This window comes from Streptomyces sp. NPDC003943, from assembly GCF_053605265.1.
Map to the genome: position 1 here is coordinate 1 of NZ_JBSGIW010000013.1, position 57,671 is coordinate 57,671.

At 71.5% G+C, this 57,671-nt stretch carries 41 protein-coding genes and 3 pseudogenes (1 of these 44 running past the window's edge); 11 read left to right on the forward strand and 33 right to left on the reverse strand.

What is annotated here, in order from left to right:
• Window positions 1–116: 116 nt before the first annotated feature.
• The 17 genes from ACWEV0_RS08020 to ACWEV0_RS08100 form a co-directional block, all read right to left on the reverse strand.
• On the reverse strand, window positions 117–677 hold the full coding sequence (locus tag ACWEV0_RS08020; protein ID WP_453147631.1) for a TetR/AcrR family transcriptional regulator: 561 nt from the start codon (window positions 675–677) through the stop codon (window positions 117–119).
• Between the two features lie 64 nt (window positions 678–741).
• Window positions 742–1,578 carry an RNA polymerase sigma factor WhiG gene (gene whiG, locus ACWEV0_RS08025; RefSeq protein ID WP_453147490.1) on the reverse strand — a complete coding sequence of 279 codons (837 nt, stop codon included), beginning with the start codon at window positions 1,576–1,578 and terminating at the stop codon, window positions 742–744.
• A gap of 245 nt (window positions 1,579–1,823) precedes the next feature.
• A complete protein-coding gene (dprA, locus tag ACWEV0_RS08030) occupies window positions 1,824–3,053 on the reverse strand; it encodes a DNA-processing protein DprA (protein ID WP_453147492.1) in 1,230 nt (409 codons plus the stop codon).
• The gene (locus ACWEV0_RS08035; RefSeq protein WP_453147494.1) at window positions 3,050–4,678 is read right to left on the reverse strand and encodes a YifB family Mg chelatase-like AAA ATPase; all 1,629 of its coding nucleotides are present in this window, start codon (window positions 4,676–4,678) and stop codon (window positions 3,050–3,052) included. The genes dprA and ACWEV0_RS08035 overlap by 4 nt, the downstream gene beginning before the upstream one ends.
• Complete coding sequence (locus ACWEV0_RS08040) at window positions 4,678–5,139, reverse strand: YraN family protein (RefSeq protein ID WP_453147496.1); 462 nt, start codon at window positions 5,137–5,139, stop codon at window positions 4,678–4,680. Before ACWEV0_RS08040 ends, ACWEV0_RS08035 begins: the two co-directional genes overlap by 1 nt.
• Window positions 5,140–5,256: 117 nt before the next feature.
• Window positions 5,257–5,565: a DUF2469 domain-containing protein gene (locus tag ACWEV0_RS08045; RefSeq protein ID WP_005311352.1), complete on the reverse strand. Its 309-nt coding sequence runs from the start codon at window positions 5,563–5,565 to the stop codon at window positions 5,257–5,259.
• Window positions 5,566–5,621: 56 nt separating this feature from the next.
• Window positions 5,622–6,089 carry an NUDIX hydrolase gene (locus tag ACWEV0_RS08050; RefSeq protein ID WP_453147633.1) on the reverse strand — a complete coding sequence of 156 codons (468 nt, stop codon included), beginning with the start codon at window positions 6,087–6,089 and terminating at the stop codon, window positions 5,622–5,624.
• Window positions 6,090–6,223: 134 nt separating this feature from the next.
• Window positions 6,224–7,003 (reverse strand): signal peptidase I, encoded by a 780-nt coding sequence (gene lepB / locus ACWEV0_RS08055; RefSeq protein WP_453147497.1) that lies wholly within the window; start codon window positions 7,001–7,003, stop codon window positions 6,224–6,226.
• Between the two features lie 72 nt (window positions 7,004–7,075).
• Window positions 7,076–8,047, reverse strand: a complete 972-nt coding sequence (lepB, locus tag ACWEV0_RS08060; RefSeq protein WP_453147499.1) for a signal peptidase I — start codon at window positions 8,045–8,047, stop codon at window positions 7,076–7,078.
• A complete protein-coding gene (gene lepB / locus ACWEV0_RS08065; protein WP_453147501.1) occupies window positions 7,962–9,023 on the reverse strand; it encodes a signal peptidase I in 1,062 nt (353 codons plus the stop codon). The genes lepB (ACWEV0_RS08060) and lepB (ACWEV0_RS08065) overlap by 86 nt, the downstream gene beginning before the upstream one ends.
• Window positions 9,016–9,909 (reverse strand): signal peptidase I, encoded by an 894-nt coding sequence (lepB, locus tag ACWEV0_RS08070; protein WP_453147503.1) that lies wholly within the window; start codon window positions 9,907–9,909, stop codon window positions 9,016–9,018. Before lepB (ACWEV0_RS08070) ends, lepB (ACWEV0_RS08065) begins: the two co-directional genes overlap by 8 nt.
• 39 nt (window positions 9,910–9,948) lie before the next feature.
• On the reverse strand, window positions 9,949–10,299 hold the full coding sequence (gene rplS, locus ACWEV0_RS08075) for a 50S ribosomal protein L19 (protein WP_362533729.1): 351 nt from the start codon (window positions 10,297–10,299) through the stop codon (window positions 9,949–9,951).
• 129 nt (window positions 10,300–10,428) lie between these two features.
• On the reverse strand, window positions 10,429–11,250 hold the full coding sequence (trmD, locus tag ACWEV0_RS08080) for a tRNA (guanosine(37)-N1)-methyltransferase TrmD (RefSeq protein WP_453147505.1): 822 nt from the start codon (window positions 11,248–11,250) through the stop codon (window positions 10,429–10,431).
• Window positions 11,250–11,900, reverse strand: coding sequence for a ribosome maturation factor RimM (gene rimM, locus ACWEV0_RS08085; protein WP_453147507.1), 651 nt, complete (start codon window positions 11,898–11,900; stop codon window positions 11,250–11,252). Before rimM ends, trmD begins: the two co-directional genes overlap by 1 nt.
• A 77-nt stretch (window positions 11,901–11,977) precedes the next feature.
• A complete protein-coding gene (locus ACWEV0_RS08090; protein WP_056566048.1) occupies window positions 11,978–12,217 on the reverse strand; it encodes an RNA-binding protein in 240 nt (79 codons plus the stop codon).
• 2 nt (window positions 12,218–12,219) lie between these two features.
• A complete protein-coding gene (gene rpsP, locus ACWEV0_RS08095; protein ID WP_403791692.1) occupies window positions 12,220–12,657 on the reverse strand; it encodes a 30S ribosomal protein S16 in 438 nt (145 codons plus the stop codon).
• Between the two features lie 154 nt (window positions 12,658–12,811).
• Window positions 12,812–13,405 carry a hypothetical protein gene (locus tag ACWEV0_RS08100; protein ID WP_345485364.1) on the reverse strand — a complete coding sequence of 198 codons (594 nt, stop codon included), beginning with the start codon at window positions 13,403–13,405 and terminating at the stop codon, window positions 12,812–12,814.
• A 386-nt stretch (window positions 13,406–13,791) separates the two neighbouring features.
• Between ACWEV0_RS08100 and ACWEV0_RS08105 the strand changes: the two genes are divergently transcribed.
• Window positions 13,792–14,541: a methyltransferase domain-containing protein gene (locus ACWEV0_RS08105; RefSeq protein ID WP_453147510.1), complete on the forward strand. Its 750-nt coding sequence runs from the start codon at window positions 13,792–13,794 to the stop codon at window positions 14,539–14,541.
• Window positions 14,542–14,608: 67 nt separating this feature from the next.
• On the opposite strand, the gene ftsH is transcribed toward ACWEV0_RS08105, so the two are convergent.
• The 6 genes from ftsH to nsdA form a co-directional block, all read right to left on the reverse strand.
• Complete coding sequence (ftsH, locus tag ACWEV0_RS08110) at window positions 14,609–16,531, reverse strand: ATP-dependent zinc metalloprotease FtsH (RefSeq protein WP_453147512.1); 1,923 nt, start codon at window positions 16,529–16,531, stop codon at window positions 14,609–14,611.
• A gap of 134 nt (window positions 16,532–16,665) precedes the next feature.
• A complete protein-coding gene (gene ffh / locus ACWEV0_RS08115) occupies window positions 16,666–18,219 on the reverse strand; it encodes a signal recognition particle protein (protein ID WP_453147514.1) in 1,554 nt (517 codons plus the stop codon).
• Window positions 18,220–18,297: 78 nt separating this feature from the next.
• Window positions 18,298–20,739 (reverse strand): [protein-PII] uridylyltransferase, encoded by a 2,442-nt coding sequence (locus ACWEV0_RS08120; RefSeq protein WP_453147516.1) that lies wholly within the window; start codon window positions 20,737–20,739, stop codon window positions 18,298–18,300.
• A 38-nt stretch (window positions 20,740–20,777) separates the two neighbouring features.
• Entirely contained in the window at window positions 20,778–21,116 is a 339-nt protein-coding gene (locus ACWEV0_RS08125) for a P-II family nitrogen regulator (protein WP_128977495.1), read from the reverse strand.
• Window positions 21,113–22,471, reverse strand: coding sequence for an ammonium transporter (locus ACWEV0_RS08130; protein WP_453147518.1), 1,359 nt, complete (start codon window positions 22,469–22,471; stop codon window positions 21,113–21,115). Before ACWEV0_RS08130 ends, ACWEV0_RS08125 begins: the two co-directional genes overlap by 4 nt.
• Before the next feature lie 431 nt (window positions 22,472–22,902).
• Window positions 22,903–24,372, reverse strand: coding sequence for a transcriptional repressor NsdA (gene nsdA, locus ACWEV0_RS08135; RefSeq protein ID WP_453147520.1), 1,470 nt, complete (start codon window positions 24,370–24,372; stop codon window positions 22,903–22,905).
• A gap of 432 nt (window positions 24,373–24,804) precedes the next feature.
• Between nsdA and ACWEV0_RS08140 the strand changes: the two genes are divergently transcribed.
• On the forward strand, window positions 24,805–25,458 hold the full coding sequence (locus ACWEV0_RS08140; protein ID WP_453147521.1) for a bifunctional DNA primase/polymerase: 654 nt from the start codon (window positions 24,805–24,807) through the stop codon (window positions 25,456–25,458).
• A 91-nt stretch (window positions 25,459–25,549) separates the two neighbouring features.
• On the opposite strand, the gene ftsY is transcribed toward ACWEV0_RS08140, so the two are convergent.
• Window positions 25,550–26,782, reverse strand: a complete 1,233-nt coding sequence (gene ftsY, locus ACWEV0_RS08145; RefSeq protein ID WP_453147523.1) for a signal recognition particle-docking protein FtsY — start codon at window positions 26,780–26,782, stop codon at window positions 25,550–25,552.
• A gap of 87 nt (window positions 26,783–26,869) precedes the next feature.
• Between ftsY and ACWEV0_RS08150 the strand changes: the two genes are divergently transcribed.
• Window positions 26,870–28,342, forward strand: coding sequence for a cytosine permease (locus ACWEV0_RS08150; RefSeq protein ID WP_453147525.1), 1,473 nt, complete (start codon window positions 26,870–26,872; stop codon window positions 28,340–28,342).
• A gap of 54 nt (window positions 28,343–28,396) precedes the next feature.
• Window positions 28,397–29,368 carry an LLM class flavin-dependent oxidoreductase gene (locus tag ACWEV0_RS08155; RefSeq protein ID WP_453147526.1) on the forward strand — a complete coding sequence of 324 codons (972 nt, stop codon included), beginning with the start codon at window positions 28,397–28,399 and terminating at the stop codon, window positions 29,366–29,368.
• 101 nt (window positions 29,369–29,469) lie between these two features.
• Here the strand turns inward: ACWEV0_RS08155 and ACWEV0_RS08160 are convergent, their stop codons facing one another.
• Both ACWEV0_RS08160 and ACWEV0_RS08165 read right to left on the reverse strand, forming a co-directional pair.
• Entirely contained in the window at window positions 29,470–30,903 is a 1,434-nt protein-coding gene (locus ACWEV0_RS08160) for a sugar porter family MFS transporter (RefSeq protein WP_453147528.1), read from the reverse strand.
• Window positions 30,904–31,131: 228 nt separating this feature from the next.
• Window positions 31,132–31,803 (reverse strand): annotated as a pseudogene (locus ACWEV0_RS08165) (AAA family ATPase); the annotation flags it as partial.
• Between the two features lie 212 nt (window positions 31,804–32,015).
• On the opposite strand from ACWEV0_RS08165, the gene ACWEV0_RS08170 reads away from it, so the two are divergent.
• From ACWEV0_RS08170 to ACWEV0_RS08185, 4 genes are all read left to right on the forward strand, one after another.
• Window positions 32,016–33,059, forward strand: a complete 1,044-nt coding sequence (locus ACWEV0_RS08170) for a methyltransferase (protein ID WP_453147530.1) — start codon at window positions 32,016–32,018, stop codon at window positions 33,057–33,059.
• Window positions 33,060–33,124: 65 nt separating this feature from the next.
• Window positions 33,125–33,475 (forward strand): DoxX family protein, encoded by a 351-nt coding sequence (locus tag ACWEV0_RS08175; RefSeq protein ID WP_453147531.1) that lies wholly within the window; start codon window positions 33,125–33,127, stop codon window positions 33,473–33,475.
• 88 nt (window positions 33,476–33,563) lie between these two features.
• Window positions 33,564–34,214 carry a mycothiol-dependent nitroreductase Rv2466c family protein gene (locus ACWEV0_RS08180; protein WP_453147533.1) on the forward strand — a complete coding sequence of 217 codons (651 nt, stop codon included), beginning with the start codon at window positions 33,564–33,566 and terminating at the stop codon, window positions 34,212–34,214.
• A gap of 305 nt (window positions 34,215–34,519) precedes the next feature.
• Window positions 34,520–36,151: a M4 family metallopeptidase gene (locus tag ACWEV0_RS08185; protein WP_453147535.1), complete on the forward strand. Its 1,632-nt coding sequence runs from the start codon at window positions 34,520–34,522 to the stop codon at window positions 36,149–36,151.
• Between the two features lie 64 nt (window positions 36,152–36,215).
• Here the strand turns inward: ACWEV0_RS08185 and ACWEV0_RS08190 are convergent.
• The 5 genes and pseudogenes from ACWEV0_RS08190 to ACWEV0_RS08210 all read right to left on the reverse strand — a co-directional run bounded on the left by ACWEV0_RS08190 (window position 36,216) and on the right by ACWEV0_RS08210 (window position 48,019).
• Window positions 36,216–36,881 (reverse strand): annotated as a pseudogene (locus ACWEV0_RS08190) (maleylpyruvate isomerase family mycothiol-dependent enzyme).
• A gap of 113 nt (window positions 36,882–36,994) precedes the next feature.
• Window positions 36,995–37,857, reverse strand: a pseudogene (locus ACWEV0_RS08195) (DUF5954 family protein).
• Window positions 37,858–38,086: 229 nt separating this feature from the next.
• Complete coding sequence (locus ACWEV0_RS08200) at window positions 38,087–40,489, reverse strand: UvrD-helicase domain-containing protein (RefSeq protein WP_453147537.1); 2,403 nt, start codon at window positions 40,487–40,489, stop codon at window positions 38,087–38,089.
• A gap of 26 nt (window positions 40,490–40,515) precedes the next feature.
• Window positions 40,516–47,583, reverse strand: a complete 7,068-nt coding sequence (locus ACWEV0_RS08205) for a DEAD/DEAH box helicase (protein ID WP_453147539.1) — start codon at window positions 47,581–47,583, stop codon at window positions 40,516–40,518.
• 175 nt (window positions 47,584–47,758) lie between these two features.
• A complete protein-coding gene (locus ACWEV0_RS08210; protein WP_453147541.1) occupies window positions 47,759–48,019 on the reverse strand; it encodes a GntR family transcriptional regulator in 261 nt (86 codons plus the stop codon).
• A 341-nt stretch (window positions 48,020–48,360) separates the two neighbouring features.
• Between ACWEV0_RS08210 and ACWEV0_RS08215 the strand changes: the two genes are divergently transcribed.
• The 3 genes from ACWEV0_RS08215 to ACWEV0_RS08225 all read left to right on the forward strand — a co-directional run bounded on the left by ACWEV0_RS08215 (window position 48,361) and on the right by ACWEV0_RS08225 (window position 49,487).
• Window positions 48,361–48,537: a hypothetical protein gene (locus ACWEV0_RS08215; RefSeq protein WP_453147543.1), complete on the forward strand. Its 177-nt coding sequence runs from the start codon at window positions 48,361–48,363 to the stop codon at window positions 48,535–48,537.
• Window positions 48,538–48,858: 321 nt separating this feature from the next.
• Window positions 48,859–49,206, forward strand: coding sequence for a hypothetical protein (locus ACWEV0_RS08220; protein WP_453147545.1), 348 nt, complete (start codon window positions 48,859–48,861; stop codon window positions 49,204–49,206).
• Window positions 49,203–49,487, forward strand: coding sequence for a hypothetical protein (locus ACWEV0_RS08225; protein ID WP_453147546.1), 285 nt, complete (start codon window positions 49,203–49,205; stop codon window positions 49,485–49,487). The genes ACWEV0_RS08220 and ACWEV0_RS08225 overlap by 4 nt, the downstream gene beginning before the upstream one ends.
• A gap of 289 nt (window positions 49,488–49,776) precedes the next feature.
• On the opposite strand, the gene ACWEV0_RS08230 is transcribed toward ACWEV0_RS08225, so the two are convergent.
• Both ACWEV0_RS08230 and ACWEV0_RS08235 read right to left on the reverse strand, forming a co-directional pair.
• Entirely contained in the window at window positions 49,777–55,137 is a 5,361-nt protein-coding gene (locus tag ACWEV0_RS08230; RefSeq protein WP_453147548.1) for an Eco57I restriction-modification methylase domain-containing protein, read from the reverse strand.
• Window positions 55,138–55,366: 229 nt separating this feature from the next.
• Window positions 55,367–57,671, reverse strand: partial view of an SNF2-related protein gene (locus ACWEV0_RS08235; protein ID WP_453147550.1) — the 3' portion only. 782 nt of this gene lie beyond the right edge of the window; the window shows 2,305 of its 3,087 coding nt (coding positions 783–3,087); its start codon lies off the right edge, out of view; it ends in the stop codon at window positions 55,367–55,369.

The window sequence follows — 57,671 nt, forward strand, 5'->3', positions numbered from 1 at the left end:
TCCAGGACCCCTTCGACCACTGCGGGATTGGACATGAGGCGACGGTAGCGAAGGGGTCGGACAGCGGGGGCGGGGGGTTGGGGGGCGGGGGGAGGGAGGGGGCCCTGGCGCTTCAGTCAGGCGCCGCGGATGCCGCCGAGGGCCATGGAGACCGCCGCGTCCGCGATCGTGGTGGGGTCTTCGGCGGCGCCCAGTTCGAGGCGGCGGACGGCGGCGTCGACGATGCCCTGGAGGAGCATGGCTTCCAGGCGGGGCTGGGGGCGGGCCAGGGCGGTGAGGGCGTCGACGATCATGGTGACGAGGGTGCCGTGGGCGGCGCGGATCTTCTCGCGGGCGCCGTCGTCGAGTTCGCTGGCGGAGATGGCGACGACGGCGCGGTGGCGGCGGTCGCCGACGAGTTCCAGCTGGGTGCGGACGTATGCCTCGACCTTGCCCGCGGCGGTGTCGGCGGCGGCCATGGCGGCTTCGACCTCGGCGGCCCAGACGGGGAAGTCGACGGCGCAGAGTTCTTCGACCACGGCGGCACGGGAGCGGAAGTACTCGTAGACCGAGGAGCGGGCGAGGCCCGTGCGCTCGGCGAGGGCGGGGAAGGTCAGCGCTTCCGTGCCGCCTTCGGACAGCAGGGAACGCGCGGCGTCCAGCAGGGCGCCGCGCTGCATGGTCCGGTGCTCGGCCACCGAGGCCGCTCGAATCCTTGGCACGGCTCCACTGTACGGCGGAGGGGCCGGTGCGGTCAGTGGGTCAGCGGCCCACGTCGGCGAGCTTGGCGCGCAGCTGGAGGACGGATTTGGTGTGGATCTGGCTGACGCGGCTCTCGGTGACGCCGAGGACGTGGCCGATCTCGGCGAGGGTGAGGCCCTCGTAGTAGTAGAGCGTGACGACGGTCTTCTCGCGTTCGGGGAGGGTGTTGATGGCCCGGGCGAGGAGCCGGCGCAGTTCGCGGTCCTCGGCGACCTCGACGGGGTTGTCGGCGGCGGTGTCCTCCAGGGTGTCCATGAGGGAGAGCCGGTCGCCGCCCTCGCCTCCGACGTGCAGCAGTTCTTCGAGGGCGACGACGTTGGCGAGGGACAACTGACTGAAGACGGAGTGGAGTTCTTCGAGGGTGACGCCCATCTCCGCGGCCACCTCGGTCTCGGAGGGGGTGCGGCGGAGTTGCGCTTCGAGGGTGGCGTAGGCGCGTTCGACGTTGCGGGCCTTCTGGCGGACGGAGCGGGGGATCCAGTCCAGGGCGCGGAGTTCGTCGATCATCGCGCCGCGGATGCGGGTGATCGCGTAGGTCTCGAACTTGATGGACCGCTCGACGTCGAACTTCTCGATGGCGTCGATGAGTCCGAAGACTCCGGAGGAGACGAAGTCGGCCTGCTCGACGTTGGAGGGCAGGCCGACGCTGACTCGTCCGGCGACGTATTTGACCAGCGGTGAGTAGTGCAGGATCAGCTGTTCCCGCAGTCGCTCGTCGCCGGTGTCCTTGTACGAGCGCCACAGCTCGTCGAGCGTGGTCGGTGCGGGTGGTCGCACGGCGCCCCGGGCTGCTGGGGGCACCACAGCGCGGTCAGACCCGGAGGTGTGCTGGGGCATACGTCGCCTTGAGCCGTTCTGCCGTCGGGTGCGGAGGGGTCGGTCCGGTTGTCGGGCGGGGGATCCTCGTGAGCGTAGCGTGAGTGGGCTGTCGCGGTGCGCGAACGCCTGTGGATCGCGCCGGTCCGGGTGGCCGCCCTCGCCCACATCTTCGAACGGGGGCCGTGGCGCGGGTCGGCCCCCCGGATGTGGCCGAGAGCACTCGGTTCCTCATCTGGTTCACCTTTTCACCCGAATGCTCCGGGTCAAGCACCGCCATGCCGGGCGTTCGAGGGTTTGGTGCGTCCGTTCGTCAACTGCCAGTCGTCCTGTCGGCGTTCGACGAACCCGAGGGAGTGGAGTTCGTACAGCTTGGCGAGGGTGTGGTCGGGGTGGGTGCCGGCGCGGGCGGCGATGTCGGCCAGCGGCGCGGAGCCGTGTCCGGGGAGGGCTTCGAGGACGCCGGCGGTGTCGGGGGCGAGGAGGTCGCGGGGCAGTACGGGGCCGCGGCGCGGTGGGGCGAGTTGGCCGATGTCGCCGACGAGTTCGATGATCTCGGCGGCGTCGGTGACGAGGGTGGCCTCGGCGCGCAGGAGTTCGTGGACGCCGGCGGAGAGTCCGCTGGTGACGGGGCCGGGGACGCCCATGGTGTGGCGGCCGAGGCGGGTGGCGGCGCGGGCGGTGACGAGGGAGCCGCTGCGGTGTTCGGCTTCGACGACGACGGTGCCGCGGGTGAGTGCGGCGATGACGCGGTTGCGGAGGACGAAGCGGCTGCGGGTGGGATGGCCGCCGGGTGGGAGTTCGCCGAGGACGAGGCCCTGTTCGGCGATGCGTGTGATGAGGCGGGCGTGGCCGCGGGGGTAGGGGACGTCGACTCCGCAGGCGAGGACGGCGACGGTGGCGCCGCCGTTGCCGAGGGCGCCTCGGTGGGCGGCGCCGTCGATGCCGTAGGCGGCTCCGGAGACGACGACCCAGCCTTGTTCGGCGAGGCCGGCGGCCAGGGCGGCGGCGGTGTGGGCGCCGTAGGGGGTGCAGGCGCGGGCGCCGACGACGGCGACGGAGCGCAGGGCCCAGGCGCGGAGGTCGGCGGGGCCGCGGGCCCAGAGGCCGATCGGGCGGGCGTCGCCGAGGTCGTCGAGTTGCCGGGGCCATTCGGTGTCTCCGGGGACGATGAAGCGGCCGCCGATTCGGGCGAGGTGGTCGAGGTCGCGTCGGGGTGCGGCGGTGGCGGCGCGGCGTCGCCAGCTCGCGAGGCGTTGTTCGCCGATGCCGGGGAACGCCTGGGCGTCGTGGGGTCCCGGTCCGGGAGCGGGGGCGTCGGGTTCCCACAGGCCGGGTTGGGCCGCCGCGCCGCCGTGGTGCAGGAGGCGGAGGAATCCGACGGCGCCGTGTCGTCGGAGGGCGTGGCCGGCGTGTTCGTCGCCGGGTTCGACGATGTGGCTGAGGGCGGCGCGGGCGAGGCGTTCGTCGTCGTGCCCGGGTTCGTGGCGGGTCATGTCCATTCTCCGGCGGCGACGGGGACGCCTCGGGCGATGCCGGTGCGCAGTTCGAGGGCGAGGGCGAGGTCGTCGGCTTGGGGGCGGTCGTGTCCGGCGAGGTCGGCGATGGTCCAGCCGACGCGGAGGACGCGGTCGAGGCCGCGGGCGGTGAGCAGGCCGCGTTCGATGTCGCGTTCGGCGGCGGCGAGGGCGCCGGGTGCGGCGTGGTAGCGGGTGCGGAGTTCGTGGCCGGGGATCTCGCTGTTGACGGTCCAGGGGGTGTCGGCGAGGCGGGCGGCGGCGCGGGCTCTGGCCTCGCGGACGCGGTCGGCGACGGTGCTGCTGGTTTCGCCGCGGCCGCCTTGGCCGAGGAGGTCGGAGCGGGTGACGGGTTCTACTTCGATGCGGAGGTCGACGCGGTCGAGGAGGGGTCCGGAGAGCCGGGCCTGGTAGCGGCGGATGACGGCGGCGGGGCATTCGCAGCCGGTGCCGAGGAGGGTGTGGCGGCCGCAGGGGCAGGGGTTGGCGGCGAGGGTGAGGAGGAAGCGGGCGGGAAGCCGGACGACGCCGGCGGCGCGGGCGATGACGACGTGTCCGGATTCGAGGGGTTGGCGCAGTGCGTCGAGGGATTTGGTAGAGAATTCGGGCGCTTCGTCCAGGAAGAGGACACCTCGGTGGGCGAGGGAGACGGCGCCGGGGCGGGGCAGTCCGTTGCCGCCGCCGACGAGGGACTGCATGGTCGCGGAGTGGTGGGGTGCGCAGTAGGGCGGGTGGTGCACGAGGGGTTCGCCTGGCGGGAGGATGCCGGCGACGGAGTGGACGGCGGTGACTTCGAGGGATTCCTGGCGGGTGAGGGGCGGGAGGATGCCGGGGAGCCGTTCGGCGAGCATGGTCTTTCCGGCGCCGGGCGGGCCGGTGAGCAGGAGGTGGTGGCTGCCGGCGGCGGCGATTTCGAGGGCGCGGCGGGCGGTGTGCTGTCCGGCGACGTCGGCGAGGTCGGGGCGGCCGTCGGTGGGTTCTCCGGCGGGTGCGGCGGCCAGGCCGGTGCCGACTCCGGCGCCGGGGACGAGGAGTCCGGCGAGCATGGGGTCGGGGCGGCCGTCTTCGTGGGGTGCTTCTTCGGGGACGGGTTCGTCGGCGAGGACGGCGATGAGCTGGCGGAGGGTGCGGACGCCGAGGACGGAGATGCCGGGGACGAGGGCTGCTTCGCCTGCGGTCTGTTCGGGGACGACGACCTGCTTGTATCCGGCGTCGGCGGCGGCGAGGACGGCGGGCAGGACGCCGCGGACGGGCCGGACGCGGCCGTCGAGGCCGAGTTCGCCGATGAGGACGAGGTCGGCGATGGTGCGGGGGTCGATGCGTTCGGCAGCGCCGAGGACGGCGGCGGCGACGGCGAGGTCGAATCCGGATCCGCCTTTGGGGACGGAGGCGGGGCTGAGGCCGACGGTGAGTTTCTTCTGGGGCCATTCGGCGCCGGAGTTGACGATGGCGGCGCGGACCCGGTCGCGGCTTTCGACGAGGCTCTTGTCGGGGAGGCCGACGAGGGTGAAGGCGGCGACGCCGGCTTCGAGGTCGGCCTGGACTTCGACGACGACGCCTTCGACGCCGACGAGGGCGACGGAGCAGGTGCGGGCGAATCCCATCACGCCACCCCCTGGGCGTGGGTGACGACGGGGGCGCCGCGGCGGGGCAGGACGATGCCGACGAGGTCGATGCGGACGCCTCCGGCGCCGGGCGGCAGCCCGGCCGGCCCGCCCCATGGTCCGCCGGGTGGGCTGTCCGGTGTGCTGCCGGGTACGCGTCCGGGCGCGGCGTCCGGTGGTCCGCCGGCCGGGCCGCCTTGGCGGTCGAGCCAGCAGGCGGCGAGGCGGCGCAGCCGCTCGGCCTTGCGTGGGGTGACGGCGGCCATGGGGTGCTCGAAGGCGCCCTCGCGGCGGGTCTTGACCTCGCAGATGACGAGGGTGTCGCCGTCGCGGGCGACGATGTCGATCTCTCCGGTGCGGCCGCAGCGCCAGTTCCTGGCGAGGACGTGCAGGCCGGTCGCGGTGAGGGTGCGGACGGCGAGCTCTTCCCCGTACCGCCCGAGTGCTCGTGTGGCGTTCATTCGGTACCACCTCCGGCACCGACTGTGACGCACCGTGACACCGCGTGTGCGGGCCTGTGGACAGACGGGCGGTTGTGGAGAACCGGGCCACCCTCACGGGTGGTTTCGCCGGGTGTGTCAGCTGCCGGGCAGCTCGAGGTCGCTCTTGTTGAGCTCCTCGATGTTCACGTCCTTGAAGGTGAGGACGCGGACCTGCTTGACGAAGCGGGCCGGCCGGTACATGTCCCAGACCCAGGCGTCGGCCATGGAGACCTCGAAGAACACCTCGCCCTGGACGGAGTGCACCTGCATCTCGTAGTCGTTGGTGAGGTAGAAGCGCCGCTCGGTCTCGATGACGTATTTGAACAGCCCGACGACGTCGCGGTACTCCCGGTAGAGCTTCAGCTCCATCTCGGTCTCGTACTTCTCGAGGTCCTCGGCGCTCATGGCATGTTCCCCTATCAGCCGTGCGTCCCCCCATTGTGCGCCAGTCGCCCTGGCCCCTAAACGATTTCGGGGGCGAGAACGAGAGGCGTGCTCGGGGGTCCTTCGTCGAGCAGCCGGTGCAGCAGCTCGGCGAGTCTGTTGGGGTACACCGTCTCACGGGCCGCCGACAGTTCGGCGGAGGTCCACCATCTGAGGCCGGCGACGCTGCGGGCCTCGAGTTCGGTGAGGGCCGCGGGGGCGGTGGCGGTCTGGGTGGTGCGGGCCAGGTAGTACCACTCGTCCTGGTCCCAGCGGCGCCCGTCGAAGGGGAAGGAGCAGTAGCGCTGCCAGACCACGGGTCCGAGTTCGACGTGGGTGATCCCGGTCTCCTCGACGAGTTCGCGCAGCGCGGCCTGTTCCCGGGTCTCGTCGCCCTCCAGGCCGCCGCCGGGCGTGAACCACCAGGTCTGGTCCGGGTCGTCGGGCTCGTAGCCGTGGATGAGCAGGATGCGGTCGGCGGGGTCGAGCAGGATCACCCGCGCCACCTTCCGGGCCTCCGGGGCCTCCGCGGCCTCCGGGGCCTCCGCGGCCTCCGGGGCCTCCGCGGCCTCCGCGGCCTCCGCGGCCTCCGGGCCAGCAGAAGCCTCCGCGTCCTGCCTCGCAGCCTCCGCGCCCTGTGTCACGCGCTCACCCGCTCCCTCGCCGTCGGTGCCGCCGCCGCGGCCTTCGGGCGCAGCAGCCGGGCCAGCGGCCCGTAGGCGGCGCCGGCCAGGATCAGTACACACCCTGCGGCGATCGCGTAGAAGAGGGGCATGACGGGGCCGGGCCGGGAGATGCCGCCGGGAAGGGCGGCGAAGCCGGTCGGCTGGGTGAGCAGGCCCTTGGCGGGCCAGACGACGGCGTCGACGCGGCCGATGACGGAGGAGCGCGGCACGGAGCCGTGGGCGGCTTCCTGGAGGTGGGCGCGGGAGTCCAGGGAGGTGTGCCGGTCGTCGCCGAGGAGGAAGAGGTTCCCGTCGGGCACGGTGGCGGAGAACCGCTCGCCGGGGACGGGCTTCCCGGCCGGCAGATACGGTTCCTCGACCGTCTTGCCGTTGATGGTGAGGCGGCCGTCGGTGCCACCGGCGACGGTGTCGCCGCCGACGGCCACGACCCGCTTGACCATGGTCACGTTGCCCCAGGCCGGGTCCTGGAAGACGACGACGTCGCCGCGCTTCACGTCGGCGCCGTCGACGCGCTGGGCGAGGACCTTGGAGCCGACGTCGAGGGTCGGGGTCATCGAGTCGGTCGGGACGGAGAACGGCTGGTAGAGCACCGCGCCGACGACGAAGCCGCCGAGGAAGAGCACACAGCCGACGGCCACGACCAGCCCCGACAGGACACTGCCGAGACGGCCGCGGCCGTCCTTCGTACGGGTGCTCGACGCGCTCGACGCGCTCGCGCTCGATGTGACGCTCATGGGCATGGCACCTCGGAAGTTCCGCCGGACCGTCCGTGCGACGGTCCGGGACGGCACCCTACCCGCGGGTCGCTACTCGGCGGTATGGCGTGCGGCGCGCTTCTTGCGGCGCCACAGCACGAGCGGGAGCGCTCCGGCGACGCCCATGGCGCCGGGTGCCACGGCCAGCGCCTGGTTGAGGCCGGGCTGGTCGAAGGTGTCCGGCACGGGCAGGGTGGACCAGCGGGTCACCGGCCAGGCGATGACGACGGCCCGGCCGACGACCTCGTCGTTGGAGACGGTGCCGCCGCCCGCGAGCTCCATGTGGAAGCGGGAGTCGAGCGAGTTCTGCCGGTTGTCGCCCATGACCCAGATCCGGCCCTTGGGGACCTTGACCGGGCCGAAGGCCGGGTCGCAGGGCACCGAGCCGGGCTTGAGGTAGGTCTCGTCGAGTTCCTTGCCGTTGACGACGACCTTGCCGCCCTCCTTGCACGAGACGGTGTCGCCGCCGATCGCGATGACCCGCTTGATCAGGTCCTTCTCCTCGGCGGACGGCATCAGGCCGATGAAGCTGAGGACCTTCTGCAGCACGTTCGGCTGCGGGGTCGGCTCGCCCTCGAGCCAGCCGCCCGGGTCGTGGAAGACGACGACCTCTCCGCGCTCGGGCTCGGAGCCGAACCACGGGGTGAGCTTGTCGACGAGGACCCGGTCGCCGCGCTGCAGGGTGTTCATCATCGAGTCCGAGGGGATCGAGAACGCCTGCACCAGGAAGGTCTTGATCAGCAGGGCGAGGACGAGCGCGATGCCGATGAGGAGCGGCAGCTCCTTCCAGAAGGAGCGCTGCTGCCGCGGGCGACGGCCGTCGCGGCCGCTCTCCTCGCCCGTCTCGCTGTCGTCGTCCCCGGCGCGCGCGTCGCGCGGAGCGTCGTCCCCGGTGTCCGCGTCGCGGGGCGCGTCGGGCTCCGGCCGGTCCGTGGAGTCACCGGTCATGGCCGCCGCCGGCGGGTGGGGCCGCTGGGGCCTCTCCTCGGGCTCGCCGTGTCCGGAACGTGCGCCGACGGCCACATCCCCCACATCCACTCCTCAGTCCGTGCGCTCGCCCGTCCCGGAACAGGGACAGGCCCACCACTCCCATAACGAGCAGAAGTTCCGCCGGGGTCGGGAGCGGGGGCATTCCGTTCAGATTCCGCTGGGACACACTATGCGACGGACCTGTGGCCGCCGACTGCGCCACGGCCTGCGGCACGGACGCGAACACCGAGCGTTCCTCCAGGCGCCGCCAGTGGCCGAACGGCCAGGCGATGACGACGGCGCGGCCCACGATCTGCTCCTCCGAGACGGTGCCGTGGTCCGGCTCGTCGAGGTGGTAGCGCGAGTCGGCGGAGTCCGACCGGTGGTCGCCCATGACGAAGATCCGCCCCTGGGGGACCTTCACCTCGAACGGGATCTTCGAGGGCGGGTTCCCCGGGTGCAGGTACGGCTCGTCCAGCGGTACGCCGTTGACGGTGATCCGGCCGTCCTCGCCGCAGCACTTCACCGTGTCCCCGCCGACCGCGATGACCCGCTTGATCAGGTCCCGTTCGTCGGCCGAGGGCATCAGGCCGATGAAGGTCAGGGCCTGCTTGAGCTGCTTGACGCCCACCGGGTCGTCGGCGGGCGGCGCGGTCTCCTGCTGGAGCCAGTTGCCGGGGTCCTGGAACACGACCACGTCGCCGCGCTCCGGCTTCGCGCCGAACCACGGCGTCAGCTTGTCGACCAGGACCCGGTCGTCGATCCGGATCGTCTGCTCCATGGAGCCGGACGGGATGACGAACGCCTGGACCAGGAAGGTCTTCAGGACGAGGGCGATGAGGACGGCGACGCCGACGAGGACCGGGATCTCGCGGACCGCGGAGCGCTGCCGGCGCCGCTTGACCTTGCGGGCGAGTTTGCGCCGCTCGGCCCGCCCCGGCAGCGGGGCGCGGGGCTCGTCGTCCGGCCCCGTGCCCGTACCGGTACCCGAACCGCCCCGGCCGGCGGGGGCCTTGCCGCGCCTACCCATGGCCGTGCCCGCTCCCCGGACCCGCGGGCCCGGCGCCGTGGCCGCTCGCCGTCCACTCCGGTACGGCGTCGAAGGCGTCCGTGTCGGCCACCGTGGTCCAGCGGCCGAACGGCCAGCCGATCCAGTCGGCGCGGCCGATGACCTTGTCGACGGGGACCATTCCGCCGCCCGGCTGGCCCAGGTGGTCGCGGGAGTCGGAGGACTGGCTGCGGTGGTCGCCCATCACCCACAGGGTGCCGTCGGGGACCACGATGTCGAAGGGCACGCGGGACGGCTGGTCGCCGAGCATCACGTACGTCTCCTTCACCGGCACGCCGTTGACGCTGATCCGGCCGTCCTTGTCGCAGCAGACGACCCGGTCGCCGCCGGTGCCGACGACCCGCTTCACGAAGTCGGTCTCGTCGGGCTCGGCGAGGCCGAGGGCCGCGGCGGCGGCGTGCAGGGCGCCGGTGACCGGGTTGCCCGCGGGCCGTTCCCCGACGAAGGAGCCGGTGCCGTCGAAGACGATCACGTCGCCGCGGCGCGGCTCGCTGCCGAAACGGTACGCCAGCTTGTTGACCAGGATGCGGTCGCCGACCTGGAGGGTGGGCTCCATCGAGCTGCTCGGCACCAGGAAGGGCTGCAGCACGAAGTGGCTGAAGAGCAGCAGGAACACCATGCAGGCGACCCCGATCAGGCCGGTGCGCCGCCAGGTGAGCGTGCGCTCCGGCGCCGCGTCCTCGTCGGCGTCGGCGTCGCCGGCCCCGACGCCCTCGGCCCCGGGTTCACCGGGCTCCGCGCCCGCGCTCTCCCCGTCCGCGTTCCCCCCGGAAACGCGCGCGGAGCGCGACCGCTCCTCCTCGCCGGAGGAGCGATCGCGCTCCGTGTGCTGTGCTTCGGTGTCCATCGGGGGCAGAGCTTATCCCGCCACCCTGTGGGACCGAGCTCAGTTGTCGCGCTTCTCCTTGATCTTGGCAGCCTTGCCGCGCAGCTCACGCAGGTAGTAGAGCTTGGCGCGACGGACGTCACCGCGGGAGACGAGCTCGATCTTCTCGAAGATCGGGCTGTGCACCGGGAAGGTGCGCTCGACGCCGACCGAGAACGAGACCTTGCGGACCGTGAAGGTCTCGGAGACGCCCGAGCCCTGACGGCGGATGACGACACCCTTGAACTGCTGGATACGGGAGCGGTTGCCCTCGATGACGCGAACGTGGACGTTCACGGTGTCGCCGGGGCGGAAGGCCGGGACGTCGGAGCGCAGCGAACCGGCGTTGACCTGGTCGAGCAGGGAGGCCATGGAGGTCTCTTTCCTCGCTGATGCCACAGGTCATCAGCGGTACGTACGAATAGATGGAGATCGTCGTGCGTCTGAGGCAGGCGTCCATCCCCCTGTGGCAGGGGCGCGCGCCGGACGTACGACAGCGGCCTATTCTTCCACGGCCTCGGGTCCGCGCCAAAATCGGCCGCCGGGCTCGGGGGCCCAGCCGAGCATCGAGAGGATCTCCCGGTCCTTCTTGTCGAAGGCCGCCGGGTCGGTGCGCTCGATCAGGTCGGGCCGGTTGGCGACGGTACGCCGCAGGGCCTCGTCCCGGCGCCAGCGCGCGATCTTGCCGTGGTGCCCGCTGAGCAGCACGTCCGGGATGTCGCGGCCGCGCCACACCGGGGGCTTGGTGTAGACGGGGCCCTCCAGGAGGTTGGCCATGGCGCCGGGGGCGAAGGAGTCGTCCTGGTGGGACTCGGCGTTGCCGAGGACGCCGGGCAGCAGCCGGGCGACGGCCTCGGTGATGACGAGGACGGCGGCCTCGCCGCCGGCGAGCACGTAGTCGCCGATGGACACCTCGTACACGGGCATCCGGGTGGCGTACTCGTCCATCACGCGCCGGTCGATGCCCTCGTAGCGGGCGGGCGTGAAGATCAGCCAGGGCCGCTCGGAGAGTTCGACGGCGAGCTCCTGGGTGAAGGGGCGGCCGCTGGGCGTGGGGACGACGAGGACCGGGCCGTGGGCGCCGGCCTCGAAGCCGTCGGCGAGGGTCTGGTCGAGGGCGTCGCCCCAGGGGTCGGTCTTCATGACCATGCCGGGGCCGCCGCCGTACGGGGTGTCGTCGACGGTGTTGTGCCGGTCGTAGGTCCAGTCGCGCAGGTGGTGCACGTGGACGTCGAGCTGTCCGCGGGCGCGGGCCTTGCCGACGAGCGAGACGTTCAGCGGTTCGAGGTACTCGGGGAAGATCGTGACGACGTCGAGGCGCATCAGACGGCGTCCTTGCCTGCGTCCCCGGAAGCCTCGCCCTCGGAAGCCCCGTCCTCCGAAGCCTCGCCTTCGGAAGCCCCGTCCTCGGGGACCTCGGTCTCCTCCGCCTCGGCGTCCCGCGCGGAGGCGACGACGGCCTGGCTGTCGTCGATCAGACCCGGCGGCGGGGCGATGACCGCGCGCTGGTTCTCCAGGTCGATCTCGGTGACGATCTCCGAGACGAAGGGGATCATGACCTCGGAGCCGTCGGGCCGCTCCACGATGAACAGGTCCTGGGACGGCAGGTGGGAGATCTCGGAGATCACGCCGATCTCGGTGCCGTCGGCGAGGACCACGTCGAGGTCGACCAGCTGGTGGTCGTAGTACTCGTCCTCCTCCTCGGGCAGCTCGTCGGGGTCGACGTCGGCGATGAGGAGGGTGTTGCGCAGGGCCTCGGCGCCGTTGCGGTCGCGGACGCCCTCGAAACGCAGCAGCAGCCGGCCGCTGTGCACCCGGCCGGTCTCGATGGTGAGGGGCCCGGCGGAGGCCGGGTCCGTGTGCAGGACGGCGCCGGGTCCGAGCCGCAGCTCGGGCTCGTCGGTCCGCACCTCGACGGTGACCTCGCCCTTGATCCCGTGGGCACGGCCGATCCGCGCGACTACCAACTGCACTGGTGAACTCTCCTGTCGTACGGCAACGGGCCGGGGCGGGCGCTCAGCCCTCCCCGGCCCGTGCCGGTGTCAAACTTTCAGCGGACCTGGTCCACGTCGACGAGGTCGACGCGGATGCCGCGGCCGCCGATGGCACCCACGACGGTCCGCAGCGCACGCGCGGTGCGGCCGTTACGGCCGATCACCTTGCCGAGGTCGTCGGGGTGCACCCGGACCTCGAGAACGCGGCCGCGACGCAGGTTGCGCGAGGCGACCTGCACGTCGTCGGGGTTTTCGACGATGCCCTTCACGAGGTGCTCGAGAGCCTCCTCGAGCATGATCAGGCCTCGGTCGACTCGGTGGACTCGGCCTCAGCCTCGTCCGCCTTGGCCTTCTTGGCCTTCGGGGTGATGGCCTCACCCTTGGCGTCGTCACCCTCGAGCGCCTTGGCGAACTCGTCGAAGGTGGCGCGCTTGGCTTCCTTGGTCGCCGGGGCGAGCAGCGGCTTCTCCGGGGCCGGGAGGCCCTTGTGCTTCTGCCAGTCACCGGTGAGCTTCAGGATGGCGAGAACCGGCTCGGTCGGCTGGGCGCCGACGGACAGCCAGTACTGCGCACGCTCGGAGTCGACCTCGATACGCGACGGGTTGTACGTCGGGTGGTAGATGCCGATCTCTTCGATCGCGCGACCGTCACGGCGGGTGCGGGCGTCGGCGACGACGATGCGGTAGTGCGGCTGGCGGATCTTGCCGAGACGCTTGAGCTTGATCTTGACTGCCACTGGAGTGGTGTCTCCTGAACTTGACGTGGTTGGGCACTTGAGATGCCACGTGGGGTTGCGGTACTCGGGTGCCCGATGGACGCGTCAGCCGGAGGAGAGAGGGGTCCTGTGCGACTGTCGAGTACAGCTAGCCATTGTGCCACACGCCGCGGGGTCAGCTTGCGGCGCCCACCGTCTCCGGGATCCGGAAGGGCTTGCCGCAGCCGCCGCAGACGATCGGCGCCTGGGCGAGCACGGACGGGACCACCCGCACGTTGCGCCCGCAGTCGCAGACGGCCTTGACCCGCACGCCGCCTCCGGAGGAGCCGTGCCGGGCGGCCGGTCCGCGGAAGGAGCGCTTGGTGTCGGCGGCGGTCGCGACCGTGTGGGCCTTGAGGGCGCGCTGCAGCCGCTCGATGGTGGGCCGGTAGCGGCGCCTGGCCTCCGCGTTCAGGGTGACCAGGGAGAAGCCGCTGCTGGCGTGCGGTTCCTCGGGATGGTCCAGGCCCAGCTCCTCGGCGATCGCCAGGAATCTGCGGTTGTGGTAGCGGCCGGCGCGGGAGGTGTCACGGACGCCTCGGGCGGCGGCGATGCCATGGACTGCCTCGTGGAGCAGTCGCTCGAAGGAGAGCTCGGCGCCGCAGGCGGACGAGGACTCTCCGATCAGGGACTCGGGCGCGGCAAGGTCCGGCAGCTCGGGGTGGTGCCGCTGAATGTCGGCCCACGCCTGCGCCAGTTCTGCGGCGAGGACAGGTGGTGTCGTGCTCACGTCGGGTACAACGACGCGGATCCCCTCCGGGTTCCATTCCGGGGCAACTCAAATATTTTGCACGTACCCGTCAGTCGGTGCGGAGGTATGGGGAGCCGGTACGTCTCGTACGTACGGCGCATACGCCCCGGCGCGCGGGATGGTCACGCACGTGGGTGACGGTGCGGAGGGACGGGCGTGGGAGGGACAGTACCGGTTCGTGAGCCCGCCGCGGGCCGTGGCCCCCTTCTCCGTACGGCCTTCGCGCGGAGGTTGGCCGGGGGCCGTACGAAGGTTGGCCGGGGTCCGTCGGCCGCGAGCACTGGACGGGGGCCGCGATGCGCAGTTCCCTGACTACGGGGGGCTGTCCAGGGGGTTGTCGTCAGGCACGGATTGGGGCGCTTTCCATGACACCTACGCTCGTCCCGCACCACCCCGCGCGCGACTGGGCCGAGATCCAGGAACGCATGCTCGTCCCGCTGTACGAGGCGGTGTACGACCGGCTCGGCGTGGGCGCCGGGTCGCGGGTGCTCGGCCTCGGCTGCGGCTCAGGCCTCGCCCTGCTCATGGCGGCGGCGCGGGGGGCGCGGGTGGTCGGCGTCGACCGGGACCGCGCGCGCCTGGCGCTGGCCGGGGAGCGGCTGCCCGACACGCCGCTGGGCGCGGACCCGGCGGGCACGGCGGGGGTGCGGGAGGGCGGTCCGTACGACGTCATCACCGCGTTCCACGGGGCGGCGGGACTGGCCGACGTCACCCGTCTGGCCGAACCCGGCGCTGCTGTCGTGGTGGCCGGCTGGGGGCCGCCCGAGCGCTGCGCGACGGCGTCGGTGCGGCGGGTCGCGGCGCGGCTCGCGGGCTGGCACGCGGCGGAGCGCGACGGACTGCGTGACCGCCTGGCGGAGGCCGTCGCCGGGGCGGGGCTGCGGCCGTCCGGTTCGGGCCGGGTGGCGTGCCCGTTCGGCTACGCGGACCGGGACAGCGCGGTGCGCGGGCTGCTCTCGACGGGCGAGTTCGACGCGGCGGTCCGGGCGACCGACCCGGACCAGGTGGAGAAGGAGCTCCTGGAGGCCCTGGAGCCGTACGCGCGCCCGGACGGCACGGTGTGGATGCCGAACGTGTTCCGGTACGTGGTGGCGCGGGTGCCGCTGGAGCCGTGAACCGGGTTCGGAACGGCCGCGAGTACGTCAGCTCTCCGCGGGTCTCCGTAGCCTCCGCGGTTCTCCGTCAGCTCTCCTTGTCGAGCCGCGGGATGCCCGCCACCCGGTAGGCCTCCACCTCCTCCAGGGTCTCGTTCTCCAGGAGGGCGCCGGCGAGGGCGTCGAGCTTGTCGCGGTGCTCGCGCAGCTGCCGCAGCGCGCTCTCGTAGCACTCGTCGACGATCCGGCGCATCTCCTCGTCGACGCGGTCGAGGGTGGCGGGCGCGGCGGAGAGTCCGTACGCCTGCTGGGCGTCGCCGGGGATGGCGGTGAGGCGGCCGACGCGTTCGCTCATGCCCCAGCGGCCGGCCATGCCGCGGGCGATGTTGGTGACCTGTTCCAGGTCGCTCTCGGCGCCGGTGGTGATGACGCCGAAGACGACCTGCTCGGCCGCCATGCCGCCGAGGGCGCCGATGATCCGGCCGCGCAGATACTCCTCCGTAAAAGCATATTTATCGGACTCGGGTGTGGACAACGTGACGCCGAGGGCGCGGCCGCGCGGCACGATGGTGATCTTGCGGACGGGGTCGGCGCCGGGCTGGAGCATGCCGAGCAGGGCGTGGCCGCTCTCGTGGTAGGCGGTGCGGCGGCGTTCCTCGGCGGGCATGACGAGGGGGCGTTCGGCGCCGAGCTGGACCTTCTCCAGGGCGTCGGAGAGGTCGGACTGGGTGACGGCCTCCTGCTGGCGTTTGACGGCGAGGAGGGCGGCCTCGTTGGCGAGGTTGGCGAGTTCGGCGCCGGTCATGCCGGGGGTGGTCTTGGCGACGTGCTGGAGGTCGACGTCGCGGGCGAGCGGGATCTCCCGGGTGTGGATCCTGAGGATGGCCTCGCGGCCGCCGCGGTCGGGCGGGTTGACGTGGACGATCCGGTCGAAACGGCCGGGCCGGGTGAGGGCGGGGTCGAGGACGTCGGCGCGGTTGGTGGCGGCGAGCACGATGACGCCCTCGGAGCCGGTGAAGCCGTCCATCTCGGTGAGGATCTGGTTGAGGGTCTGTTCGCGTTCGTCGTGGCCGCCCATGCCGGCGCCGCCGCCGCGGGCCCGGCCGATGGTGTCGATCTCGTCGATGAAGATGATCGCGGGGGCGACCTTGCGGGCCTCGGCGAACAGTTCGCGGACCCGGGAGGCGCCGACGCCGACGATCATCTCGATGAACTCGGAGGCGGAGGCGGAGAAGAAGGGCACGCCCGCCTCCCCCGCCACCGCGCGGGCGAGCAGCGTCTTGCCGGTGCCGGGCGGGCCGGCGAGCAGCACGCCGCGGGGCATCTTGGCGCCCATCGCGCGGTAGGCGCCGGGGTTCTTCAGGAAGTCGACGACGTCGTTGAGCTCGCCCTCGACCTCGTCGATGCCGGCGACGTCGGCGAAGGTGGTGCGCCTGCCGCCCTCCGCCAGTTCGACGGGCTTGGGCGGGGCCTTGCGGCCGAGCATGCCGCCGGCACCGCCCATGCCGGCGCTCATCCGGCGGGCGATGAACACCCACAGGAGGACGAGCAGCAGCATCGGGGCGAGGGAGATCAGCAGGTTGGCGAGGAAGCTGCGTTCCTGGACGACGGGTTCGGCGGTGACGACGACGTTGTTCTTGGTGAGCTGGGTCCACAGCTGGTCGTCGGCGAAGGCCGGCCGCTGGGTCTTGAACTTGGTGTAGTCGCCGTCGCCGTTCGGGACGGGCTGTTTGTTCTTGAGCTGGCCCTGGATGGCATCGCCCTTGGAGTAGATCTTGGTGACGTTGCCGGCGGCGACCTGCTTGTCGAACTCGGTGTACGCGATGGTCGCCTCGTCGCCCTTGTTGAAGAAGGACAGGAAGAGGTTGGCGATCAGGTAGACGACGAGCGCCATGAGGATGAGCCCGCCCCAGCCCCCGGGCATCTTCTTCCTGGGCTGCGGGGGCGGCGGGGCCCCTTCCGAGCGCCAGGGCTGGTCGGTCCGCTCGCGCGGGGGCACGGAGTTGGCCACGGGCTCTCCTCGGGGTGGCAGTGGCCCCAGTATCGAAGAGCGGGACGATCACGGCATTACGGGCGGGCCGACCTGATGAAAAGGGGCCCGCGGCGGTTTCGTACCGCCGCGGGCCCCCGAGGAGATGCCGGGACTCAGCCCATGAACTTCTTGAACTCGTCCGGGAGCTCGAACTCGCCCGGGCCCTGGTCAGCCGCCGGCAGTCCGAACGCGCCGCCGGCCTGCGCCTGCTCGCGGCGCTCGGCCGCGGCCTGCTCCTCGGCCTTCCGCTTCATCGGGTTGCCGCTCTTGCGCTTGCCCTTGGCCTGCTTGACCTGCTTCTTCTGCCGGCCGGGGCCGCCGCCCATGCCCGGGATCCCCGGCATGCCCGGCATGCCGCCGCCCTGCGCCATGCGCGACATCATCTTGCGCGCCTCGAAGAACCGCTCGACCAGGCCCTTGACGGCGCTGACCTCGACACCGGAACCCTTGGCGATACGGGCGCGGCGCGAGCCGTTGATGATCGTCGGGTCCTGGCGCTCGGCCGGGGTCATCGACTTGATGATGGCGCCGACGCGGTCGACCTCGCGCTCGTCGATGTTGTTGATCTGCTCCTTCATCTGCGCCATGCCGGGCAGCATGCCGAGGAGCTTGGAGATGGAGCCCATCCGACGGACCTGCTCCATCTGGGCCAGGAAGTCGTCGAGGGTGAAGTCCTGGCCCTTCTTGGAGGCCAGCTTGGAGGCGACCTTGGCGGCCTCCTCCTGGCTGAAGGTCTGCTCGGCCTTCTCGATGAGGGACAGGATGTCGCCCATGCCGAGGATGCGGGACGCCATGCGGTCCGGGTGGAACGCGTCGAAGTCGTCCAGCTTCTCGCCGTTGGAGGCGAACATGATCTGCTTGCCGGTGACGTGCGCGATGGAGAGCGCGGCACCACCGCGGGCGTCGCCGTCGAGCTTGGAGAGGACGACGCCGTCGAAGCCGACGCCGTCGCGGAACGCCTCGGCGGTGTTGACCGCGTCCTGACCGATCATGGCGTCGACGACGAAGAGGACCTCGTCGGGGCTGACGGCGTCGCGGATGTCCGCGGCCTGCTGCATCAGCTCCTGGTCGATGCCGAGGCGGCCGGCGGTGTCGACGATGACGACGTCGAAGAGCTTGGTGCGCGCGTACTCGATCGAGTCCTTGGCGACCTGGACCGGGTCACCGACGCCGTTGCCCGGCTGCGGCCCGTAGAAGCCGACGCCGGCGCGGTCGGCGACGACCGAGAGCTGGGTGACGGCGTTGGGGCGCTGGAGGTCGCAGGCGACGAGCAGCGGGGTGTGGCCCTGGGCCTTGAGCCAGACGCCGAGCTTTCCGGCGAGGGTGGTCTTACCGGCACCCTGGAGACCGGCGAGCATGATCACGGTCGGCGCGGTCTTGGCGAACCGCAGGCGGCGGGTCTCGCCGCCCAGGATGCTCACCAGCTCGTCGTTGACGATCTTGATGACCTGCTGCGAGGGGTTCAGCGCCTTGGAGACCTCGGCGCCGAGGGCCCGCTCCTTGACGTTCTTGATGAACGCGCGGACGACCGGCAGGGCGACGTCGGCCTCGAGGAGGGCGATACGGATTTCCCGAGCCGCGGTATCGATGTCCTGCTCGGAGAGGCGACCTTTACCCCGGAGGGACTTGAAAGTCGCGCTGAGGCGGTCGGAAAGCGTATCGAACACGGTGGTCGCGATTCCTCGGGTCGGGGTGGGCAGTCACCCAAGGGTATCCGGCCCGTACGGGACGGGGGCGGCGCCCGGTCACCGCAACGCCTCCTCCAGCGTCTTCGCCAGCCCCGCCGCCTCCTCCGAGCCCAGCAGCGAGCCGTCCGGCCGCGTCACGTACAGCGTGTCGACCGCGTTCGCGCCCAGCGTCGAGACGTGGGCGCTGCGCACCCGGACCTCGGCGCCCTCCAGGGCGCGGCCGATGCGGTGCAGCAGGCCGGGGGCGTCCTGGGCGCGGACCTCGAGGACGGTGGCGAGGCGGGATTCGGCGGCGGCGACGGTGACGCGGGGCGGCGGGGCGGCCACGCCGCGGCGGCGCGGGTAGGCGGCGTCGCGTTCGGCGAGGCGGGCGGGGATGTCGAGGGAGCCGTCGAGGGCGCGGACGAGGTCGGCGCGCAGCCGGTGGGCCTCGGGGAGCGAGCCGTACTCGGCGGCGACCCGCCAGTCCAGGACGAGCACCGGCCCGTCGCCGAGTTCATCGGGCAGGGAGACGGCGCGCAGGTCGGCGGCGCGGACGGTGAGCCGGTGCAGGGCGAGGACGCCGGCGACGGCGGGCAGCACGCCGGGGCGTTCGGGGAGGGCGACGAGGAGTTCGACGCCGACGGGTTCGGGCTCCTCGGCCTCCGCCACCGGCTCGTGGGCGTGCAGGGTCAGGACGGGTTCCCCGGTCCGCAGCGCCTCGATGGCGAGCCGTTCCTGTTCGGCGCTGGGCGCGGCGGCCTCGGGGTCGGGCGGTTCCTCCCCCGCGAGCACGCCGGAGACGCGTTTGACGAGGTCGGCGACGAGGGAGGCGCGCCAGGTGGACCAGGCGGCGGGTCCGGTGGCGAGGGCGTCGGCCTCGGTGAGGGCGTGCAGGAGTTCCAGGGCGTTCTGGGTGCCGACGGCGGCGGCGACGGTCTGGACGGTGGCGGGGTCGTCGAGGTCGCGGCGGGTGGCGGTCTCGACGAGGAGCAGGTGGTGGCGGACGACGGTGGCGAGGACGGCGACGTCGGCGCGGTCGAAGCCGATGCGGGTGGCGAGGTCGCGGGTGATGGTCTCGCCGACGACGGAGTGGTCGCCGGGCCAGCCCTTGCCGATGTCGTGGAGGAGGGCGGCGACGAGGAGGAGGTCGGGGCGGTGGACGCGGCGGGTGAGGGAGGCGGCGCGGACAGCGGTCTCGACGAGGTGCCGGTCGACGGTCCAGGTGTGGACGGGGTTGCGCTGGGGGCGGCAGCGGACGCGTTCCCAGTCGGGCAGGAGGCGGCTGATGATCCCTTCGGCCTCCAGCGCCTCCCAGACGGGGACGGTGGTCTCGCCGGCGCCGAGGAGGGTGACGAGGTCCTCGCGGGCCTCGGCGGGCCAGGGCACGGGCAGCGGGCCCGCGGTGGCGGCGAGGCGGCGTACGGCGTGCGGGGAGAGCGGGAGTCCGGCCTGGGCGGCGGCCGCGGCGGCGCGCAGCGGCAGGACGGGGTCGCGTTCGGGTCGGGCGGTGAGGGCGAGGACGGCCTCGCCGGCCATCTCGACGACGCCTTCGGCGAGCGGGGTGCGCTCGACGGGCGGCTTTCCTCCCCGTCCCAGAAGGGTGCGCAGCCGGGGCGGCCGGGCGGCGCGCGCCTTGAGGACCCTGCCGACCTCGCGCCAGGTGACGTCGGAGGCGTACGAGATGGTGCGCGCGGCCTCGTACACCTCGCGCAGCAGGGTGTCGGCGTCGAGCAGGCCGAGTGCGTCGGCGACGGCGTCCTGGTCCTGGAGCGCGAGCCGGTCGGTGGCGCGGCCGGTGGCGAGGTGGAGGGCGTCGCGGGCGTCGAGGAGGCGGCGGCGGGCGTCGTCGAGTCCTTCGCGGGGTGCGTCGGCCAGCCAGGAGGCGGCGACGGCGCGCAGGGCCTGGGCGTCGCGGAGTCCGCCGCGGGCCTCCTTGAGGTCGGGTTCGAGGAGGTACTGGAGTTCGCCGGAGCGTTCGGCGCGGTCGCGGCAGAGCTCGGCGAGTTCGGGAAGGCGGCGGGCGGCCTGGTTGCGCCAGTCGGCGAGGACGGTGCTGCGCAGGGCGGTGGCGAGGGCGGTGTCGCCGGCGACGGCGCGGGCGTCGAGGAGGCCGAGCTGCACCTTGAGGTCCTCGCCGGCGGTCGTGCGGGCCTCGCCGGTGGTGCGGACGGAGTGGTCGAGGGCGAGGCCGAGGTCCCAGACGGGGTACCAGATGCGGTCGGCGAGGGCGGCGACGGCGCGGGGGTCGGCGCTGCCGTCGTGGAGGAGCAGCAGGTCGAGGTCGCTGCGCGGGGAGAGTTCGGCGCGCCCGTAGCCGCCGACGGCGACGAGGGCGGTGCCGGGCGGGGGTGCGGCGGCGGCGAAGAGTCCGGCGAGCCAGTCGTCGGTGAGGCGGGCGAGGGCGGCACGGCGCGGCGGCCCGGGCCGCGCCTCCTGGTCGAGGAGGCGCAGCCGGGCCGCCGCGTAGCCGCTGGGTCCGATGTCTTCGGTGTCGTCACGCACGTCGATGTTGGTCACCAGCGGCTCCTCACGGGCTCGATGCGGGCTCGATCGCTTTACAGCGCGTCCGGTCCGCGTTCGCCGGTGCGGACCCGTACGGCCGTCTCGACCGGCACGCTCCACACCTTTCCGTCACCGATCTTGCCGGTGCGGGCGGCCTTCACGACGACCTCGATGAGCTGTTCGGCGTCGTCGTCCTCGACGAGGACCTCGATGCGGATCTTGGGGACGAGGTCGACGGTGTACTCGGCGCCGCGGTAGACCTCGGTGTGGCCGCGCTGGCGGCCGTACCCGCTGGCCTCGGTGACGGTGAGCCCGTGGACGCCGAAGGCCTGCAGGGCCTCCTTGATCTCGTCGAGCCGGTGCGGCTTCACGACCGCGGTGATCAGCTTCATGCGTCGACCTTCTTCTTGTTCTCAGCCGATGTCGATACGGATGCGGTCGCGGCGGCGGTGGTGCGTCCGGCGATGCCGCCGCCGGCCCCGCTGAAGTCGTACGCGGTCTCGGCGTGCTCGACCTGGTCGATGCCGGAGATCTCGTCGTCCTCGCTGACCCGCATGCCCATCGTCCGGTCGATGACGAACGCCAGGACGGCGGAGACGATCAGCGAGTAGGCGAGGACGGCGAAGACGCCGACGGCCTGCTTGCCGAGCTGCTCGAAGCCGCCGCCGTACAGGAGGCCCTTGGCCTCGGACTGGACGCCGCCGGTGGCGAAGAGGCCGACGAGGAGGGAGCCGACGACTCCGCCGACGAGGTGGACGCCGACGACGTCGAGGGAGTCGTCGTAGCCGAACCTGTACTTGAGGCCGACGGCCATGGCGCACAGCAGACCGGCGATGGCGCCGATGGCGATGGCGCCGAGCGGCGAGCAGGAGCCGCCGGACGGGGTGATCGCGACGAGGCCGGCGACGGCGCCGGAGGCGGCGCCGAGGGTGGTGAAGGAGCCGTGGCGGAGCTTCTCGTAGGCGAGCCAGGCCAGCATGGCGGCGGCGGTGGCGACCTGCGTGTTGACGAACATGACGGCGCCGACGCCGTCGTCGTTGCCGAGCCACGAGCCGGCGTTGAAGCCGAACCAGCCGAACCAGAGCAGTCCGGCGCCGAGCATCACGAGCGGGAGGCTGTGCGGGCGCATCGGGTCCTTCTTGAAGCCGACGCGCTTGCCGATGACGAGGATGACGCCGAGGGCCGCGGCGCCGGCGTTGATGTGGACGGCGGTGCCGCCGGCGAAGTCGATGACGCCCAGGTCGAAGAGCCAGCCGCCGGTGCCCCACACCCAGTGCGCGACCGGGAAGTAGACGATCGAGACCCACAGGGTGATGTAGAGGGCCCAGGCGGTGAACTTGACGCGGTCGGCGAGGGCGCCGCTGATGAGGGCCGGGGTGATCACGGCGAACATCAGCTGGAAGACGGCGAAGACGTACACCGGGATGGTGTAGCCGTCCCAGAGTTCGGTGAGGCCGATGCCGCTGAGGCCGACGTAGTCGGAGGACCAGGCGAGGACGGAACCGATGTCGGTGCCGAAGGCGAGGCTGAAGCCGAAGAGCACCCAAAGGATCGTGACGATCCCGAGGCTGATGAAGCTCATCATCAGCATGTTGAGGGTGGACTTCACGCGGACCATGCCGCCGTAGAAGAAGGCGAGGCCCGGGGTCATCAGCATGACCAGGGCGGAGCAGATGAGCATGAACCCGGTGTTGGCGGCGGACAGCGTGGGCGTGTCCGCTGCCAGGGTCGTGATGGCTGATGCCATCGGCGTCTCCTCGTCGTCGTTGCGGCCTGTGCGGGGCGGGGCCGAGGGGGCGGGGCCGGGCCGCGGGCCGTGAGGGAGGCCGGGGCCGGGGGCCGGTTATGCGCCAGAGATTCGCGCAGGCCGGTTTCCGCCGATGCCGCTCGATGTTTCGCCGCAGTGACGAAGGCGCCGGGCGTGTTACGCGGCCGTGAACGGCACCAGCACGACCCCGCGGCTTCAGGACCGTGCCACCCCGGCACCGCAGCCATCAATTGAGGAACCACGACGGCGACCGGCCACCTCCGCGAGAGCGGTGCCGCTTTAGGCGCAAAAGGCGAGCCGGCCGCGTCGGTCGTCCGTGTGTCCGTGCGGCGGGGGAGCCGAGTCGGGGTTACGGGACGGCCGGCGCGGCCGGGGTCTCTACGGTGTTTCCACGGTGCCGGACGCGATGCTCAGACGGCCTCCGCGGTCTCGGGGAGCAGCGCGGTGAGCCGGTCGGTGAGGTGGACGACCTCGGCGACGTCCCCGAAGTCGCGGGCGGCGGTGTCGACGGTCTTCCGCAGCCGGGTGTTGACCCGCTCGGAGCGGACCTTGCGGGCGATGCCGAGGGCCTTCTCGGCGAGCACCACGGACTGCTCGGGCTCGCGCTTGAGCAGGTGGACGGTGGCCATGCCGATGAGGTTGAGTGCGTACGAGCGCTGGTGCTCGGGGTCCTTCTCGAAGAGCTCGACGGCCCGCTCCATGACGGGCTCGGCGAGCGAGGCGTAGGTCGGCGAGCGTCCGGCGACGTAGGCGAGGTCGCGGTAGGAGTGCGAGTTCTCGCCGTTGAGCTCGGCCTCGGAGAAGAAGCGGATCCAGTCGGGCTCGGGCTCGCCGTCGAGGCCGACGTCGGCGAAGGTGTCCTCGGCCATCCGCACGGCCCGCTTGCACTTGGAGGGCTGGCCCATGTTGGCGTAGGCGCGGGCCTCCATCGCATACAGCATGGCCTGGGTGCGCGGGGTGGCGCAGTCGCGACTGCCGTACTGGGCGAGATGGATGAGTTCGAGGGCGTCGTCGGGCCGGCCGAGGTGGATCATCTGGCGGCTCATGCTGGAGAGGATGTACGAGCCGAGGGGCTTGTCGCCGGCTTCCTTGGCGGCGTGCAGGGCGAGCACGAAGTACTTCTGGGCGGTGGGCTGGAGGCCCACGTCGTAGCTCATCCAGCCGGCGAGTTCGGCCAGTTCGGCGGCGCACTTGAAGAGGCGCTGGGCGACGGCGCCCGGCTGCGGTTCCTGGAGCAGGTCGGTGACCTCGTGGAGCTGGCCGACGACGGCCTTGCGGCGCAGGCCGCCGCCGCACTGGGCGTCCCACTGGCGGAACATCGCGGTGGTCGATTCGAGCAGGTCGAGCTCGACCGGGGAGAGCCGGTGGGTGCGCCGGTCCTCGGCGGGCACGGGCTGCGGCTCGCCGCCCGGGGTGGGCACCAGCCAGCGCTGCATGGGCTCGATGAGGGAGGGGCCGGCGGCGAGCTGGAGCGAGGAGCCGAGGAAGCCGCGGCGGGCGAGCATCAGGTCGCTGCGGGAGAACTCGCTGAGCAGTGCGACGGTCTGCGGGCCGGCCCAGGGCAGGTCGACGCCGGACACCGACGGCGACTGGTGGGCGGTGCGCAGGCCGAGGTCCTCGACGGCGACGACGGAGCCGAAGCGTTCGGAGAACAGCTCGGAGAGGATCCGCGGGATGGGCTCGCGGGGCTGTTCGCCGTCGAGCCAGCGGCGCACCCGGGAGGTGTCCGTGGAGATGTGGTGCGCGCCCATCTGGCGTGCCCTGCGGTTCACCTGGCGCGCCAGTTCGCCCTTCGACCAGCCGCTGCGCACGAACCACGAGCTCAGCTGCTCGTTGGGGCGCTTGCCGGCAGTCGTACCGTCTGCGCCGTTGCCGCCCACTGGAACGCCCCCATCCACCTGATGCCTTGCGAACCCCTGACAGGATGCCGTGTTTCGCGGTGCTCGTCCGGCGTTTGTACTCCTCCGAACGGAAAACCGGGTTGCCTCCGGCATACCCAACCGTGCAATACACCCCGGGTTCGTGTACCGAAGGTAATCCTACGATCACCCGTCCGGGCATGGCGTTTCAAGAAACGCCACCATTCGCCACCCCTTCGAATGAACTCGCCACGCGGCGAACACGATTCACTTGACATGTGACAGGACGGGCTCGCTGAACCGGAGCGCGAGGAGGCGCGCGTGACGGTTCGCACCACCCGCCACACCACCGTGCGCCCCTGCCGGGGGAACGACCGGCGCGGGAGCGTGGCGGAGGGTAGCGGTGCTCCTCCGGTCCGTAACCACCGGCGCGTTCGACCCGTTGGAGGGGGCATGGGCTTCACGATCGGCGGCATTCGTGAGATGCGGTCCGGCTCGCGTCGCCGCGTACGCACCAGTGAGTGCACCGCGGTGGCGGAGTACACGGGCCTGTGGGGCTGGGACGTGGTCCCGGGGGCGCGTGCGGTGGCCGGCCGGTGCTCCTGCGGCGATCCCGGCTGTACGGCTCCGGGGGCGCACCCGCTGTCCTTCGCCGAGCCGGTCCCGGCGGGCGCGGGGCTCGACGTCGCGACCAAGGCGTGGTCGGAGTACCCGGGCGCGGCGATCATGCTGCCGGTCGGCCGGTCCTTCGACGTGATCGAGGTCGCCGAGGCGGCGGGCCGCCGGGCGCTGGTGCGGCTGGAGCGCATGGGGCTGCCGCTGGGGCCGGTGTGCGCGACGCCGACGGGCCGGGCGCGGTTCTTCGTGGCCCCGGGCGCGGCGGCGGAGCTGCCGCAGCTGCTCTACCGGATGGGCTGGGACGACGCCGATCTGGACCTGCACGGTCTGGGCCCGGGCGCGCACGTCACGGCCCCGCCCTCGGACCTCGGCGGCCACGGGCCGGTGCGCTGGCTGCGGCCCCCGACGCTGGACACGGCGGGCGCGCCGCCGCAGGCGCGGCTGCTGCTCGGGACGCTCGCGTACATCTGCCACCGCACCCACTACTGACCGGCGGCCGCCGACCGGGTCCGGTCACGGAGAAGGGCCCCTGCCGTTGAGCTGCGGCAGGGGCCCTTCTCGTACGCCTCCAAGGCGCGGGTCAGTCGCCGATCAGGGCGTCGACGAACGCGCCGGGCTCGAACGGGGCGAGGTCGTCCGGGCCCTCGCCCAGGCCGACCAGCTTGACCGGGACGCCCAGCTCGCGCTGGACGGCGACGACGATGCCGCCCTTGGCGGTGCCGTCGAGCTTGGTCAGGACGATGCCGGTGATGTCGACGACCTCGGCGAAGACGCGGGCCTGGATGAGGCCGTTCTGGCCGGTGGTGGCGTCGAGGACGAGCAGCACCTCGTCGAGCGGGCCGTGCTTCTCGACGACGCGCTTGACCTTGCCGAGCTCGTCCATGAGGCCGGTCTTGGTGTGCAGCCGGCCGGCGGTGTCGATGAGGACGACGTCGGCCTTCTCGGCGATGCCCTCCTTGACCGCGTCGAAGGCGATCGACGCCGGGTCGCCGCCCTCCGGGCCGCGCACGGTGCGGGCGCCGACGCGCTCGCCCCAGGTCTGCAGCTGGTCGGCGGCGGCGGCGCGGAAGGTGTCGGCGGCGCCGAGGACGACGGACTTGCCGTCGGCGACCAGGACCCGGGCCAGCTTGCCGGTGGTGGTGGTCTTGCCGGTGCCGTTGACGCCGACGACCATCACGACGCCCGGGGTGTCCTCGGGGCTCTCGGTCTTCACCGCACGGTCGAGGTCGGGGCCGAGGAGGGCGATCAGCTCCTCCCGCAGCAGCCCGCGGAGCTCTTCGGGGGTGCGGGTGCCGAGCACCTTGACGCGCTCGCGCAGCCGCTCGACGAGCTCCTGGGTGGGGGCGACGCCGACGTCGGCGGTGAGGAGGGTCTCCTCGATCTCCTCCCAGGTGTCCTCGTCGAGGTGCTCGCGGGACAGCAGCGACAGCAGCCCCTTGCCGAGCGAGTTCTGGGAGCGGGCGAGCCGGGCCCGGAGCCGTACGAGACGGCCGGCGGTCGGCTCCGGGATCTCGATCTCGGGAGCGGCGGGCGCCTCGGGAGCGACCGGCTCGGCGGCGGGCTCCTCGACGACGACCGGGGCCTCGGCGGTGGTCGGGAGTTCGACCTCCTCGACGGTGCGGCGTGGTTCTTCCCGCAGCGTCTCCGCCTCGTCGCCGACGTGCGGTTCGGCGGGCGGAGCGGTGATGGTCGGGGCGGAGGACGGCGGCTGGGCGGGCGGCAGCTGCTTCTTCTTGCGGCCGCTGACCACGAGCCCGCCCGTCACGGCGACCGCGACGACCAGAGCGATGACTACAGCAAGGATGAGTTCCATAACCGGTCCAGTATCGGCCACGCGGCGGCAGAACGCGGAGCACGTAAAGTGAGTGGTTCCCCCACATCTGTACGACGGAGTACTCCTATGCCCCACGTGTCCGAGTCCGAAGGGGCGCCGAGCGGCGGCGCCCTGGAGAGCCGCGGCCTCGAACCCGTCCCCGACGCCGAGCGGACCGGCCGGGTCCGTGAGCTCTTCCCGACCTGGGTGGCGGCCAACATCAGTGTGCTGCTGCTCACGATGGGCGCCGGCCTGGTCGTCTTCAACGGCCTGAACTTCTGGCAGGTCCTGCTGGTCGCGGCGGTCGCGCCGGTCCTCTCGTACGGGATCGTCGGTGTGATCTCGATCGCGGGCAAGCGCGGCGGAGCGCCCGGCATGGCGCTGTCGCGGGCCGTGTTCGGCCAGCGCGGAAACCTTTTTCCCGGCGCGCTGATCTGGGTGGCGCGCTGGGGCTGGGAGACGATCAACGCGGTCGCCGGCGCGTACGCGGTGCTCACCATCCTCGACCTGCTCTTCGGCGTGAAGTCGAACACGTTCCTGATCGTGGTGACGCTGCTGGTCTTCGTCTCCCTCACGTTCCTGGTGTCCGGGCTCGGGATCAGCGCGCTGCGGGTGTGCAGCAAGTGGTCCACGTACCTCTTCGGCGCCTTCTCGCTGCTGGTCCTGGGCTATCTGGTGGCGGACACCGACTGGTCGGCGGTCTTCGCCAAGCCGGCCGGTTCGACGGCGATGCTGGTCGCCGGCATCGGCACGATCGCGGCGGGCGGCATCAGCTGGGTGCCGTCGGGCCCCGACTTCACCCGCTATCTGCCGCGCACCGCCTCCTCGAAGGGCGTGGTCGGCTCGACCGTCGGCGGCGCCGGGATCGTGGTGCTCCCGATGGTGCTGATGGGCGCGGTGATGGCGGTGTCGACGCCGGACCTGGCCTCGGCGCAGGACCCGGTGTCGTTCATCGGCGAGCTGCTGCCGATGTGGATCTCGGTGCCGTATCTGCTGATCGCGCTGATCGGGATGCTGCTGATCAACTCGATGTCGATGTACTCGGCCGGCTTCACGGCGCAGACCCTGGGCATCAGGGTGCCGCGGGCGGCGGCGGTCAGCGTGAACGCGGTGATCAGCCTGGTCTTCGGCTTCCTGCTGATGGTGGTGGCGAGCAGCTTCATCGGCTCGTTCATCTCCTTCCTGACGCTGCTCGCGGTGGCGTTCTCGGCCTGGATCGGCGTCTTCGGCGTGGACATGCTGCGCCGCGGGTCGTACGACGCGGCGGCGCTGATGGACACGACCCGGACCAGCGCGTACTGGTACCGGGGCGGCTTCGCCTGGCAGGCGATGACGGCGTGGGGCGTGGCCCTGGCGGCGGGCCTGCTGTTCACGAAGGTCGACTGGTTCGCGGGGCCGCTGGCCTCGTCCTGGATCGGGCGGAACGGGCTCGGCTGGGCGGCGACGATCGTGGTGGCGGGCGTGCTGTACGCGGTGCTGCCGCGCGAGGCCGTCCGGTCCGCGTCTGAGCCGGCGGCCGGGTCGCAGCCGACCGAGGAGCCCGCGACCGTTTCCATCTGACGCCACGTCAGCTAACGTCCCCCTCCACGACGCACCCGTGGAGGGGGACTTCCCATGCCGTTCACCGTCGTCCGGTTCAACCTCGTCGATCCGCACGCCGACCCGGCCTCCCTCTCGGCCCGCTACCGCGCCGCCGTCGAGATGGCCGCGTACGCGGACGCGCACGGCGTCGACACCGTGCAGACCGAGGAGCACCACGGCGCCGTCAACAACTGGCTGCCCTCCCCCTTCGCCTTCGCGGGCGCGGTGTTCGGGGCGACGAGACGGATCGCGGTGACCGTCTCGGCGATCATCGGGCCGCTGCACGACCCGCTGCGGCTCGCCGAGGAGATCGCGGTCCTGGACCTGCTGAGCGCGGGCCGGCTCGTGACGGTCGCCGGGATCGGCTACCGGCCGGAGGAGTACGAGGAGCGCGGCGTCGACTGGGGGCGGCGCGGCAGGCTGCAGGACCTGCTCCTGGAGACGCTGCTGGCCGCCTGGTCCGGCGAGCCCTTCACGTATCAGGGCCGTACGGTACGGATCACCCCGCGGCCCTTCACCCAGCCGCACCCGCTGCTCCTGGTCGGCGGCTCGTCGCGGGCGGCGGCCCGGCGGGCGGCCCGGCTCGGGCTGCCGTTCTTCCCCAGCGCGCACCTGCCGGAGCTGGAGACGTACTACCGGGAGCAGTGCGCCGCGTACGGGACGGAGGGCTGGACGATGATGCCGGCCCGCGAGACCCCGCTCCTCCACGTGTCGGAGGATCCGGAGCGGACCTGGGCGGAGTACGGGGAGCACTTCCTGCACGAGGCGCGGACCTACGCCTCCTGGCAGTCGAAGGACATCCGCTCGGCGGTCCGGTCGACGGCGGCGACGGTGCCGGAGCTGCGGGCCGAGGGCGTGTACCGGGTGGTGACGCCGGACGAGTGCGCCGCGCTGGGGCGGGAGCTGGAGAGCCTCGTGCTGCATCCGCTGTGCGGTGGTATGCCGGTGGAGGAGGGCTGGCGGAGCGTACGGCTGTTCTGTGACGCCGTACTGCCCCGGCCGTGACGCACCGGCATGCGCCTGCCGCTGAACGCGTACTGCCCCGGACCGGGGCGCAGGGCCTCGGTCCGGGGCGGTTCCGTGCATGAGGAGAGGGGCAGCGGGGTTTAGCCCATCTCCTCCAACGCCTTGCCCTTGGTCTCCTTGACGTACCTGAGCACGAAGGGGATCGAGAGCACGGCGAAGATCGTGTAGATCAGGTAGGTGCCGGAGAGGTTCCAGTCGGCGAGCGACGGGAAGCTGGCGGTGATGGCCCAGTTGGCGATCCACTGGGCGGAGGCGGCGACGCCGAGGGCGGCGGCGCGGATCCGGTTCGGGAACATCTCGCCGAGGAAGACCCAGACCACCACGCCCCACGAGAGGGCGAAGAAGAGCACGAAGACATGGGCGGCGACGAGCGCCACGACGCCCTGGGTGTTCGGCAGCTTGCCGTCGACGAGGTCGGCGGAGAAGGCCCAGGCCTCGACGCCGAGGGCGATCGCCATGCCGGCGGAGCCGACGAGGGCGAGCGGCTTGCGGCCGACGCGGTCGACCAGGACCATCGCGATCACGGTGCCGACGATGTTGATGATCGACGTGGTGAAGGAGTAGAGGAACGAGCTCGACGGGTCGATGCCGACGGACTGCCAGAGCGTCGCGGAGTAGTAGAAGGCGACGTTGATGCCGACGAGCTGCTGGAAGACGGAGAGTCCGATGCCGACCCAGACGATGGGCAGCAGCGTGAACCGGCGGCCGGCGACGAGCAGGTCCTTGAAGGTGGACTTGTGCTCGCTGCGCATGGCCTGGTCGATCTCGGCGACCCGGCGGTCCAGGTCGACGCCGTGGCCCTCGACCTCGGCGAGCACCTCCTTGGCCTTCTCGGTGCGGCCCACGGAAATGAGGAAGCGCGGCGACTCCGGGATCGCGAAGGACAGCAGGCCGTAGAGGACGGCGGGCACGACCATCACGCCGAGCATCCACTGCCAGGCCTCCAGGCCGCCGATCTCGCCGCGCTGCTCGCCGTCGGCGAGCTGCAGGATGCCGTAGTTGACCAGCTGGGAGATGGCGATGCCGATGACGATGGCGGCCTGCTGGAAGGAGCCGAGCCGGCCGCGGTACGCGGCGGGGGCGACCTCGGCGATGTAGGCGGGGCCGATCACGGAGGCCATGCCGATGGCGAAGCCGCCGACGATCCGCCAGAGGGCCAGGTCCCAGAGGGCGAAGGGCAGCGCGGAGCCGACGGCGCTGACGGCGAAGAGCACGGCGGAGATGCGCATGCACTTGATGCGGCCGATGCGGTCGGCGATCCGGCCGGCGGTGGCGGCGCCGATGGCGCAGCCGATCAGGGCGATGGCGATGACCTGGGCGAGGCCGGCGGACCCGATGTCGTAACGGTCGCGGATCGCCTCGACCGCACCGTTGATGACGGAGCTGTCGTAGCCGAAGAGGAAGCCGCCCATCGCGGCGGAGGCCGTGATGAAGATGACGTGTCCGATGTGGTCCGGATGGGCCGATCGGCCTTCGGACGAAGGCGGTGTGGGCGCCTGCGCGGTGCTGGTCACAAGGACTCCTCGGGGCTCCGGCAGCGTCGCCGGGCGGTGGGGGGCGAGCCCTTCCAGTGGCGCACAACTTCACGCCGCCCACCACTTGAAGGTAAAAGCAACGTTGCAGAGACTATGCCTTCAGGTTTCGAAGTCAATAGTCGATGTCGTATGACTTGAACCTCACCCAAGGGTGGCTTGTTTTCAGATGTTGAACTCAGCTGTCTGTTCGCAGGGCGACTGCGGGGCTCAGCGCAGCCGCTGGCTGATCACCTTCGAGACTCCGTCGCCCTGCATGGACACGCCATAGAGCGCGTCGGCGACCTCCATCGTGCGCTTCTGGTGCGTGATCACGATCAGCTGCGAGGACTCCTGGAGCTCCTGCATGATCCGGATGAGCCGCTGCAGGTTGGTGTCGTCGAGCGCGGCCTCGACCTCGTCCATCACGTAGAACGGGCTGGGCCGGGCCTTGAAGATGGAGACGAGCAGCGCCACGGCGGTCAGCGAGCGCTCGCCGCCGGAGAGCAGCGAGAGCCGCTTGACCTTCTTGCCCGGCGGGCGGGCCTCGACGTCGACGCCGGTGGTGAGCATGTTCTCCGGGTCGGTGAGCACGAGCCGGCCCTCACCGCCCGGGAAGAGCCGCGAGAACACGCCCTCGAACTCGCGGGCGGTGTCCCGGTACGCCTCGGTGAAGACCTGTTCGACCCGCAGGTCGACCTCCTTCACGACCTGAAGGAGGTCCGCGCGGGTCTTCTTCAGGTCGTCGAGCTGCTCGGAGAGGAACTTGTGGCGCTCCTCCAGGGCCGCGAACTCCTCCAGGGCGAGCGGATTCACCTTGCCGAGCTGCTGGTACGCCCGTTCGGCCGCCTTGAGCCGCTTCTCCTGCTCCGCGCGGACGAAGGGCCGCGGCTGGTCGCGCGGACGGTGGCACGGCACAGCGCACCGCGCGCACCGCGGCCCGGCACCTGCGCACGGCGCGCACCGCAGCACGCCCGTACGGGGTGGCCCCTGCCACCCCGTACGGACGCGCGCCCGCGCCCACTCACCTCGCTTCCCTTCTCCCTTCTCCCTTCTCCTTCTCCCTTCTCCTTCTCCCTTCTTCCGTCTTCCCGAGCCCCGGAGCAGACCTCCCCATGGACGCACGCACCAGCGGACCTGAGCAGCAGGACCGGCAGCCCGACTTCCAGCGGATGTTCGAGATCGTCACCAGCTACTGGGTGTCCCGGGCCGTCCACGCCGGAACCGTGCTCGGCCTGCCCGACCTCGTGGCCGAGACCCCCCGGACCGCCGCCGATCTCGCGGCGACGAACGGCACCGACCCGCGCTCCCTGCACCGCCTGCTGCGCGCCCTCGAAGGCGTCGGCGTCCTGAGCGTCGACGACGAGGGCCGCTACGCCACCACCGCGCTCGGCGACACGCTGCGCACCGACGTCCCCGGCTCGCTCGCCTCCCTGGTCCAGCTGGAGCTCGGCACCGCCCACCACGGCACCTGGGACCGGCTCGCGGAGTCCGTCCGTACCGGAGCCCCGGTCTTCGAGGCCGCCAACGGCCATCCGATCTGGGAGTACTTCGAGCGCACGCCGGAGCTGGCCGACCACCTGGGCAAGGCCATGACGGGCCTGACCGCGATGGTCGCCGACGCGGTCGTGGAGGCCTTCGACTTCACCCCGTACGGCACGATCGTCGACGTCGGCGGCGGCGAGGGCGGCTTCCTGTCCGCGATCCTCCGCGCCCAGCCCAAGGCCCGCGGCATCGTCCTCGACCTGCCGCACGTGGTCGCCAACGGCCGCGCCCGGGTGGCCGAGGCGGGCCTCGCGGACCGCTGCGAGCTGGTCGGCGGCAGCTTCTTCGAGAAGGTGCCGGAGGGCGCCGACCTCTACACGATGAAGTGGGTCCTGCACGACTGGAACGACGAGTCGAGCATCGAGATCCTCAAGTCCGTGCGGCGCGCGATGCCCGACGACGGCCGGCTGCTCGTCGTCGACACGGTCGTGCCGGAGGGCGGCGGCTTCTCGCCGAGCAAGATCATCGACCTCAACATGATGGTGCTGAGCGGTGGTCAGGAGCGCACCGCGGAGGAGTTCCGCACGCTGCTCGACGCCGCCGGGTTCACCCTCACGCGGATCCTGCCGACGCGCTCGCCGAGCAGCGTGGTCGAGGCGATCCCGCGCCCCTGACCCCTTCTCTCTCCTGGACAGTCCCCGTCCCATCCCCGTCCCCCTCACCCGCTCAAGGAGCAACCGTGTTCATCGCATATGTCGTCCTGGCGATCCTGGTCTCGCTCGTCCTCGTCGGTTCGGCGCGCGGCAAGCTGGTCCGCGACGAGAAGATCGTGGCCGGCATGCAGAAGGTCAACGTCCCGGACGCCTGGCTGCCCCGCCTCGCGATCCTGGAGATCCTGGGCGCGATCGGCCTGATCGCCGGCATCTGGTTCCGCCCGCTGGGCATCGCCGCCGGCGTCGGCGTGGTCCTGTACTTCCTCGGCGCGTTCATCACGCACATCCGCGCCAAGGACGGCAAGGGCGCCCCGGTCCCGGTGGTCCTGGCGCTGCTCGCGGCCGCGCCGGTGGTCCTGGGCCTGGCGACCAACTGACGCAGTGCTGTAAGGGGTTCACGTCGGCCGCGGCGGCACGCGGCGGGCGTGGACCCCGTCGTCGTACGTGCGGAGGAGAGGAACGGAAATGAGCACCACCGAAGAGCAGACGCGCGTCGCCGTCGACTTCTGGTTCGACCCGCTGTGCCCGTGGACCTGGGTGACCTCCCGCTGGCTGGTGGAGGCCGAGCGGCAGGGTCTCGCCGAGATCCGCTGGCACGTGATGAGCCTGGCCGTCCTCAACGAGGACCGGCTGGACCAGATCCCGGAGCAGTACCGGGAACTGCTCGGCCCCAAGGGCTGGTACCCGGTGCGGGCCCTGGCCGCGGTCAAGGACAAGTACGGCAACGAGGCGGCCGGCCGGCTCTACACCGAGCTCGGCACCCGCTACCACCCGGGCGGCCGGGCGCCCGAACTCGACGTGATCGAGGAGGCGCTGACGGCGGCGGGCCTGCCGGCCGGCGAGCTCATGCCGTACGCGAGGAACGACACGTACGACGGGGAGGTGCGCGCCTCGCACGAGGCGAGCCAGGCGGCCGTCGGCCAGGAGGCGGGCAGCCCGGTCCTCGCGGCGCCGGGCCCGGACGGCGAGCCGCTGGGCTTCAACGGCCCGGTCCTCACCCGGGTGCCGCGGGGCGAGGAGGCGGCGCGGCTGTGGCGGGCGACGCTGCTCGCGGCGTCGGTGGCGGGCTTCGCGGAGCTGAAGCGGGCGCGGATCTCGGGCCCGGTCTTCGACTGACACCGGAGGCCGCGAGGGGCCGCGAGGGGCCGCGAGGCGGTCGTGAGGTGGGCGTGAGGGGCTCGGCCGGACTTCCGAAACGACCTTCAATAAACCCTTTCCGCGACCCTGCACGACCCCTATTGCACCCCTGCATGACCCTTGAGGCGGTCAGCTCCCCGTATAGCGGACGGAGTTGGCCGCCCTTCGGACAACTGCAGGTCAAATCCTTGTTGCATACCTGTCAATCAAGGCTGGTTAGTGGCACGCTCACCTCCGCACCACCCCCCACAGCAACCCCCACGCTTCACAGCGAAGGAGCCCGCGTGACCCGCCTGCAGTCCTCGCACCGTCGTACCACCGCCGCCGCCCTGATCGCGTCCGCCGCCATGGTCGTCGTCGGCATCCAGGCAGGATCGGCCACCGCCGCCGACACCGCCGCCCAGCGTGAGGCCGGCGCGACCGCGCTGACCCTGTCCGGCAGCCAGCGCGCCGCCGCCATCCAGGACGCCCAGGCCGTGGCGTCGGACACCGCCAAGGCCCTCGGCCTGTCCGGCCAGGAGAAGCTGGTCGTCCGTGACGTCGTCAAGGACGCCGACGGCACCGTCCACACCCGCTACGAGCGCACCTACGAGGGCCTGCCGGTCCTCGGCGGCGACCTCGTCGTGCACCAGAAGAAGGACGGCTCGCGCTCCGCCACCAAGGCGACCGGCGCGAAGATAGCCGTGGCCTCCACCACCCCGGCGCTCGCCGCCGCCACCGCCGGCAAGAACGCCGTCGCCGCGTCCGGCGCCGCGGGCGACAAGGCCGCCACCGCCTCCTCCGCCCGCAAGGTCATCTGGGCCGTCACCGGCAAGCCCGTCCTCGCCTGGGAGACCGTCGTCACCGGCACGCAGGCCGACGGCACCCCGAGCCGCCGCCACGTCGTCACCGACGCCAACACCGGCAAGCAGCTCGACTCGTACGAGACCATCGAGACCGGCATCGGCAACACCGAGTACAGCGGCCAGGTCACCCTCGGCACGTCCACCGGCGGCTCGGGCTTCACCCTGACCGACGCCGGCCGCGGCGGCCACAAGACGTACGACCTGAACGGCGGCACCACCGGCCAGGGCACGCTCTTCACCAACTCCACGGACACGTGGGGCAACGGCCTCTCCTCCAACCGCGAGACCGCCGCCGCCGACGCCCACTACGGTGCGGCCGTCACCTGGGACTTCTACAAGAACGAGCTCGGCCGCTCGGGCATCCGCGGTGACGGCGTCGCCGCCTACTCCCGCGTCCACTACGGCAGCGCGTACGTCAACGCGTTCTGGGACGACTCCTGCTTCTGCATGACCTACGGCGACGGCATCAACAACACCCACCCGCTCACGTCGCTCGACGTGGCCGGCCACGAGATGTCCCACGGCCTGACCTCCTCCACCGCCAACCTCCGCTACAGCGGCGAGTCCGGCGGCCTGAACGAGGCCACCTCCGACATCCTCGGCACCTCGGTCGAGTGGTACGCCAACAACTCCACCGACGCGGGTGACTACCTCATCGGTGAGAAGATCGACATCAACGGCGACGGCTCCCCGCTGCGCTACATGGACCAGCCCAGCAAGGACGGCAAGTCCGCCGACTACTGGTCGAAGTCCGTCGGCCGCCTGAACGTGCACTACTCCTCGGGCCCGGCCAACCACTTCTTCTACCTCCTCTCCGAGGGCAGCGGCGCCAAGACCATCAACGGCGTCTCCTACAACTCGCCCACGTACAACGGCTCCACGGTGACCGGCATCGGCCGCCAGGCCGCGTACAAGATCTGGTACAAGGCCCTCACCACCTACATGACCTCCACCACGGGCTACTCCGGCGCCCGCACCGCCACCCTCTCGGCGGCGAAGGACCTGTACGGCGCGGGCAGCACCCAGTACAACGCGGTGGCCGCGGCCTGGTCGGCGATCAACGTCAACTAACGCACTGACACAGCCAGAGGGCCGCGCGGCACGTCGAAGGATGTGCGGCGCGGCCCTCGTGTTTTCAGAAGGCGGAGTGGGTGAACCAGTGCGCGAGGAGCTCCTCGTCACCGGACAGCTTGATGCGGGGAGCCGACGGCTCGATGCGCCGGTAGAGGAGGAGCAGCAGGTCGGCGGCGGTACCCTGCACGGTGGCGTCGGCCGTCGTGTCTTCCGGGGTGAGCCCGAAGCCGTCGGGCCGAAGGCGCACCAGCCAGTCGCCTTCACCGTCAGTGAGGGTGAAGCGGATGGTCCGGTCGTCGCCGCGCAGCTTGGCGGTGTCGGGGGCGAAGGAGGCGGCGAAGGGCAGGTTGGTCAGGAACTCGGCCACGCCGTCGGCCGCGAGGGCCGGCTCGATGGCGGGCTCGATGCCGAGCGCGAGCTCCGCGTCGACGCGGTGGACGAGCGTCTCGAACAGCATCCGACGCACCCAGAACCGGGCGTGCTGGTCGGCGCCCCAGGCCCACATCGGCGCATGCAGGTCGGTCCCGGCGAACGTCGCCGCGGCCTCCTCGGCGGCCTCGGCCAGCCAGGCCGGCTACTCCTCAGGCCGCTCGGGCAGCCGCAGGTCGACATCGAGGCTGCGAGGCGGTTCCTGGATCCGCTGCCGGAGCAGGACGGTGAACCAGCGCTGCACGCTGCCGGCTTGACGGACAAGGTCGGCGAGGCTCCAGTCGGGGCAGCTCGGCACCGGGAGGGACGGCGTGCTGCACGGCGGCGACAAATCGGGTGGTTTCGGCGGCTACGGCGGCGGTGTGGTCGAGCGGGGTCAGGCACGTAGTCTCCAGCATCGCGGCAGGGCGCTCAGGAGTCGTAGTGGATCGTGCCGTCCTCGTCCATGGTCGGATGCATCTTCATCGGCTCGCTGTCGTCCACGTCCGAGGTCCGTGGCCCCTCGGGTCCGTCCGGGCCGAAGCGGATCATCCGCTCGGTCCGGCAGATCCGGAACAGGCGCCCGTCCACGGTGAGCTCGTTCGCCCGGCCGAGGGCCCTGAACTCCTCGGCGGCGCGCGCGTACCGCTTGCGGGGCTGGTCGTCCAGCTCGTAGATCAGCGGCCAGATCTCGGTCAGCGCGATGTAGAGGTGCGCGCGGGCCTCGTGCGGCGTCCCCATCAGTGAGCCCTGCCGATTCCAGGTGGCGCCGGTCTTCTCCACCACACCGAACGTGGTCGGCATCACCACGATTTCGGGATGCGTCTCGATTGCCAGCTCGGACCCGGCCCGCACGTCGGCGGGATAGCGCCGCCCGCTGTACGAGAACCCCCGCAGCCCCAGGCGCAGCGCCTCCGCCATCGGCCCGGCCTCCCGCGCCGGATCGAGGACGAAGTCCTTGTCGGGCGACGGATAGTGCTGGCTCCCCATCTCCCACGACGGCTTCACCGGCTCCACGTCAGTGGGCCGCGGCGGCTCGAGCCCGTCCGCCCCGGACCGCGCCACCTCGTCTGCCCGCACGATCCGGAACCGCTCCCCGAGCACCTCGATCTCGTTGATCCGCTCCCGCTCAAGAACGGCGACGGCGGCGAGCAACTCCCGCCGCTCGGCCGGTCCTCGGTGTCGTCCGTCGCCCGGAACCACAACATCGAGTGCAGACTGTCCCACGCCCCCTGCGGCGTCCCGTCCCGCAACGGCGACACCACCCGCCACACCCCGTCCCGACAGGCCGCCACCCCGAACAACGCCCCCCCCGCACGGCCAACGACGGATACCGCACCGCCCGCTCCACCGCGTCCCGCTCACTCACCCAGGCGACCGGATCCCCCTCCCTGATGAGGTTGTCCCGCGCCTTCTCCAGCCGTCGCCTTCAGCCATCAGTCATGCGCGCATGTGAACAGGCGTGACGGCGCCCCGGGCCGGAACGGGGAAACTGTCCGACGGACGGGTTAGGTGGCGCCAATGTCATGCAGCGTTCGAGCCTGAGGGAGGACCCTCGTCCGCGAGCAGGGATGCCGCTCGGCCGGCATCGCGGTCGGCGTGCTGGGGCAGGTATCGACTCGCCCTGCCGTGCCAGGTCACGACCAATTCGTCCCGCGCCCGGGTGGCCGCGACGAACAGCAGGGAGCGGGCTCGCTGCTCCTCCTGGCGATACCGGTCGGGGCTGCTCAGCCGGAAGGCCTCGATGCGCTGATGCGGAATAAGGCCCTCGCTGACGCCGGCCAGGAACACGCGCTGGAATTCCAGCCCCTTGAACCGGTGCATGGTGCCGATGCGTACGGTGTCGGTGTCGCGGGGCCCTTCCCGCCCGATCTCGCTCGCGGGGATCAGGAAGGGCTTGCACGCCAAGGTGTAGGCGAGCTGGGTGACGGCGGCCTTGTCCGGGACGCTGACGGCCATGGCCGCGTACGGAGTGCCGTACCGCTCATGGCGCTCCTTGAGCAACGTGGCGATGGCCCGCATCTCGGTCTCCCAGTCGGGAGCACGCCAGTACTGGGGAGCCAGCCCGGTCAGGACGGACCGGTACCCGTCCAGCGTGTCCGGACCGTCGTCGAGATCGTCGAAGCTCTCACCGTGCACCAGACCGTGCGCGCTGCCCAGAATCTCCCGCGTCGTGCGGTAGTTCAGCGTCAGCCGCCGGGAGGCGCGTCCAGGGGTGCTGATGCCGAGCCTGCCCAGGACGACCTGGTGCGAGTAGATGCGCTGGTGGGCGTCGCCGACCAGGAAGATGTCGTCGGGACCGGGCGCGACCATCGCGCGGAGCATCCGCCAGTGCGAGGCCGACAGGTCCTGGGCCTCGTCCACCACGATGTGCTGGTAGCGCGGCTTGAGCCACATGCCGCTGCCCGCCTCACGATGGATGAGGTCCAGGCCGCCGTGCTCCTCCTTGTAGCGCGCCTGCTCGGCGGCCTTTGCCATGCGGCGCTCCTCGATCCGGGCGGCCTCGTCGGCGATCAGCGCGTACGTGGTGCGCCGGGGCGGCCCGTCGAGGAGAGCGCGGTACTTCTCCACCAGCTCCCAGACACGGATCCGGTCGGGCCTCTGCAGTACACCCCGGCCCTTGCGTTCGGCACGGAAGTACAAGCCTGCGGTGCCGCAGCCCTGCGCGAGGATGACGTGCTTGAACTCCGAATCGAGGAAGTCGGCGTCGTAGTCGAAGACCCCGGCCTCGGCGCACACCCGGTGCCAGAGCGCCATGGCCTCCTCGTCGCCCATGGGCGTACCGAGCACGGAACTCGGGTGCTGCTCGACCACTTCCCGGGCGAGCTGGTCCACGGACTTGACGTCGACCCGCCGCACGAGGTCGTCGCCGCCGAGCCGGTGCAGGCGCTCCCGCAGATCGGCGGCGAGGTTGGTGTTGTACGTGGTCATCAGGACAGGCCGGGTCTGTCCGGGCGGCAACCGGGAGACGAGGTGCCGGACCCGGTGGAGGGCCACGACTGTCTTGCCGGTGCCCGGCCCGCCGGTGACCTTCGCCGATCCCTTGAACGAAGCGGTCGCGAGCCTGTGCTGCTCGGGGTGGAGGAAGAGCCGCCAGGCGTCGAAGCTGTCCCCGAGCGCGTCGAGGACGGCCGCGTCCTCCGTGCTGACCTGGGAGACGGGCCGTCGCGCCGCCCGGGCCCAGTCCTGCGGATCGACCTTCTCATCGGCTCGCCACTGGTCCGTGATGAATCTGCGGACCTCGCTCGGCTCCATGCCGTCGTGCAGCGCGAGGAGTACTTCCCGGGTGAGGCTCGGGAGGTTGTGAGCGAGTACGGCTTCCAGCTGGCGGCTGTCGGTGATGCGGCGCAGGGCGGGCAGCAGGGAGGCGATGACACCGAGCCTGACCAGCTCCTCGTCCGCGTAACGGGCGAAGAGAGGCACCGGCAGGGCGGCCGGAGCGGTCTCCGAGGCGACGGGCTCCTCGCCCGTCCGCCCACCGGTCGGCTCGGGGGCAGGGGACACCTCCGGAGCGAAGCCCGGTTCGGGACCGGGCTCCGGGCGGCGCGCAGGCATCGCCACCACATTGGCGCTGACCTCGCTCTGGTCGACGAGCTCGACGCCGCCCGAGACCGCGTTGATCTCCACGGTCAGCCGGGCGAGTTCGTCCCGGGCCGCCGGCCCGACCCGGACGGCCAGCAGACTGAAGCGGTTCTCCTCGGTCTCCAGGAGCAGCCCCATGCGGCTGCCGTCGAGCGCGGCGAGGAACAGGCGCCCGTTCCCGCCCGCCTCGCGCAGGAAGGTCAGCCGCAGCGCCCGGTTGGACCGGTCGGCCCGCAGCCGGCGGACGAAGTCGCCCACCGCGTTCTTCGTGGCCGCGTCGAGGCGCCGGATGTCCTCGTTGGCCTGCGGCGTGACCGCGACCTGCGTCCTGACCCCATGGCTCATGGCCGGTCCCCTCCCTCTCCGGATGCCTACTGCTGCTGTCGGTCGTCGAGCAGGGCGGCGAGCTCCGCCTCGTCCCAGCCGCCCGGTGCCCGGACCTGCCATCCCGCTGCCGCGCACTCCGCCATGTAGGCGGCGTCGGACGCGTCCTCGTCCAGGACCACCGCGATCCTGCGGTCCGGCCAGGCAAGTTCGAGCGGCCGGGAGATACCGGCGGTGTCCCAGCCCGCTTCGGCAGCCGGCACATCCCCGCGCTCCGCGAGCGCCTTGGCGAGGGCCTCGATCGCCGGATCGCCCACGTACGACAGCTCGCGCAGGACGAGTTCCCAGGCGGCGCGTTCCAGCGCTGTGGGAACCGCGGTGGCCCCGACGGCTTCGGGCGTGGGACGCCGAGTCGCCTCGGCGGCCGCCTCCCGCGCGGCCTCCTGGTCTTCCCGCTCCTGCTCCTGCTCCGGCACCACGAGCCCCGTGCCCGGCAGTTCTTCCCGCAGGGCCGTAAGGAGGCTGTCCGCCCGTACGGCCGTAGCCGCGAGCAGCCCCGCGTCGAAGGAGTCCAGTTCGCTGCGCGCGAGTTGGAGACCGTCGGCACCGGCGGTCCCGGCCGGATCCAGGAACTGGAGGACGTTCCCCCAGCACAGCCACGCCTTCCAGCGGCGCCGGTGCGTGTCGCTGTCACCGGCGACGGCCTCGGCGCGGTCGTCGAGCACGGCCAGCGCGCTCAGCCGCTGCGGCTTCACCCGGGTGTCGCCGATCAACGCCAGAGGCAGACCGGAGGAGTCGCGTACGGGAAAGAGCTTCAGCCCCTGACCGCTCACCGGCGGCCGGCTGTCGCCCCGCAACGTCGCCTCTATCCACGGCACAGCGGCTTCGGGAGACGCGTCGACGACCTCCTCCCGCTTCGCCAGCGGGAGCAGACCCGCGACACAGAGCCGGGCCAGCGCGTGCCAGCGCCGCAGATCCGGGTCGGCGAGGAAGCCGAGCAGGGCAGGGATGGCGCCGGCGAACAGCCGGTCGATCTCGGCCGGATTCTGGCGCTGCTTCGCCCAGCTGCTCCGGGCCCGACCGCCCGGCGAGTCATCGCCCGCCACGGCGTACGGCGGCCACGCGGCCTGAGCCGACGGCCCGGCGAGAGCGGGGGTGAGCGCCTGCGCGGCCTCGTCCCCGTCCGCCGCCGTACCGCGCCCCGCCCGGGCCCGCAGCTCCTTCTCCCAGGCCATGACGTCGTCCCAGGTGATCTGCCAGACCAGCGTGCCGTCGGCCCGAAGCCGGGCCCGCTTGGCGGCGTCCCCCGCGATCCGGTTCGTCGCCGCGGAGGCGTGCCACCGGTAGCCGTCCAGGTAGATGGCCACCGGCATGGGCGGCGCGCCGTCCGAGGTCGTCTCACCCGCGACGGGGCGCAGCAGTAGATCCGGCACTGTGCCCTGTGCGTACAGCGGCTTCTGCGCCACCGACTCCCACCGGATCGGCGAGCCGTCGCGCCGGCGCAGCGTGAACTGCTTGCCCTGGCGGCCGGTCGGGGTCTCCTCGTGCTCCACGTCGGCCTGGTTGGCGGGATCGGCGAGCCAGCGGTCGAGGCAGTCGATGAAACGGCGCTCCAGGTCGCTCTGCGCCTGCTGGGCGAACCGCCGCCGGTCCGCCTCCTCGGCTTCCTCGCGGCCCGCCCGGTCCTTACGGACGGGCTTGACGTCCCACCGGCTGCGCCCGTCCTCGCCGAGCACATCGTCGAGCATCCACAGGGCCTCGCGCCGGTCGAGGAGCGCGTACTCGCGCTCCGGCGCGTACCCCAGCAGACACAGGTGGCACGCGCGGCGGGCCCCGTCCTGGCACGGGCACTCGCGGAGATACTCCTGGGCAGCCGCCAGGACCGCCCGGAACTCCTCGCCCACACCCTCGACGAGCCGCTGGAGGTAACCGGTGCCGCCGGGCAGCGAGTCGTAGAGCACCAGGTAGTTGCGGGTCAGCCCGCTCTCGCGGTCCGGCTCCGTGCTGGGGGTCGAGCGGATGTGCGCCGGATCCCCGCCGTAGCGCAGCGCGAGCCCCAGGTGCAGAGCGGCGGAGAACGAGGCCAGCCGCTCCGGCACGTGCAGGGTCGCGGCGGGCAGCAGGATGCGCAGCGCCTCCGTGCGGTGCTCGGTGGCGGTGATCACCCGCAGGTCCTCGACCTGGACGGACCGGCCGCGGCGCCGCGTGGGGCACCAGGGCCGGTGGTGGGCCAACTCCGGGCGCCCGGCCAGGGATTCGGACAGCTCCTCCTGGACGGGGGCATGGTTGGGCTCACGGTCGGTGGCGCCGCCGCACAGCGGACAGAGCACGAAGGGCGTGACGGTGACCTCGGTGCCGGCGAAGAAGGTGTCCGGGTGGCGGCTCAGCTTGGCGGGCCCGAGGTTGAACCTCCGGATGACCGCCTCGCGTACGTGGTCGACGCCGAAGGTGGCGCCCGAGTGCCGCCAGCTCTCCTTGATCGCGGCCGGGTCGATGTCCACCGCCGTGGCGGTCGAGTAGTAACGCTGGTTGCGCGAGTCGTGGTCGTCGATGATCCGGGCGTCGTCCCGCTTGTCCCGGGAGGTCACCTTGTGCGGGACGATCACGTGATACAGCGCGGCCTTGCTGGCGATGCCGAGTCCGGCACAGCGGGGGCAGGCCGACTTGTCGGCCTCGGCGTTCTTCGTACGGACGTGTCCGCACTCGCGGCAGACCCGCCAGGCGACCACGGCCGAACGCGGGTCCTCCTCGTCCTCCTTGGGACGCGCCCCGAGGTCGAAGCCGTCGATCGTGTGGTGGTAGCCGAGAACGTAGTACGAGTTCCCGGGCGCCAGCTCGGTGAGCGCCGACTCGGACGGCCGCGTGTACGTCCGGGTCTCGGTGCGCCACTGCGACGCGGGTGCCTTGTCCGTGTCGGCGCCGTCGGTGCCGCGGGCGCGCCGCGCGGGCTCCTTACGGGTCAGCGCGGCCTCCAGCCGTACGCCGTCCTCCACGAGGCTGTAGTTGGGCAGCAGCCCCCACTCGACCAGGAACGCCTGCGCTCCCGCCTGCGCGAACTCCTGGAGCTGCTTGGCGACGGCCATCGCCTCCCGGGCGAGGTTCCGCTTCTCCCGGGCCTCGTCCTCCACGTTCTCGTGCAGCGCCTCCGCCGCCTCGTTGATCAGGGCACGGCGGTCCACGAGCTCGGCCCGCTCCGCCTCCCATGCCTCCTCGGCGTCCCGCAGCGCCTCGGCCAGCTTCCCCGCGGCATAGCGGTGCAGGGAGGCACGAGCGTCCTTGGAGACTCCCGAGTCCGGCACCCCGTCGATCTCGGGGAACAGCTTCAGGAAGTCGTCGACCAGGTCCCTCCGCCCGGTCACGGCCTGCGAGAACCGCCGCAGCCAGCCGACCCGCCCGAACAGGGCCGTCACCCGGTCGGGCAGCGGGACGACGCCCTCCAGCCGGCCGCGCGCGGCCAGGTCGATGAGATGGGCGACGTACTGGCGGCGCAGCAGCTCGCTTGCCGAAAGGAAGCAGCCGGGAGGCAGGATCCGCCCCGCGATCAGCTGCCGCGGCTCGGACAGGTGGTAGAGGGCGCGGGGGCTGGTGTCGGCGAGCGACAGCATGAGCGCGTTGCCCGTGGAGCGGCCCGCCCGCCCGACACGCTGGACGTATCCGGCGGTGCTCGGCGGCAGCGAGGCCAGCACGACCGCCTCCAACTGGCCGATGTCGATGCCGAGTTCCAGGGTCGGCGTGCAGGAGAGCACATTCGGGTCGGTGTGCCGGACGCCCTGCCGGAAGCCCTTCTCGACCTCCTCGCGCTCCTTGCGGCCGAGCACACCCGTGTGCTCGGCGGCGACCACGCTGTACGGTCCCGCCTCCCGGTACAGCCGCCGGTAGTAGTCCAGCCGGTAGTCCCGCCCGGCCCGGCCGGGAGCGTCCTTGGCGGGCACTGCCAGCTGCCCCGCGCAGCCCTTGAGCGGACAGGGCAGGCCCTGCCACACCCTGACCCGCTCCGGCGGCACTGTCTGCGTCCAGCCGCACTCCGGGCAGGCCAGCGCCGCGTGCGCCGTCTGCTCGTCGGTCAGCGGCCGTACCCGGATGTGCCCGGGAGTGAGCCCGTAGACCCCGTGTTCCTTGTGGTTGCCGGCGGCCTTGTCCTCTCCGGTACGCCGGTGGGCCAGGGCGCCGATCTCGGCGTCCGCCAGCCGTGGCAGCAGCTCGGCCAGGTAGCCGGCGGCGAGGGTGCGGTCCATGCCCAGACAGCGCTCGGCGAAGTCGGTGTACCAGCTCTCCCTGGTGTCGACCCGCTCGAAGTCCGTCCTGCCCGAGCGTGCCCCCACCAGGACGAACGCGGGCGCGTCCGAGTTCCGGCCGAAGGCCTGCATGCCCTCGGGCCGCCCTCCCCAGATCGTGTACCGGTTGCGCCCCTCGGCGTCGATGAACTTGTCCAGCCATTCGTGCCGGATGCCGCCGCTGATCCGCACATGCTCCAGGAGTCCGCGCACGAACCCCTCGAAGCGTCGGAGCCGCTCCGGCCCGGACACGGGCAGGACGGGCCGAGAGGTTTCTTCCTCGGCGACCGCCTCGTCCGCTTCCCGTTCCTCGGGGTCCGCGGGCAGCTGCCGCCGCAGGTGCTCCTCGTACAGCCCTTCGGCCAGCTTCGCCGCGCGCTCCGGGTCCGGCAGATACACCTCGGCCGCCACCGTGCGGGTGAGCTCCAGCGTCCGGCCCATCCTCGAGTTCAGCCCGAACTCCAGCAGGGTGTTGAACGCCAGCCGCTCACCGACCAACTCCCACGTCCCCTTGGGCAGCCGCTTCTTGCCGGCCAGGAGCCGCTTCACCCGGTCCACGTCGTGCAGATCGGGCGGCACGACCGAGGCCAGCAGCTTCTCCTTGTCCACGGAGGCCCGCTTCACCAGCGCGGCGATCAGCTCGTTGAGCGGTACGCCGTGCTCGGCGAAGGCCGGCTCCTGGGACGAGCGCTCCGCCAACTGCTCCTGGACGAGCGACCGCAGCGAGAACTTCCAGGCCCGCGACGCCACGAACCCGGCCCGATGGGCCGCGTCCTGCACAGAGTCGTTGAAGATCAGGGTCTTGCGCCGGTCGTTGCCCTCGGCGTCCTCCTTCGGCAGCTCACCGCCGGTGAACAGCTGAGTGACGGCCACCGAGGCGAGCGGGGCCACACCGGCACCGAGGAAGCGGATGCCCTGCGCCTGCCCGCACGCCGGACAACGGTCCTGCTTCGCGTACTCGTCCCGGTCGGCGTTGTCGAACCACGTCGTGACGAACACCCCGTTCTCCGGAGTCTCCGCGATCGAGCCGTCGGCGCGGAACACCTCGTCGGGGTCGATCTTGCGCAGCGCCTCACCGCTGTCCTCCAGGACGAGCACGGTCGCCTCACGGGCCGCCGTCCGCTTTCCGCGCCGCATGCTTCGGTCGAGGTCCAGCCGAGCCTGCCTCGCCGCCTCCGCGGGAGTCGCCGCGATGAGCGCCCGCACCCGGGCCTTGCCGTTGCCGCCGCCGGCGCTGAGCCGGTAGATGTCATCGGGCGCGGTGACCAGGGCGCGCGGGTTCCGCTCGGGGCTGATGGCGCTCCAGCCGGACCGCCCGCAGTGCCGGCAGTACGCCGACGGCAGCCGCCCGGCCCGCGCCACGGCGCGTCGCCGGTCCGCCTGCGCGGCGGAGACGACGGCGGCGGTGGCGGCCTGGTCGGCGTCCGTCCAGGAGAACACGGGCTTCGGTGAGACGAACCGCAGGACGCGGGAGAGCGAGCGCACCCACAGGTGCGTCTCGACGAGCAGCAGCGGCCGCTCCTCACCGTCGGGGGCCTCCGGGGAGCGGGCCACCGAAATCAGCGCGATGAACCGGGCCAGCGCCTCGGCGGCGGTCTCCGGGTCCTGTGCCGCCGTCACCCGCCACGCGGAGCTGGTGGGGAAGGCGGCCAGGATCTCCTCGGCCGTGAGCGGCTGGTCCACATCGGCGGTCAGCAGATCGTGCGTGAGCGGGTGCGCGAGGAGTCGGCGTCCCATCTCGCGGGCGTCGGACGTGTCGCAGCCGAGCACCGCGCGGGAGACGGCGTCGAGCCCGCCGTCGCCGGCGGTCGGATCGGGCAGCGCGACGAGATCGGCGGGGGAGGGCAGCGGCAGCGACAGGTCGACGGGGGAGAGGAACGAGTTCAGGTCCCGCCGGTCCTCCCCGACCACCGCGTCGTCCGGGAACCGCACGCCGAACACCTGCGAGGCCACGTCCAGCATGGCCCGGGGGCCACCCCCGCCGCCCTGGTCCTGCCGGTCGTGCACGGGCGACTCACCGAGCGTCGCCGAGGTCGCCACGGGGCAGATCGAGCCGAGCGGCCGTCCTTCCTCGGCGGCTCCCACGACCGCCCCGAGCCGACGCAGCAGCATGGCGACGTCGGTGCCCTGGGCGCCGTCGTAGGTGTGGAACTCGTCGATCACGATGTACGCGAGGTCGGCGTCGGTCCACAGCGGGGCGTCCTGCTGCCGCTGGAGCAGCAGGTCCAGCATCTTGTAGTTCGTGATCAGGATGTCCGGCGGATTCCGCCGGATCTCGGCCCGGTCCACCGCGACGCGCCCGTACGGCGAGCCGTTCTTGGTAGAGCTCGCCTCACCGATGTACAGCCCGGCGGTCACGTCCGCCAGGCGCTCATCGGTCAGCAACTTGCCGATCCGGTCGGCCTGGTCGCCGGCAAGGGCGTTCATCGGGTAGAGCAGCACGGCCTTGATCCCGTGCTTGCCGGCCGCCTTGGCGCGCCGGCAGTGGTCGATGACCGGGACGAGGAACGACTCGGTCTTACCGGAGCCCGTACCGGTGGTGACAAGGGTGGGCTGCGGGACGTGCCCGTCCTTGGTGGTCAGGCGGGCGAAGGCCTCGGCCTGATGCGCGTACGGCCAGAAATCGCCCTTGTACCAGTCGAGGTGCCGCTGCCAGCCGTCCTCGGCGGCGCGGAAGGGTCGCCGGATCCGGTGGTACGGCCCGCGGAACAGCCCGTCGGCCGGGTCCGTGAGGAAGTCGGTCAGCGCTTCCTGGGTGTCGGGCTCGGCCAGCGCGAACGTGGTCGTCAGATACTCGACGGTCGTGTCGCGCAGCGCCTGCGCGGCGAGTGTGGGTCTCATGGAGCCCGCCGGCCCTCCCCGTACGTCCTGCTCCGGGTCCTGCCCGGACTCGTGTCACCGACCAGGGTGATCGCTTCACCTCTGATCTCGACCACTTTACGTGCGGGGTCGGACAGCGGGGCTGGAATCGGCCGGGAGGGGCTGGTGGGAGGGGGGTGGGCGGCGCGGAGGTGTGTCAGTCGGCGGGCTGAGCCCGGGTGGCGGACGGCAGGGGGTCGACGACGAACGTCCCCAGCCCCACTTCGCCTCGAGTCCAGCCTTGTTCGCGGACCTGACGCATGGCCTTCGCTGCCGTGGCGTTCACCACGCCGAACTCCTGGGCGATCTCCAGAGTGGACGGCACGCGGCTCCCCGGCGGGTAGGTCCCACTCTCGATACGCCGGATGATCTCCGCTGCGATCTGTCTCCACAGCGGGCGGGTGCGATCAAGGTCCATGCTGCCAGCGTGGGTGACCGCAGGTTTCTGCGCATCCGTAGATAACCGTGGATAACTACGGCTATAGTGTGGCCCAACACACAAACGCCCCCGGGCGGCCGGCCAGGGCCGTACCCAGGGGCTCACCGAAGATTGGAGCTTCGGCTATGCGAAACCTTATCGCTGCGCTGCTCGCGTGGCTGCTGGGCGTGCTGGCGCCAGGTTCCGGGCGGCGCCGGTCCCGCACTCTGCCCGCCACCCCACCTTCCGTTCGGCGGGCGGAGGAGGTCCGGCCGGTGCTGCGCGAACGGTTCGACCCGCCTCGGGGACGGACCACGCGGCCCCGGTCCCCGCACGGGCTGATGGAAACGTTCGACGGAGAGACCACGGTCCTTATCCGCCCCTACCTGGTCGCGTACGAGCGGCAGGAGGAGCGTGCCGCCCGTCAGCGGTGGCGAAGGCTCAGCCTCGTGATGGCGGCGGACTTCGGGTTCGACCTCGATACCCGGGACGTGCACACGACGAGGGTGGCCTGGTGAGCGAGCCGACCCTCAACCCGCCATCGCGGAAGCCCATCCGCATGTGCGTGCGCTGCGGCCACATCACGGATGCGCCCGTGGTCGTCGCCGAGGTGCACCAGAACTCCGGGCCCGGGTGGAACGTGTACGCGTGCCCGGAGTGCGCGCCGCACTTCCCGCCGGTCCCTGATGCTCTTGACCTCCTCCGGGACGGCAGCGCCGGCGCCGGGACGGTGCCGAGTGACCGCCCGCTTGCGAGCCCCTGAGCGTCACGCCGAGAAGGGCGCGCCCTGCGCGCTACGAGCGCGCTACCGTGAACCCGATATCACCGAGGAGGACCCGATGACGACCTCGCCCATCAGCGACGCCGCGTTGCCGATGCCGCCTCTGACGGAGGCCGCGCTCCGGGTGGCCGTGAACCGTATCGACCTCGCTGCCGCTGTCGAGTTCGAGCAGGAGTTCCGGCAGGCATGGCAGGAAGCCATCCAGACCGACAGCACGACGCCCATGCACCTCTTCATCCGCAGGTGGGGGATCTGGGTGGCACTGCGCCGAATCCCGGAGAGGGCTGCCCGGCTGCATGAGCTGGAGACCGTCTCCGGGACCGCGGAGGACAGGGCCGTGCGGCGGGCCGCGTCGGCGGAGATCGGCCGGATGATCGCTGAGGCAGAGCGCGAGGTCGAGGCTTGAGCGAGTGGACGTGGGAGTACGACCCGGATGCCGATCATGTCGTAGGAGACCAGGGCGACGGGGCCAACCTCTCCCCGAGGGACAGGTCCGAGGCCGAGAAGATCGCCCAGGAGCTCGCGGATGCCGCTTCGGTCCGGTACCTGGGTCCGCCGACGCAGGACGAGCCTTTGGTGTCCCGGCTCAAGAGCTATGCGCGCGGCCTCCTGATCGTCTGGTACCAGGAGGACCGACGCGACGACGTCATCGTGGTCGTTCGCGTGACAGCGCCTTGGTCAAGGTGATCTGACTGGAGCGATGCTGCGGCCCCGCACCCTGCCGGGTGCGGGGCCGTGTCGCCTCGGCGCTCGGGGGAGCCACGGCAATGGTCACCACTGTGAGTGTCGACCGAGCAGAGGCCGCCGCTGCCTGGTCGTGCGTCCCCGTAGAGATGCGTGAACCTCGCTGGGCGTGTTCCCAGTCGTCGTGCGGTCCGTGGCTGTCTCGGGGAGCGCCGGTTACAGCCCGGCCGCCCGCCCTGTCCCCCTGAAGGGAGTGGGCGGACGCCTCGCGGCTGCGTGGGTTGCGGCTGGCCTACTCCTGGGCGGACCCCGGCGGCTCCGTGTCCCCGGGCTCCCAGCCGACGGCCCGCATCCGCCGCGTGAACTCGGCGTGCGCGGCCCGCATCTCCTTCACCCGGTCCGCCCGATAGAGCGGTCCCTCGTACCCGTCGGGCACGTTGGCTTCGAGCGGGAAGTCCTCATGCGAACTGAGCTGCTTCCAGGCGTCCTTCGGCTGGCCGTAGCCGTGCTGCTGGTGCGCCTTGGCGATCCGGCGTCCGGTTGCGTCGAACCACATGTTCTCCTCGTACTGCTGGAGTACGGGGAAGCGGGCCCGGTACATGGCGACGAGCTCGTCTGCGCTGATCCCGAGCCACACGGCTACGAGCGCGTCGATCTCGACGAGCGCGGCTCTCCGCGCGCATTCCGTGCGGAGGGGAGTGTCGCGGTTCCACGTGGCAGACACACCGTCACCAAGTGGGGGCAGGTCTGATGGCCAGATCGAGGATGCCGCCCAAGTGTCTGAGGGCCAAGTGCGGTGGTGCAACTTCGCCCAAATCCGTGAGTATGCGTTCGTTTGGCAATTAAGTCTGAGGGTTCGAAGGAGTAGGGAATTCTCCAGGGGGTGGCCTGGGGTTGGTGCGGGCATCGTCTGAGCCTCTGTCACCACGAGGTCTGAACGGCCGGTAGTTCGGAGAAAATAGTCCAGTGGAATCGACGCCCAAAATCCAGACGTCAGAGCAGTCTCTCGTTCCGTCGGCAACGACATGCTTTGGACCGTAAAGACATGTGCGGGCCCAGGCGGCATGAGCGATGCGAACAGACTACGCTCCGTATTTGATGCAATCTGGCGGCGCCAGGCGAGGCGGGTGAAGCGCGTGTAGGGGCGCGATGACCACGCCGACAGCTGGGCAGACTTCTCGGTTTCGCTGTCCGGGCATTCGGGTAGATGACGGACTATCCTGCTGTCCTCTTGCAACTCCCTTTGGAGCTCTGGATCGTCCCAGGTTCGCTTGGCGAGCGCGGCCCAGTACCTCTCATTCGTGCAGGTGATCGGCTTCCGGTAGTTGGTGCGTGGTACCTCATCCTCGGCCAGCTTTGTCGGGTCCCAGGGCTCTACCTCAAGCGAGGTGCGGGCACCTTCGATCGGCCGCTTAGCGAAGGGTGTGGCGATACCGAAGAACGGCCCCTGAAGGATGACGTCGTTCCAGTTCCGTGCAGGCCCGGAGTCCCAGGTGAAGTACCCGGCCGTCCGGTCGTTCTTCTCGTCGAATCCGCGGCTGATGCGAGGGTTCAGTGCGGCGAGTCGGTGTGGCCACCTGGCCAGCGCGGAAATGGCTGCTTCTTCGGATGCGGTGACGGGGAACAGGAGCTTGGCTTCCTCCACCGGGGGCGGCTCTTCGTCACCGGCCAACCTCTGCCAGCCGGCCAGAGTCGCACGGTCAACCGTAATGACGCGTCCTCGGTGCGGGCGCATGTCCCATACACCAGCGTGCTTAAGCCCTGGAATGTCGCCCGACCCGTCATGCCAGATCGACTGAGCGAGCATCGCCGGATGGAAGAGCCAGCTGACGTGCTCAAACCGGATGTCTCGCGGTGCCCCATAGACGTTCACGCTGAAGTGAGTGGTGTCACTCACGGGTGGGGCGAAGAGAAGTTTGGCGTTGACGAAGTCTGCGTGCAGTCGAAGATGCTGATAGGCAGCCCGCCTGAGCAGGCGCTCCTTGGCCCCAGTGAGATGCGTGGCCGGGTGAACCAGACCCGCCAATCCACGAGTGCCCGTCGCACGCCACGAGAGCAGGATAAAGGCGCGATACAAGTCAGGCTGCGTCCCGACCAACTCGGGATAGGCATCCGTCGATGCGAGGTAGGCAGAAATCGCCGCCGAGTCCGCCAACTCGCCCATGAATACCGAGCGCGCGTCGGACCTCTCCAAGATCGCAGTCTTGCGCGCAGCCCACGCTTCGTTGCTCGGCTTCTCCGCCAGTTCGAACCACGGCTCGAACTCGGCAAGTACCCCACTCTCCTGCCAAGTGTGCTTGACCCACGGCGGATTACCCACCATCAGGTCGAACCCGCCCCCCGCAAACACATGCGCGAAGTCCAGTTCCCAGTGGAAGAAGCCCCGCTCCTTCGCGATCCGGACCGCCGTCCCGTGCCACGGGAAGAGGTCCCCCAGGCTCAGGAAGTCCACCCAGCCCGAGATCTCGCTCATCTTCTCGTCGAGGGACCGCTCGAACTCGTCAAGTCCCTCAAGTCCGTTGATCTTCGGGATCTCGAACAGCGAGCCGGTGTCCTTCCCCGGCTCCACGTCCACTCGACCGACGACCGACTCCGCAAACTCGATCCACTCGTCCAGGTTTCGCAGCGCGACCTTCCGGTCGACGCTGCCCCTGCTGAGCTTCTTCAGGTCCTGCGCCCCGTTGAAGTAGTCCGGAGCCGTGCCGTCGAGCAGCGAGACCTCCTCCAGCGGCCAGAACCACAACGCGCACCACGCGTCCATGACCTGCTTGAGACGCCAGTACGGGCTGCCCTCCGCCTGGAGGGCCTGGCGGACGGCCTCCCGGTCCATCACCGGGGTCGACCGCTCGGCCCGTCCCTCCGTACCCCACACAGGGATGTCACGCGAGATCTCCTGCTCCGACAGCTCAAGCCGCAGCTTGACCAGGCCCCACAGGTACTCCACCCGCTCCGCGAGCGCCCGCAGGCGCCCCGTCTGCCCGTACGAGCCATCGTCCGCGCCCGCGCCGCGTCGCGCCGGCGCGGCCCGCTTCGCGGGAGCCGGCGCCGGGGCCTCGGCCGACGCCGCCGCCGAGAAGTCGAAGCCCGACTGTTCCCAGATCTCCAGGCCCAGATCCAGCGCGCCCTGCCCCGTCCGCTCCTCCCGCGCCAGCACCGTGGCCTGACTGGTCGGGGCCTTCTCCGACGCCGCCGACGTCTTCTTCTCGCCCTTCGGCGCCCGGCGGATTCCCGAACGCCACTTCTTCATCGCCTCGATGAGCTCGGGCTCCAGCCAGTCCGCGACCGCCCCGGCCACCACGCTCTGCCCCGTGGCCTTCCGGACCGACACCGAGTCGCCGACCGAACCCCACCCCAGCGCCGGCAGCAGGAACTGGTGCACCGGCCGGTGAACCCCCGCACCCCCCAGCTTCTCGGTCAGCGGGACCGCCCTCGGCGCCTGCCGATCAGCGGCCTTCAGCCAGCCGCCCTTGTCGAGGGACTGGCCCGGGTACACCTTCCGGGCAGCGCCGATCAGCGAGTTGCCCCGGTGCAGGTGCAGGCCGTACCAAGGCGCCCGCATGCCCGGGTACATGGTGTTGAGCCACAGGGAGATCTCCGCCAGCTCCACCGCCGTCTTGTTGAGGTCGACGCCGTACGCGTTGTGGAGGGCGATGTACGCCTTGACCTTCTGGAGTTCGCGCGGGTACTCCTCCGGGTCGATCTGCTCGCCCCGCTCGTGCTGGGCGAGCTTCAGGTAGAGCTCGGCCAGCTGGTTGACGGCCTCGTTGAGGAACGCGCCGGAGCCGAGAGCGGGCTCGCAGACCCGCCAGCGCAGCACCTCCGACGCCGTGACGTCGGACTTCTCCGGCTCTCGCGGGTCCACGCGGCCCTCGTCGTCCAGGCGGAAGCGGAGCGTTTGCTCGACGGTCGCCTGGGTCAGGGACTCGGGCGTGTAGTACGAGGCGCTGGTCTGCCGGTCGCGGCCGGCCAGGCGGTAGACGTACGAGCCGACCGGGTGCACCACCGAGTCGGGCTCGCCCGTCTCCGGGTTGACGCTGTCCTCCTTGACGAAGACGCTGTCGCCTGGCGTGTCCGAGTACAGCCCGCTCCGCACCTGGTCGGTCGTGATCAGCCAGGAGCCGCCCTCCGGGTTGCCGCCCTTGGCGACCTCGTACATCGGCTCGGTGGCGATGAAGCCGGTGTACGACATCAGGCCCTCGTACACCGCGCCGAGGTGGTTGATGCTGAGGTTTGCGTAGCTGATGAAGCCGCCGCGGCCCTTCCCGCGGCCCTCGACGAGCGTCAGGTGGCGAAGGACCTGGTGCAGGACCTTGTTGCGCAGCCGCAGGTCCAGGGGCTTCGCGGGGGCCGGCGAGCCGTCGGGGCGGGTCGGGTGCGGGTAGGGGATGGACTGCCCGACCAGCTTTATCGACTCGGGGTCGAAGAGGCGCGAGCGCAGGGCCTCGATGCGTACGCCCTCGTGGCCGTCGTCGTCGGCGAGCTCGGGCGCCTCTTCGAACCGTGCGCTCCGGTCGGTGACCGTGTTGGCCACGGGGTGGCCGGTGAACACCTTCTCGAAGAGGAGGGCCAGGGACTCGTGGAAGTGGAATCGGTCCCGGGACGCGCTGCCGAGCTTCTCCTGGACGACGAGCTCGCGCAGCCGGGCGATGCTGTACCCCGTCGCGTACGCCTCGCTCTTCACCGGCAGGATGTCGAGCTCCGGCCGGGCCTCCGCGTACAGCAGGAACAGGATCCGGTAGAGGTAGCGCAACGACTCCTCGGTCAGGAGGCGCGGCAGGTCGCCGGGTTCCTTCAGGGTGTCGGGCAGCCAGTCCGGCAGGTCGTCGGGGTGGACGCCGGACTCCTCGCGGGCTCGCCGCAGCACCTCGTTGGCGATGAGCTGGACGGACTTCTGGAGGCCGACGCGGAGTTCGGCGGTCACGCCCACCGAGTGGTCGCGGGACTCGGCGACCAGCTTGGCGATCTCGTCGTCCGAACCGTCCTCGCCGGGCCGCAGGGACGAGGCCGCGAAGATCGCCGCGATCAGGTCGATCTCGTTGGCCTTCGATCCCTTCGCCGCCTTGCGGGGGAGCGCGGTGTCCAGGTTGACCGCGAGATAGCGGCCGCGGGAGAACGCCTGCCGGTCGGCGAGGATCACCACGCCGCCGAAGAGGAGCAGCGCGTAGCGCGGGGCGTTCTCGGCGTTCAGCACCCACGAGGCCAGCTCGCGGACGGTCGTCAGCGTCTTCGACGCCGAGAGCCGGACCGGCGCGGGAAGGAGGTTCGCGGGACCGTCCCCGCGGGTGGCGTCCAGGTCCTCCGCGAAACCACCCGTCAGGACGAGGATGCCGGGCTCCGAGTGGGCCACGGGCACGGCGATCGGGCCGGTCGGGGTGTGGGCGGTGAAGTGCCCCGGTCGCGGGGTGAAGTCCAGGGCCTTCAGCAGGCGTTCGTGCCACCCGGCCAGGGCGGACCGCCAGGCGCCCTCGGGTGCGGTGTCGGCCTGTGCCTCGGCTTCGGTCTTCGCCGGTGCCGGCTGGAAGGCGGGCGGTTCCGTGTCCGGGCCCGCGGCCTTCAGTACGGCGGCGGCCGCCTCCTGTGCGGCGACGGCGGGGGCGTACGACAGCCCGTTGTACTTCTCCGCGTCCGGGCCGAGCTCCGCCCGTACGTCCATGTAGGGACGGGTGAGGTCGCGCAGGTTCTGCCGGGGCGTGGACTGGCCGTGGCGCTCAAGCGCCGACCACTCCTTGAGGGGGCCGCTCGCGAGCTGCTTCGGCAGGATGTCGTCCAGGTAGAAGGACGGGAAGTACTCGCGCTCGTTGATCAGGGAGTCGAACGTCACGCCTGCTGCTCCTGCTCGCTGTTCATGGGGGTGCGGTCGGGACGGGGATCCGGTCGCGGATTCATGCGCCGGGCTCCAGAACGGCCAGGACCCTGACCATCGGTTCGCCCGAGGTCCGCAGTCGGGCGGCGGCCTCGGCCAGGCGGTCCGCCGCGTCGTCGCGGGTGGAGCGCGTGAACCCAGGGAGCAGCTCCTGCCGCCAGTCGCCGACCTGCTTCTCGTACGCGCGCAGGGGAGCGTCGACCTCCCGGTCGGCCTTGTCCCGCAGATCGTCGAGTGCGCGGCGGGTCGCGGTCACGGCCCTGGGAACCAGCTGCTGAAGCTCGTCCAGGGAGCCCGGGGTGTAGTGGTCGGGCATGTCCGGGCCGATGCCCAGTTCGGCGAGCAGCTCCGGAGTGAGCTCCCGGACGCGCGGCTCCGGCTCGTCGAGCCGGTCGATCGCGAGCCACGCGACCAAGGTCGGCCGCCCCTCGGCGTTGGACCACACGCCTTGGGTGAGGACCACGGGCGCGGGCACGGACGCGGGATCGACCTGAAGGACCTGTGCCTGCTGACGGCCGAGGTGGACGAGCACCTTGTCGGTGATCCACTCGACCACCGGGTGGAGTTCGCCGACGTAGTGGGCGTCCGGCCACAGCGAGGACGAGTTCGAGTCCTCACGAGCCCGCTTCAGGGAATCGGCAGCATCCTCGCGGCTGAAGGTCAGCTTCATCCGGCGGGCGATGTTCTGGTCGCGCAGATAGCCGGGGGGCAGCACGTCGAGCCGGTCGGCCAGGTCCTCGGGCGTGTCGAAGCTGAGGTCGGTGCCGGTGAAGGCGGCGTCCAGGTGGAACGACTCCAGCTTGGCCAGCTCGTCCAGGCCGGTGCGTACGTACAGGAGACGGTTCCGTTCAGAGGCGCGGTCGAACATGCGCAGCTCGTCCACGGTCGGGATGTCGGAGTCCTCCGGGGCCGGCGCCGGAGCGGGCTCCTCCGGCGCGTCGGACCCGTAGTCGTCCAGATCCAGGTCCAGATCGAAATCGAAGTCGTCGTCGAAGCCCGCCTCGGCTTCCACATCCGTGCCGGGCGCGTCGGCCGCCTCTTCCACCGGGGCCGGGCCGGTGCCGAACTCGCTCATCGTCCGGCGCGCCAGGGGGAACTCGGCGCCCAGACCCTCGCCTTCGGCGAGCGCGTCGACATCGACGGCCTGGAGGTCGGCGACCGCCTCCTCGGGCGGGGCGTCGCGGAGCAGCGCCTCCATCACCCGGCGCTCCTCCTTGCTCCAGTCGTCCTCCTTCGTGGCGGCCTCCACCGCACCCAGCACCTCGTGGACCCGCGCCTCGCGGGCGAGGACCTTCTCGGCGACGGTCCGGTCGTCCAGGGCGCCCTCGGCCTCGCTGCGCAGGATCAGCGCGCGGAACTCGGGGTTCTCCGTCTGCCCGTAGCGGTCGATGCGGCCGTTGCGCTGCTCGACCCGGATCAGGCTCCACGGCAGATCCCAGTGGACGAGGTGGTGGCACTGCCGGTGCAGGTTGACGCCCTCGGAGGCGCCGTCGCCGGTCAGCAGCAGCCGTACGTCGCTGCCGGCCCGCGCGAACTCGTCCACGTAGTCCATCTGGACCGTGTCGGAGACCTCGCTGTGCATCACCTTGACGGCGGCCTCGCCGTCCTTGGCCTTCTTCCAGCCCAACAGCGCGGGCAGCACCGCACCGAGCCAGTTGAGGGTCTCGCGGCGCTCGGAGAAAACGACCGCGCGGGTCGGGCTGCCCGGTCCGACCTTGATCTGCCGGAGGTAGGCCACGAGGGCGGCGAGCTTGGCCGTGGCCACGCCGTCTGCGGAAGCCTGCTCGATCTCGCGGGCGAGTTCCGTGAGCCGCAGCAGCGAGGCGACCTCCGGCACCGCCGAGTGCGCCTCCGTGCCGGTCAGCGGCGGGTCGGTGACGTGCTTGTGCCCCTCGGGGAGGGCGTGGCCCAGGTTGGCCAGCTTCGCGCGGGCCGTCGCGAAGAGCGCGCGATGAGAGGACAGGAAGGACTTCAGGAGCACGTACGGGAAGAGGTGATCGGCCCCGCGCGGGTCCGGATTCCGCAGCCAGCTCTCGGTCAGCTCGGCGAAGACCCGCTCCTCCAGTTCGCCCGCCGAGCAGGGGATCGGCTTCGACTCGCCGCGGGGCGCCCAGGAGCCCGCCAGCGCCTTGGCGACCTCTGTGCTCACCTTCGTACGGCGCAGCATGAGGTGGTGCAGCTCGGACGCCTTCGGGTTCTGCTCGTCCTTGACGGCCATCGGGTCCAGGAGCCGCACCAGGCCGGTGAAGTCCCGCATCACACCGTTGTGCGGGGTGGCGCTCGCCAGGATCAGCGCGTCGGTCTGCTTCGCGAGCAGCTCGGCC

Bases quoted from the DNA above. Each gene is read 5' to 3' on its own strand.
- whiG (WP_453147490.1), bottom strand. From the start codon at position 1,578: ATGCCCCAGCACACCTCCGGGTCTGACCGCGCTGTGGTGCCCCCAGCA.
- dprA (WP_453147492.1), bottom strand. From the start codon at position 3,053: ATGACCCGCCACGAACCCGGGCACGACGACGAACGCCTCGCCCGCGCC.
- ACWEV0_RS08035 (WP_453147494.1), bottom strand. From the start codon at position 4,678: ATGGGATTCGCCCGCACCTGCTCCGTCGCCCTCGTCGGCGTCGAAGGC.
- ACWEV0_RS08040 (WP_453147496.1), bottom strand. From the start codon at position 5,139: ATGAACGCCACACGAGCACTCGGGCGGTACGGGGAAGAGCTCGCCGTC.
- ACWEV0_RS08045 (WP_005311352.1), bottom strand. From the start codon at position 5,565: ATGAGCGCCGAGGACCTCGAGAAGTACGAGACCGAGATGGAGCTGAAG.
- lepB (WP_453147497.1), bottom strand. From the start codon at position 7,003: ATGAGCGTCACATCGAGCGCGAGCGCGTCGAGCGCGTCGAGCACCCGT.
- lepB (WP_453147501.1), bottom strand. From the start codon at position 9,023: ATGGGTAGGCGCGGCAAGGCCCCCGCCGGCCGGGGCGGTTCGGGTACC.
- lepB (WP_453147503.1), bottom strand. From the start codon at position 9,909: ATGGACACCGAAGCACAGCACACGGAGCGCGATCGCTCCTCCGGCGAG.
- rplS (WP_362533729.1), bottom strand. From the start codon at position 10,299: ATGGCCTCCCTGCTCGACCAGGTCAACGCCGGTTCGCTGCGCTCCGAC.
- trmD (WP_453147505.1), bottom strand. From the start codon at position 11,250: ATGCGCCTCGACGTCGTCACGATCTTCCCCGAGTACCTCGAACCGCTG.
- ACWEV0_RS08090 (WP_056566048.1), bottom strand. From the start codon at position 12,217: ATGCTCGAGGAGGCTCTCGAGCACCTCGTGAAGGGCATCGTCGAAAAC.
- ACWEV0_RS08105 (WP_453147510.1), top strand. From the start codon at position 13,792: ATGACACCTACGCTCGTCCCGCACCACCCCGCGCGCGACTGGGCCGAG.
- ACWEV0_RS08125 (WP_128977495.1), bottom strand. From the start codon at position 21,116: ATGAAGCTGATCACCGCGGTCGTGAAGCCGCACCGGCTCGACGAGATC.
- ACWEV0_RS08130 (WP_453147518.1), bottom strand. From the start codon at position 22,471: ATGGCATCAGCCATCACGACCCTGGCAGCGGACACGCCCACGCTGTCC.
- ACWEV0_RS08140 (WP_453147521.1), top strand. From the start codon at position 24,805: ATGGGCTTCACGATCGGCGGCATTCGTGAGATGCGGTCCGGCTCGCGT.
- ftsY (WP_453147523.1), bottom strand. From the start codon at position 26,782: ATGGAACTCATCCTTGCTGTAGTCATCGCTCTGGTCGTCGCGGTCGCC.
- ACWEV0_RS08150 (WP_453147525.1), top strand. From the start codon at position 26,870: ATGCCCCACGTGTCCGAGTCCGAAGGGGCGCCGAGCGGCGGCGCCCTG.
- ACWEV0_RS08155 (WP_453147526.1), top strand. From the start codon at position 28,397: ATGCCGTTCACCGTCGTCCGGTTCAACCTCGTCGATCCGCACGCCGAC.
- ACWEV0_RS08170 (WP_453147530.1), top strand. From the start codon at position 32,016: ATGGACGCACGCACCAGCGGACCTGAGCAGCAGGACCGGCAGCCCGAC.
- ACWEV0_RS08180 (WP_453147533.1), top strand. From the start codon at position 33,564: ATGAGCACCACCGAAGAGCAGACGCGCGTCGCCGTCGACTTCTGGTTC.
- ACWEV0_RS08200 (WP_453147537.1), bottom strand. From the start codon at position 40,489: ATGAGCCATGGGGTCAGGACGCAGGTCGCGGTCACGCCGCAGGCCAAC.
- ACWEV0_RS08205 (WP_453147539.1), bottom strand. From the start codon at position 47,583: ATGAGACCCACACTCGCCGCGCAGGCGCTGCGCGACACGACCGTCGAG.
- ACWEV0_RS08210 (WP_453147541.1), bottom strand. From the start codon at position 48,019: ATGGACCTTGATCGCACCCGCCCGCTGTGGAGACAGATCGCAGCGGAG.
- ACWEV0_RS08215 (WP_453147543.1), top strand. From the start codon at position 48,361: ATGGAAACGTTCGACGGAGAGACCACGGTCCTTATCCGCCCCTACCTG.
- ACWEV0_RS08220 (WP_453147545.1), top strand. From the start codon at position 48,859: ATGACGACCTCGCCCATCAGCGACGCCGCGTTGCCGATGCCGCCTCTG.
- ACWEV0_RS08230 (WP_453147548.1), bottom strand. From the start codon at position 55,137: ATGGACGTACGGGCGGAGCTCGGCCCGGACGCGGAGAAGTACAACGGG.